Genomic DNA, 57,671 nt, shown 5'->3' with positions numbered 1-57,671 from the left:
GTCGCGAGTGGTCGATATGCGACGGATTTCACGCTGGCCGCAGACGCCGAGCTGGGCCGGTATACGGTCATTGCCGGTTACGGCAGTGACGTTGCCCGAACGACGTTTCTCGTCCTGAAACGAGGAGCGTCCGACGATGAGCACGAACTGGAGGACGCTTTGAACAGCTTAACCATCGGATTCAGCAACGGGGATACGTGGGAAAGCGTCACCTCCGATTTGTACATGCTGTCCGTCGGCAAGCATGAAACGCAAGTTTCCTGGGTATCGAGCCAGCCGGACGTCATCGTGATCGGAGCGCCGCAGGGAACGGAAATCAAAGGCCAGGTCAAACGGCAGGACGATGAACGGAGCGTCGTTATTACCGCCACCGTGTCCAAAGGCGACAAGAAGGCCAAGCGGCCTTTCCTGCTTATCGTCAAGAGCAAAACGACGAGCAAATCGTCGGTTACGGACAACGTCCGCACGGTGAACGTCGTCGGGGAAACGGGCGGCTATTCCAAGGCGCTCGGCATTACCCGCATTGTGATGTCCGACGGCACAAAAATCGACAAAACGATCGTGGACGTATCATCGGCCGACCAGATCGTCGACCGGGGACAGGAAACCGGAGAAAAGTTATCCCGGCTTCTCATGGATCAGTTGCCGGGCGACGTGTCGGACGAGCTGGCAGTGGAAGTTCAGGCGGGCAGCGTCTCGACGTTGGCGAACTACGGCATGACGTTCCAGGTGGAAAGCGAGACGGCGGTGCTCACGATCGCGAACGATGTGCTGCAGCAAATGCGCAAGCAGGCGATGGATTTGTACTTCCGCATCGTGCCGGTTCGCAGCGCTCTCCAGCGGGAGGCGCTAGCCGGCCAGATCGTCGGGGATCCTGTCGTGCGGCAGGCGGCGGGCGGTACGAACGCGGAAGTGGTCGGCACCCTCCAGAAGATCGAGACGAACTATACTAGCTACCTGACGAAGCTGCTAATTCCGTTCAACGGCATCGTGCCGGTCGGCGATTCGGCGTCTTATCTGAACTCGCTTCGCGTTTACATCGAGCACCACGACGGCGAGAAGGAACTCGTCGCCGGGACGATTGTGAACCGGAACGGATCGCCCTACGGGATCGAGATCGAAATCGGCAAGTTCAGTACGTTTGCGCTTGTTCGGCTAGGCTCGTTAGGCGGCAATAGCAGCAATGGCAACGATGATCAAGCAGGTGCCAAGGACAAGCACACGGCATACGTGAAAGGCTATCCGGACGGAAAGTTTAAGCCGGAGAACAAAATCACGAGAGCCGAAATGGCCTCCTTGCTCGTCCGTGTGCACGAAGCGGGTCAGAGCAGCGTATCTACGTTTCCTGACGTGCTCGGCAAATACTGGGCATACCAGAGCATTATGGACGTACAGCGCATGGGCCTGATGAAAGGCTATCCGAACGGAACATTCAAGCCGGAGAACAAAATTACGAGAGCCGAAATGGCTGCCATCGTTATGCAGTGGCTGAAGCTGAATGACATGGCGTCAACGAAGGCAAAAGATACGAAAGGCCACTGGGCGGAGCAGACGATTGCCCGCGTTATGAAAGCTGGCGCCATGACCGGTTATCCGGAAGGCAGCTTCAAGCCGGAACAGCCGCTGACGCGAGCGGAAGCGGTCACGATCCTCAATCGGTTGCTGAAGCGCGGTCCACTGTACGGGTTGACGGTACCGAGCTGGCCGGACGTTCCGAAGAAGCATTGGGCTTTCGAAGATATTGAGGAAGCTTCCAAAGATCATAAATTCCAATTGCGCGCCGAAGGTGGCGAAACGAAAATCGAATAGCGTCTGACTGGGTACTTCCCAAAGAAAGGACATGGTGTTTTCTATGCACCATGTCCTTTTTCTATGAGATTTTTGCTAGTTATAGCGATTGGAGCGAGAGTCAAAAAAACAAAAGACGCTTCCAACTCACTCATCCAGTGGCGTTGGAGCGTCTTTACTCGTCATTCTTGGACTAAGTCTAAGTCATCCAACTGAATTTGTTCAAAAACCTGCTTCGTCAGCAAGGAAGGCTGGATGCGGAGCTCACCAAGCTTCTCTTCAAGCCAACGATAAGTTTGTAGCACTCGATCGTGCTTACCGAGTGACATATACGCTTGCATGAGAATTCAATATGATTCTTCCTCATAAGGAGAAAGAGCAATCACTTGCATGGCTGCTTTGACGGTGAGGCTATATTCTTCCTGCTCCATATACTGCTTAATAAGCTTCAAGAATAGTGTGACCACAACAATGTCCACTTGTGCAGCAGCCTCATAGGCCCAAGGATAATCTTCGTCTTTCAGCAAGCCGCCTTGATACAGCTTCAGTATCTCTTCCATCTCACGGATAGACAGCTGTCGATCATTCGTTTCGCTTGGTATGCAGCTCATAATCGCCATATAATCAGAGCTTACTTGTTGAGCATCTAACCGATAAGCTTCCTGCTCATAAAGAATGACATTGTCAAGTCCGCATTTCCGCAAGTCCTTTCTAAGAAAGCTGACACATGTATGTAAATAAATTTTGGATTTCTCGTATCGTTCATCTGGCCATAGCTGTGCAATGAGCTTATCTCGATGAACGGCAGTTTTGTGCAGCAGCAGATAGGAGAATAACTCCTTTTCTTTGGCGGTTCTCCAGTTCAAGCTGGTGCCGTCCATCTTGCCAACATAGAATGGTCCAAGCAGTTGGACCTGCAATTGCGATTCCTTCGCTTGAGCTCTCGGGAGAGATCGATCGGGAGCCTCTTTCGAAATTCGTTCAATCGTCTTCATCAGTCGCGCCATTTCCACAGGCTTAAGCAAGTAATCGACTGCGGCTGTATCGAACGCTTCAATGGCATATTGGTGATAGGCTGTGACGAATACGATGGCAGCGTTCGGATCACTGGAATGAATATGCTCTGCCAGCTCTAGCCCGGTCATCCCGGGCATCTCAATATCCAGAAACCAGACATCCGCTGTGGCATTGTGTTGGATCGTTTCGATCGCTTCGTATGCATTGGAGAACCGTCCAGTGATTTCGACCTTGCCTGTTCGAAGCAAGAACATTTCAAGCATATTAAACCGAGGAGGTGGTAGAGGAATGGGGAGCCAATATTCCCGGCTCGGGTTAATTAGCTCCTAAATTTACAGCAGGCGCTCGGTCATGATTCGACTCACGGTGCGGGCCCTAAAATGGTTAGGAGGTGCTGCCGGCACAAGTCCGTTACTGGTACTGCTGGAAGTACGAGGAATTGTATCGCGTAGATGGCGGCTATGAGGGAATGCTTGAACGTATTATCTGTTGCGAAGATATTGCAGTCGAACACGAATATCAGCTTTGTCAACAGCATCATTTCGTTCTCTGATCTTAAGGTTTTCCTCATAGCACCAATAGTGCTCTCCTTACTTCATAGTGGGGGGAGTTTTTTATTTAATTCCTTTTTTTTGCATAGTTGCTTTTCTGAGATTTAGGGGTTTTACGCAACGCTAGTGAGGTATGGTGTAATTATAGGTATATATGCAGCATATGTTTTAGTGGGAAGGAGGGATTGATACATAATTATTCCCAAAGAACTTATGGATGTTCTTGATAACGACACATATCTTGCAGGGATCGTAAGGTCAACAATCTCGCGGTTTGAGGAAATCATTCAAGAAAGTAAATTTGAGTTTTTCCCAGAGTATACAAAGCATGATTGTTCATATGTAGAAGCAGTTTTAGCGAATTCCAAGTATTTGATCGGTGAGAGCCTTAGTCTTCTAAATGCTAGAGATATTGCAATCTTGATTTTGTCCATTTTGGCACATGATCTTGGCATGCATCTTACCTTTGAAGGGTTTAATAGATTTCTGGGAAAAGGAAAACAAGAAGTAATTAAGGGAATTGACAATTTAACATGGTTGGAAGAATGGAATAAGTACCTGCAAGAGTCAAAGAAATGGAGTGGGAAAAAGCGACAAGAGATTTTCGGCAAAAAAAGTTACTACTAACAGAATTTTCAAAAGATAAACATGAGTATTCTGAAAGCGATAAAATGTTTATTGGAGAGTTCATTCGTCGACATCATCCGAGAATGGCTCATGAAATTGCATTATCTGGTTTCCCGTTGGCAAATGAGAGCGATTTATCTTTTACTATTGATTTAGATTTTGAAATAATGGATATTATAGGCTTTATTAGCCGAAGTCATGGAATGAATTTGCGTTCTACATTCTCTTATCTATTAGAAAAGCATCATGATTGTCGTACTCCATATAATATTAAAGTTATCTATCTTATGGTGGTTTTAAGGATTTCTGACTATCTTCATATTACTTCCGAACGTGCCCCAGCTAGAATTTTACAAATATCATCGTTTTCCAGCCCTGTTTCTATATTAGAATGGAATCTTCATCAGAACATTAAAGACATGAATCAGAACCATGAAGATCCTGAGACTCTTTTTGTAAATGCAAGACCAAGCAATAGTGTGGAGTTTCTTAAATTAGAATCTTTGTTTAAAATATTCAAAATGAAATTGATTTAAGTTGGGCCATAATGGGGGAAGTTTACGGAAGGTATAAAGAATTAAACAAATTGAAAATTTCCATAAGAAGAATACGGTCAAATCTTGAAAACAAATCGTATGTAGATTCTCTTCCATTTATTCCTAATAAGACGATATTCAACAGTGATCCAGAGGTTATCAAGCTACTTGTATCGCCCTTGTACGGTGGCAAACCGAGTTACGGCGTGAGAGAACTTATTCAGAATTCAGTTGATGCATGTAGGGAGCTTGAACACCTTTATAAAACAAGGGCAGTGATAGGTGAATACAAATCGGAAATTAAGGTAGGTGTCTACCAGACTGATTTCGATTATTATTTCCAAATTGAAGATAATGGTATGGGAATGTCACCAGAAGTCATCATTCAGTACTTTTTTAAAGCAGGAGCATCTTATAGGAACAATAAGGATTGGATAATGAATTTTACAGTGGATGGAGAAACCCAGATTACTCGAAGCGGTCGATTTGGAGTAGGAGTACTTTCCGCCTTTTTATTAGGAGATCAACTTGAGGTCACAACGAAAAATATTAACTCGGAACGAGGATATTCTTTTACGGCAAGTTTGGATAGTACTCAGATTGAAGTAAGTAATACTATAGATCGTTTTGTCGGGACTACAATAAGGATCAAACTTAATGAAAAGTCATTACAAGAATTAAAGAATCAGGTGGAAAGTGATTATCATTCAAATAGAAGTGAACCAGCATGGTTCGCATGGTAGGTGTTGAACAAACCTGAGATTCACTATAGTTTCCCAACTGATTGGGGACGAGCCGGATTCAATAAGTATCATACTGCTGCTGACATTAATGATTGGAGAGTTATTAAAGTACAAAGGTTTGGTAAAGTCTTATGGAAATTTGAAGATGTAGCTTCAAAGCAGTTCTATGATCCGACATTGCTTTGTAATGGAATCATAATTCCTAATGGTTATAGAAGCCGAGCCCCCTTTCACAATTCGTACCCTTCAATGGATGAAATGCCCTCAGTTGCGGTACTTGATTATGAAGGATCCATGCCGCTGACCTTAACTAGGGATAAACTGGATGGAGACAGTGAGCTTCCATTTGAAAAAGAATTGTTTCAAAGCTTGATTCTAGATATGTTGGCAAAACTCATAATGCGTAAACCGAATAGCGCTAAATTAGTCAGCGATACAACGTATTTCAATCATCCAATACTAAGAGCCAATAGAATAGTGGATGAAGATGGTAAGAGAGTCTTAGTAGGAGAAGAATCACTCATCTTGTCAAAAGCGGGTTATTGTCTTCCTTATACTCGTAATATTAAAAAGCTCAAAACAAATAAAATTGTCCAAATTTGGACTAAAACTTCACAAAAACTATCTTGCACTATATGGTCTTACTTAGAATATGCAATTCTCTGCAATCATCCGATATCGCATTCGAATCAGTTGGTGAAAAATACGCTTTATGAATCGAGTTTTATACATGATTTCAGAATAGATTCAAAAAGAATTTATCTTCCCAAACAGCTTGGAGTAGCATTGTTAAATGGAGGAATTGAAATGAGGAAGGACATATGGAGTAGATTGAAAATGGAAAAAGAGTTGGGTAATATGGTTAGTATTATCATGAATAATCCCCCTTCAGCTACAATTGATGATTCTTTTTTTGAAAGTGAGAATGGGTTAAAAGTAGATGCTCTAATTGAAATATATATATCCCCAAAGAAATTCAGAAAATTTAATAATCACGATAAAGAAAAAATTGAAGAATTAAATAAATATGTTGAAGAGGTTTTGGATAAGTGCTTTGCAGATGAAGTGTTTATCCCATACGATTTAAAGGAGAGGAGAAAAAAATATCCACAAGCTTTCAAGTATTTGTCGGAGTATATGTAGGTACACATAAGTAGTTTTCGTTCTGATGAAGTTCCTCATTCAGAGATTATGAAATTTGTATTAATTTGTTTCCGCATACGACATATGTGGAGTGCGGAAACATTAGGAATATGTTATAGGAACAAAATACTATCATAGCATATCTTTATAACGGTAGTGATAAGAATACGTTTGTTTAATTTACATCGGGTTATGTACACATAGTCAAAAAATTCGACAATACCGGGGAAGATTTAGAGGATCTAATCTCCATCGGCACGATTGGATTGATTAAAGCCACCGAGAGCTTCCAAACGGGAAAAGGTACGTAGCTCGCGACGTTCGCGGCTCGCTGTATTGAGAACGAAATACTTATGCATCTGCGTTCTTTGAAAAAGACGCGCAAGGACGTATCGCTGCACGATCCGATCGGCACGGATAAAGAAGGCAACGAGATCACGTTGATCGATATCCTCGGTACAGAGGCTGATGATATCGTGGATAAGGTGCAGCTGAAGATTGAGAAGAGCAAGATTTATAAAAATCTTGATATATTGGATGACCGCGAGAAAGAAGTTGTTATTGGTCGGTTTGGTTTGGAGCATGGCGGGGATGAGCGGACGCAGCGGGAGATTGCGAAGGAGCTGGGGATTAGTCGCAGCTACGTGTCGCGAATTGAGAAAAGGGCGCTCATGAAGCTTTATCATGAGTTTTATAAGGCGAAGCGTTAGATAGATTTCGATTCAGACTGTTCTTTTAGAGCAGTCTATTTTTGTGTTTGAACGCTAATGCGGGTTGTGTCATCTTAGGACACGTTCTGTGATACACTTCAAATATAAGATTGCTGATCATAAATACTGAATGGCCGGAGGGAAGTTATGAATCGTATACAGGATCTACAAAAACTGATAAAGCTAACTGGGGATAGAGCCAAGTTAGATGCAAAGGCTAATGATACCTACGTCGTTTATAAAACAAAAGATGGGCAGTTTATGAAAGAATATAGCAATGGGAATATCGAACAAATTGATAAACAGGAAAATGATCATGAGTGAACCAACTGCTGTTATTTTTGTATTCGCAGGGAATAATGGCAGCGGAAAGAGCACCATTCGCAATCTAATTATCGATCGACTTGGGATTAGTGTGGACATGATATTCCTACAGAAGACATCATTAGAAGAGACCAAACCTCTATGAAGAATCTGCTTGCGCATCTATACCTTCTTGATCACTTAATTGTTATTGATAATAGTGACTTAGATGGTGTGATTGTATTGGAAGCTTATGTAAACCATAATGTAATAAACTATATGTCCAAGACTATTCCTAATTGGGTGAAAGCGATAGAACAGCACTTACAATATGAAATAGATACTGTTGAATGAACCAATCGATGTGACATCACAAAGGTTGGTTCATTTTTAATACCATGAATGATGCTTGAAATGACATCGAGTTGTGTACACAATGTCAAAAATTCGATAACACTGGGGAAGATCTCGAAGATTTGATATCAATCGGCACGGACAAAGAGGGAAATGAGATCACGTTAATCGACATCCTGGGCACGGAGTTCGACGACGTGGCGGATAAAGCTCAAGATTGAGAAGAGCAAGATATATAAGAATTTAGACATATTGGATGATAGGGAGAAGGAAGTTGTTATTGGAAGGTTTGGGTCTTCGGGCGTGATGTGATGGGTCATAATAACCGCATCAACCTTCGGGCACAAGTTACCACGTCACGATGATGTGCGTTCCTTTCTATTTGTGCTTACAATCTACCGTACAGGAACATATGGGCATCAGCCTGCTTTGCGTCGACTGGCTGAAATCACCGTTTTTGCGTAAATGTCATTTGAGCGACAACATGGTCATTCCAGCATTAGCGCTTCCTATCGCAATCAAGTAGCATAATTGCTATACAGATATGGAAAATACTTGATGGAAAATAAAAAGAGGAGGGCTGGCATGGAAGCTAAAAGCTTGATCCATGAGTTATTCGAACAGCAAGTCGAACGGACGCCGGACCGTGAAGCCGTCAGATTTCAGGGGGAATCCGTGACCTACGCGGAGCTGAACCGCCGCTCGGACGCGCTGGCTCAGCGGTTGCGGCGCAGCGGCATCGGACCCGACAAGCTTGTTGGCATTGGTATGGAGCGCTCAATCGAAATGGTAGTCGCCTTATATGCCGTATTGAAGGCCGGGGGCGCTTACGTGCCGCTCGACCCGGATTACCCCAAGGACAGGCTCGCTTACATGGTCAAGGACAGCCAGGTGGGGCTCGTGTTGACGCAGCGCCAATTTAGTGGTCTTTTCGATGAGCTTGAGGGAGACGTATGGATTGCGGACGAGTTAGACTCGGTGCTGCAGGAAAACGGAAAAGGAAGTGATAACGGGACAGCTCGCACGCGGGACGGCCATTTGGCTTATATGTTTTACACCTCGGGGTCGACGGGGCGGCCGAAAGGCGCGATGAATACCCATGCCGCCATCGTCAACCGGCTTCGATGGCTTCAGCAAACATTCGTAATGGGGGAGAATGACAAGCTTTTGCAAAAATCGCCGTACAGCTTCGATGTATCGGTGTGGGAGTTTTTTTGGCCGCATATGTGTGGCGCGTGTCTCGTTATTGCAAAGCCGAAGGGGCATCTGGATAATGCATATTTATGGGAGATAATCAAGAGTGAGCAGATTTCGTTTGTGCAATTTGTTCCTACTATGCTCCAAACGTTCCTGAGCGCGGATCAATGCGAGGATTTGCCGTTCCTCCGCCATGTGTTCTTATGTGGCGAGCCGTTGTCCCCTACGCTGAACGAACGGTTCTGTTCTCTGATGTCGGCGCGGCTTCATAATTTGTACGGTCCGACGGAAGCCGCCGTTTTCGTTACCAATTGGACCAGCGACCGTCAGCCGGAACGGACTGTTATACCGATCGGCACAGTCATTGCCGAAAACGCCATGTACGTGCTGAACGACCGCTACGAACATGTCGCCCAGGGAGAAACGGGGGAGCTTTTCATTAGTGGAATCGGACTTGCGCGTGGCTATGCCGGCAGGCCCGATCTAACGGCTGAACGATTCGTTCCCAACCCGTACGGAGGGAAGCCAGGGGCGCGCATGTACCATACCGGGGACCTCGGGCGATGGCTTCAGGACGGCAATCTGGAATGTCTTGGACGTAACGACGACCAAGTTAAAGTGAGGGGCTTTCGCATCGAACTGGGAGAAATCTGCTCAGTGCTGGAGCAGCATGTCGGCGTCCGTCAAGCCGTGGCGGTTGTGCGCGAGGACCAGCCGGGAGACGAGCGCATATGCGCTTATTTTATACCGGATCATGTTTACTCGCCCTCGGTCAGCGAGCTCAGGGGCCATCTGCAGCAGACCCTACCGGATTATATGATTCCATCGTATTTCGTTGAAATGGAGACGTTCCCCCTGACGCCAAGTGGGAAAACCGACCGGAAGCAATTGCCAAGCCCGACCCTATCGCGGCTCATGATCGCTCATGCCTTCGTGCCTCCGGAAACGTTCATTCAGAAGGAGCTTGCCGTTATTTGGTCACAATTTTTCAGCTTCGATCAAATCGGAATAGACGACGATTTTATCGACCTGGGCGGACATTCGCTCGTCGCGACGCAGATCTTGGTACGCTGCGGCGATGTATTCGGTGTTAAGGTGTCACTCAAGGACATGTTGACCCGGGGAACGACGATTCGGGCGCTTGCGTCCATCATCGAAACCGGCTTGCTCGAGGATACCGACGATGCCGAACTGAACGCGATGCTGGGCGAGCTGGAGCATTTGTCCGAAAAGGAAATCGAGGAGCTGCTCAAGTGAGAGGCGGCAGAGTGACGGGAGGATAATATTTGTGGCAAATTTTGTTCTAAGCACGCACATGACCAATGGCGACGTATTGCCGTTTCTAAGGCTGGCTTCGGCGCTTCGGAGGCGCGGGCACAAGGCGACGCTTGTTACGCATGGAGCGTTCAAGCCGCTCGCTGATAAGGCCGGCATCGCGTTCAGGGGCATCGACGAACCGGAGGAATATACCGAGATCATGAAGGACCTCTACATGATGGAGGACCCTTTGAACAAGCCCGATCTCTACGAAGCGTATCAACGAAAGTATTACTCCATGGAGAAGTTCCGGAAGGAATACGATATGTTGACCGAGCTATGTCGGGAGGAGCATTCCGTCCTCATCTGCAAAGAAAGGGACGGCTTTGTCGCGATGATCGTATCCGAGATGATGGGGGTGCCTATCGTTACCGGTGTATTGGCTCCAAACTACGTGACGCAGCTCCATATTTGGGAGGAGCTTGGCCTCGACTTCGCCATATCGCTCATCAACAAGTTTCGCTGCGACTTGGGCTTGTCGCCCGTCGCCAACTGGACGTCATGGATGGGGGCCGTTAACAAAAACGTCGGCTTCTGGCACCAAAGCTTCGATGAGGCGGTGGAGGCGCCGACATGGGCGCTGAAGGTGGAAACCGTCGGATTCCCGCTGGCGGACGATACCGAATACGAACCATTGCCCGACGGCTTGCTGTCATTTATTGCGGCAGGCGAGCCCCCGCTGCTCATTACAGGCGGCACCGGCAAAATGATAAAGCCAAACTTTTACCACGCCGCGATCGAAGGCGTCAAAGCGTCCGGAGGGCGAGCGATACTCGTTACTAGGCACGAGGAATTCATCCAGGAAGAGCTTCCGGACCATATCGTCTGGTACAAAATATTGCCGCTGGCGGGCGTTTATCCGCTTGTCGGAGGCGTCATCCACCACGGCGGCATCGGTACGATCACGGGCGCGATGGCTTCGGCCGTTCCTCAGCTCGCGCTGGCGGCCGATACGGATAGGCCGGATAACGGAATGCGGATCAAACATCTCGGCATCGGCGATTATTTGCCCCCGCTGCAGTGGCAGCCGGAGTTAATCGCAAACGCCATAAAAGGCATGCAATCCCCACTGGTAAAAGAGCGCTGCCGACAGTTGGCGAAGGTGCTGGAGGAGCACGATACGATGGAGGCGGCTTGCGCGGCCATGGAATCCGTTGTCGGGCGACCGGAATTCGCCATTGATTCCGCGGCATTGGAAAAAGACTATAAATCGTCGAGGCTCACCGCGGCATCCTGCGACGATAACGCGGTCGCCGGAAGCCGGGCTAAGGCGGCCGGCGGCCGTGAGATGTCGGCAAGCAAGCGTTCCTTGCTCGCGCAGCTCCTGGCTCAGCGCCAGCTTGGAAAAGCGCCGTTTTCCGCAAAGGGGGCGCTACATGAGTAAAATCATCGAGAGCCTGGAGCAAATGTCGAAGGAACGGCGCATCCTGCTCGCGCTGAAGGCCAAGCAGCAAAAGGCAAAGGCGGAAGCAGATTCGTCGGCTATTCCGAAGCTGCCCCGCGAGCCGGGACCGAACCGATTTCCGTTATCTTTTCCGCAGCACCGGATCATGTTTTTCGAAGAGCTTATGCCCGGCACCGACCGCTACAATTTCGCTAACGGCTATACGTTGATCGGCGAGTTGGACGTCGCGGCCTTGCATATGACCTTGAATGAAATCGTCAAGCGGCACGAAATCATGCGCGCCGTCATCGCCTACGAAAACGACGAATTTGTACAGATCATTGCTCCGGAGCTGACGATCGATCTGCCGGTCGTTGTAATGGATGACGAAACCAAGGTTTACGAGCGGATGGAGAAAGAAGCGACGGTGCCGTACGATTTTCTGAACGGGCCGCTCGTCAAGGCTATGCTTTTTCGCATGGGGGCAAGCAAACACGTCCTCGTCTGGATGACGCATCATTTAATATACGACGGCTGGTCGGCGGACGTGTTCGACGAGGAGCTTGCGGCGATCTACCGAGGCATCACGACGGGTGAAATGCCAAATCTTCCGGAGCTGAGCATTCAATATCCGGATTTTGCCGTCTGGCAAAGGGAATGGATGAGAGGGAAGGAGCACGAGAACCAGCTGCGTTATTGGATGGAAAAGCTGACGCCTCCCCCGGCGACCTTGGACTTGCCGACCGACTATCCGCGGCCATCGATCCAGGTGGAGCGAAAAACCGGCTTTTTCAGCCTTCGACTGGCTGCGTCGTTCTCCGAGCGAATCCGGGAAAGGGGCAAGGGGCTCGGATGCACGCCGTTTGTTCTTTTGCTGGCCGTCTATAAGGTGTTGCTTGCAAGCTACAACGGAAAAAACGAAATTGTAGTGGGCACGCCCATGGCCAATCGCGGAAAGAGGGAAATCGAAAAGCTGGCCGGTTTTTTCGCCAATACGCTTGCCCTCCGTTCCTCCGTCGACATGACGGGAACCTTCCGCGACTTCATGCTCTCTGTGCGCGATACGGTTATGGAAGCCAACGACCATCAGGATTTGCCGTTCGACCGTATCGTGGAAGTGATGAATCCGGAGCGCGTCAACGGACATTCCCTGTTTTTCGACACGATGTTTCTATTCGAGCGCCACGGCCAGGCGATGGTGAATTTGCCCGGCCTGGAAATATTGCCGTTTGTGGGGGATCGGACGCGGGGCGGCGTGCTGGATTTGACGATGACGATATTCGAAAATATCCGGTCCGGCATGGAAGTTACGCTGACGTACAGACCCGACTTGTTCCGCGAGTCGACGATCTCTCGAATGGCGGAGCATTACGTGACGATCCTGGAGCGGGTTTTGGAAGACGCCGAGCTGCCGCTATATGCCGCCGCGGCATTGTCCGAGCCGGAAATGGAAAAGGTTCTGACCGAATGGAACGCCTCGCGGTCGCCGGTGTCCGATGCGCTGCCCCATCTCTTGGCGGAGCGTCAGGCGGAGTTGACGCCGGATGCCGCCGCGGTTTACGGCGAAGGCGGAATGCTGACTTACCGCGAGCTGAATGAACGGGCTAATCGTCTGGCACATTACCTGCGGAAACGGAAGGTGGGACGCAACGAGACGGTGGGGCTCTTTATGGAGCGCAACGCCGATATCATCGTCGGCATGCTCGGCATACTGAAGGCGGGAGGCGCTTATGTGCCGCTGGATCCCAAATTGCCAGAAGAACGCTTACGCATGATAGCGAGGGAGGCGGCGGTGTCGGTCATTGTGACCGAAGAAGCCATGGCGGCCACCGCTTTTTGGGCAGCGGAGGCGGAAGCCGCGTCTGTTCGCTATCGGATTGTGTCGCTTGACGGGGAGCGGGAAGCCATTGCCCGCGAAGAAAGCCGCAATCCGTCAATCATCGCGAGGCCGGACGACTTGATGTACGTACTGTTCACCTCGGGATCAACGGGCAAGCCCAAGGGGGTGGCGGTGGCGCATCGCAGCTACTCCAATTACCTCGAAGGAATTATGGGAAGGCTTTCGTTGAAGAAAGGCTTGCATTTTGCCATCGTGAGTACGCTGGCGGCCGATCTTGGCACGCCGATGATTTGGTGCGCGTTTGCCACGGGAGGCGCTTTACACGTTATCCCTTACGAGCGTGCGGCTGATCCCGACGCGTTTGCGGCTTATTGCGAAGCCCATCCGATCGACGTCATGAAGATCGTCCCGAGCCATATGGAGGCGCTGCTTGGCGTAGCAGACCCCGCAGTCGTCGTGCCTCGCGAGGTTTTGATATTGGCGGGCGAAGCCTCGCATTGGGGGACCGTCGCCGCGATTCGCCGTCTGCGGCCGGAGTGTCGGATTCAGAATCATTACGGTCCGACGGAAACGACCGTATCCGTTTTGGCCTACGAAGTGCCGGACGAAGCGGGCGAGCAGGATCACCATGCGGTGCTTCCGCTTGGACGCCCCATTCCGAACGTGCCGGTATACGTGCTGAATGCTTATCTCCAGCCGGTGCCGCAAGGCGCCATCGGCGAATTGTACATCGGCGGGAGCGCCGTCACGAGGGGCTATTACGGAAGGCCGGACTTGACGGCGGAACGGTTTGTTCCGGACCGCCTTGCCGGCAGGCCTGGCGCCTTAATGTACCGGACCGGCGATCTTGTTCGCCACTTGCCAAGCGGGATTATCCAATTTATCGGGCGAATGGACCAGCAGGTCAAAATTCGCGGTTACCGGGTTGAGACGGGGGAAATCGAGCAGGCGCTGCTTCAGGCCGAAGGCGTGCGCGACGCCGTGGTGGTTGTGCGCGAGGACGAGCCGGGCGATAAACGGCTGGTTGCCTATTTAGTGCCCGCGCAGCGTTCGGAGGACGACCCCGAGTCGGGGGAAACGACGGGCGCGCGGCTTGACGGAAGCGCAATACGAAAGCAGCTTAAGAGCATTTTGCCCGAATACATGCTTCCGTCGGCCTTTGTTGAGATCGATCGCCTGCCGTTGAACGGCAACGGAAAGCTGGATCGTGCGTTGTTGCCTGCCCCAAGCGCTGACAACCGCGCAGGCGAAAGCCAATACGCACCGCCGCAGACGAAGGAAGAGCGGGAAATCGCCGGGGTTTGGCAGGAGGTGCTCGGCTTGGAGGGAATCGGCGTCGATAACGACTTTTTTGATCTGGGCGGCGATTCGTTCAAGGCGATCAAGGTCGTGCGCAAGATGGGCAGCGCGTTCGGGGTCATGGACTTGTTTCAATACTCCACCGTGCGGGAGCTGGCCGAGCATCTGGCGTCCGGATCGAAGCGAGGCGACGACCTGCTCATTGAATTCAAGAAGGCCTCCACCATCGGAGGCAAAACGGTGACGCTGGTTTGCGTGCCGTATGGCGGGGGCAGCGCTATCACCTTTCAACCGCTTGCCAAGGTGCTGCCCGCTAACTTTGCGCTGCATGCTGTGGAACTTCCAGGCCATGATTTCAGCCGACCTGAACAGCTCCAGGCCAGTCTGGAGGAGACGGCTTCCCGGATCGCTGAAGAAATCCGCGGCAAGGCAAAGGGAGAGGTCTATCTCTACGGACACTGCCTGGGCGGAGCGATGGTTTTGCGTACCGCGTTTATGCTGCAGGAGAGCGGTTACGATGTGAACGGCGTTTTTATGGCGGGTACTTTTCCCGGAGCTCGTCTGCCGTTCAAGCTGACGGAATGGTGGCATACTCTGTTCCCTCGCGAGAAGTGGACGTCCGACAAGTTCGCCCGCGACATGCTGCGCGCCTTCGGCGGGTTCGACGACGAAATCTCTACGGCTGAGCAAAAATTCGCGCTTCGCAACATGCGCCACGACGCGCGGGAAGCCGAGGACTATTACACGACACTGTTCGCGCTGCCAGAGAGGCCCAAGCTGAAGGCGCCCGTGTCGTGCATCGTGGGCAGTGCTGACCGGATGACCGAATTTTACGAGGAGCGGTATGAGGAGTGGCGGGATTTCAGCCATGATGTGCGTTTGCATGTGGTGGAGCGTGCCGGCCACTACTTCCATAAGCATCAGGCCGATCACGTTGCCAAAATTATGTCGCAGCAAATCCGCCGGTGGGACGAAGAAAAGGAAGACGCGCCGATTCGGAGAACGGAGCGGCTTACGGACTCCGAGGCGCTGAGTGCCGCGGCCGCACCGGTTAGGGATCAAGCGACGAAGGACGTGCAGCCAAGCGTCAAATCATTTCTGCTGGTGACGCTGTGTCTGATCATCGCGACGATCGGCACGTCACTGACCGGCTTTGCGCTGGGGATTTGGGTATACGGTCGGACGGGCTCGATTTCGGATTATGCGACGATATCGCTTTACGCCATCCTGCCGACTCTGCTGCTGCTCCCCATCGCCGGCGCGGTAGTGGACCGTTACGACAGACGGAAGGTTATGCTTGTGGGCCAGATGCTGGCACTTTGTTCCGTTATTTTCATCGCCACGATGCTTTATCTGGATGCGCTCTCGTTGTGGGCCATTTACTTGGCGGCGGGTCTGGGGTCTATTGCAAACGCCTTTACGATGCCGGCGTATCAGGCGGCCACGGCGCAGCTCATTCCCAAAAGGTACTTGGGCCACGCCAACGGATTAGGACAGCTCGTCATGTCGCTGAACGGGATTATGGCTCCGGCGATGGGCGGAGCTTTGGTCGTTTTGATCGGCTTGCAGCGCATCGTCTTGATCGATCTGGTGCTGCTAAGCGCATCCATTCTGATTTTGTCCTTGCTCCGTTTCCCGAACCTGATGTTCAAAAAACGGGAGGAGCCGATGATCAAGGAAATCATCGGGGGCTGGAAATACATCGTTAACCGTAAGAGTCTGGTCGCGATGGTTGTTTTTTTCATTGTCGTCAACTTCTTTATGAGCTTGTACAACGTGTTGACCACGCCTTTTCTCATGCAGTTCATGACAGCGGACAAGGTTGGTTTGGTCATCGCCTTTGAAGGAGCGGGACTTCTGATAGGTTCGATTCTGATGACGATTTGGGGCGGATTCGACCGAAGAGCGGACGGCATGGTTGGCTTCGTCATGCTGACGGGACTGTCGATCGCGGTCGTAGGCATCTATCCTTCGCTCGCTACGGCAGCGGTCGGGCTGTTTGGCTTTGGCATGGCGCTTGCGCTCATCAACACGCATTGGTTGGCACTCATTCAGACAAAGGTCGGACTGGAGCTTCAGGGACGCGTTCTAGCCACGAATCAGGTCATGGCCTTTAGCATGAGACCGCTCAGTTTCCTATTGGCTGGTCCGCTCGTCGCATCCTTATTCGCGCCTCTTGCGTCGTCGCTGCCCAGGGGTATTTCCGAAGCTGGATTGTTCGGCCCCGCCGGCGGAATGGGCTTGCTGATTACGGGGATTGGACTAATCTTGTTCATTTGGGCCGTAATCGGAATGAGTTATCCCCAGCTTCGCCACATGGAGACGATATTGCCGGATGCCGTGCCTGACGCGGTTATCATCCGGGACAAGGATCAATTGCAGAATCGCGCCGATCGTCAAATGGGAGTCGGAGCGTGAAAATAATGGAGGAGGATAAGCGTATGGTCGATGGAACAACGGAAATGAAGAAAGAGTCTCTTTACAAGGTCGTCGTCAACGAGGAGGAGCAATACGCCCTGTGGCCGCTCGCCATGGCGAACCCGGCTGGTTGGAGCGATGCAGGTAAAACCGGCACGAAGGAAGACTGCATGACTTATGTCAATGAAGTCTGGAGCGATCTGACGCCGCGCAGCCTTCGGCTGACATGAGAACGACCCCGGTAATCTACGCGGTGCGGATGAATCCCCGGAACACGCGGCAGGACTGCGAGCGCATAGCACGCTGGGCTTCGCTGGTGCCGGCGGACAGAGCGCTCCGCGTCTCCCGGTTCCATCATTGGCAGGATCAATGGCGATCGCTTGCCGGCGATATGTTGGTCCGGTATGTGCTGCGCGTTCAATTCGGGCTGGTTGCCGCAAAGCTTCAGTTTGTTAAAAACGCGTATAACAAGCCGTATCTCCGTGGAAACGAGGTGCAATTCAACGTATCCCACTCCGGGGCATGGACGGTTGCGGCGTTTCATACGGAGTCCATCGGCATCGATATCGAGGTAATCGGAAAGGCGGATATGGAGCTTGCGCGCGCCATGTTCGCCACCAGCGAATACGAGGCATTGAGCAACCATTCCGCGGAAGGCCGGGACCGGCTGTTTTATCGTATCTGGACAGCCAAAGAAAGCTGTATAAAGGCAGTGGGCAAAGGTTTATCGATCCCCCTGGACTCGTTCAGCGTAGTGCAGGAGGGAGGCGTCTCCCTTCCTGGCACGGTCGCCGAAGCGGCGGGAGGGGAAAATATAGGCGTGGAAGCGATGGGGGCCTCAGCCCCTCCGATGCTTCGATCCGCGGTGGAAGGCCAAACGCCGGAGTTATGCGGCTGGCATTTACGACAGTTCGAGCTGGACCTGGACTATATGCTGACGGTGTGTTCCGCTACCGATTGCTGGCCTAGCCGTATATTTGTGGTGGATGCGGCCAGATTGCATTAACGATTAACGGTCCAAACTGGCCGCAATGTTGACTATGCTGTATTTGATCTCTACTGTCGAGCCCACGACAACAACCTAATGCTCCGCGGATGGCGGGAGGACGGTCGGATACAGCAAGAGGTACAAAATCAGCAGGAGCAGGCGTTTGTGGAGAAGCGGTGATGGAGGCAACAGATCCTTTGCAATTGGCTTTGTAGTGTCTCCTTCGTTTCTCGAGTAGCCTCAATGGTTGATAATAGTGGTGCCGATGGAGAAATTGTAATGGAAGCTGATTGGAAGCAAATAAAACCATACACTTCTGCATTGCCAGAATGGGTACTACGTATCGAGCGAACGCTTATAGCGAGAAATAAATAAAGGGAATAAACCGATCCAGCGCTCAGGCTGATATCGGTTTTTTACATGGGCTTGTGTGCATAATGTCAAAAAATTTGACAATACCGGGGAAGATTTAGAGGATCTAATCTCCATCGGCACGATTGGATTGATCAAAGCGATCGAGAGCTTTCAGACCGGGAAAGGCACGAAGCTCGCGACGTTCGCGGCTCGCTGTATTGAGAACGAAATACTTATGCATCTGCGGTCGCTTAAGAAAACCCGGAAGGACGTTTCTTTGCATGACCCGATTGGCACGGATAAGGAAGGTAATGAGATTACACTGATTGATATCCTCGGTACTGAGGCTGATGATATCGTGGATAAGGTGCAGCTGAAGATTGAGAAGAGCAAGATTTATAAAAATCTTGATATATTGGATGACCGGGAGAAGGAAGTTGTTATTGGTCGGTTTGGTTTGGAGCATGGCGGGGATGAACGGACGCAGCGGGAGATTGCGAAGGAATTGGGGATCTCACGGAGTTATGTGTCGCGGATTGAGAAAAGGGCGCTGATGAAGCTTTATCATGAGTTTTATAAGGCGAAGCGTTGAGACTGATTTAAGCTCATACAGAACATCCGATTTTATTGACTGTTTGTAATAGGGAAACGAGATCTTATTTCAATAAATGAAACCAAATGGCAGAGATGTCGTTTGGTTTTTTTCTGTGTACACACGTCACATGTTGAATGCTGTATGTCGCTCGTAAGGAAGTATTAGTTTGGAACCGCATTTACCTGTATATTTAAGCCCGAGTGTATCTAGCATTCGGGCTTCTGTGTTTGTGGTGGCTAAGGGTCCCCCAAAAGTGTGATGATTGTTCTGCATATGGTTTATCTGATGGTTGGTCTGGTCCACGAAACCCCGCCAATTCTGAGAGAATGGTTTCGATTCAGGTGACAGGATATATGCTGGTTGCCGTTAGTGCGTAGCAAGGGCGAACATAAAGTTTTCTTTACATTTTATATGTAGAGCAATTTACTATGCTATATTTGGAAGGAATATTTGTAGATTTGTGGCTCAAATACAAAATTAGCAGTCGTAAGAATACTATTTAAATGTAAAAAAAGTATTAAAATGGAAATTTATTATATCTTCTATTGTCAAAAGCCCTGCCAAACAGCAATGGAATATGAAAGATGACACTCTAGTAGATCAACGAATCACTCGAATTAATAGTGTTTCAATTACAACGAATTGTCTCCATGAATATTAGGAAGTTGATCTGGAGGCATCGCCAGTGACCTATAAACAGACGTATACCATTTGCGATTCAGAGCAAGACGTGAAGTGTGACGGTCGTAACAAACCGCGCAAAGCTCGGCATCTGAGTATCTTGATTCGAAGGAGTTGTCTGTATGTTCCATACTTGCGTCTTGCTTGTAAGCGTTGTCGTAGCAATGTCACCTGTGGGACATACTTTGCTTGATATTAATAGAAAGGGATCATTATACATTTTTATCAATCTAATACCTTGGACGAGTATCTGTTTTAGATTGTACATCATTTGAATCTAAGCAGCGGATGGAAAGAGAGTTTTTCCAATAAAGAGATTGCCCCGCGATTAGACATTACAGAAGGAACTGTAAAAAGTCATACTTCCCACATATTCGGAAAACTGCAAGTAAAGTAATACCGATTCTCTAAGTAAACTAACGAAATATATCTTTAGTTAGATCACTTTCCTGACCGATAGGAATAGGATATAGGCATTAGAAAGGACATAAAGGAGAGAGGGAAATGCTAGTGCTAGGAAGAAAGCCAGGAGAATATGTTGTTATTAATGAGAAGATTATTGTTAAAGTCGTAAAAAGCAAAGATGGACTTTTGCGTCTTGCGATTGATGCTCCTCGGGACATTCAGATCATGCGCGGGGAATTATTCGAAGAGCAGAAACATTCATCCTTGCTGGAGTCCCAAAAATAATTTTTACTTTTTTTAAAAAAAGCTAATAATATTTATGCAGATGTCGATATACTGTATATAAGGATATGAATCATCACTCAAGGACGAGTGAATAAGTAGATACATTCAAGTATAAAGCTTGAATGTATACGCTTATTTACTCGTCCTTTTCCCTTTTTTCGATTACCAATGTAGTTTATAAGACTTATGGATGAGCAACCAAGTGGATTGTCACTCTTCAGGATGAAGAATGGCAGCGGCTTGTTTGCTCATCTTTTTTTATTCTAACTATTAAGGGGAGAGAGTCATGCTAGTACTAGGTAGGAAGCCTGGAGAGTACATTATCATCGATAACAATATTGTGGTTAAGGTTGTCAAAAGTGATGAAGGCCATCTGCGACTTGCAATTGATGCACCCAAGCATATCTCGATCGTACGGGGAGAGTTAGTTGAAGAAAAAAACAAAAATGTAAGTTGATTATATAGGTTAGTTTATGCCATTTAAGGACGAGTGGTTATATCAAGGACGAGCAAGAGAAGGAATTTGCAGGAGATGGATTGGATTGGCGCGCAATTCAGCTAGAACTTGCAAAGGACATGTTCAAATGCTTTAAGAATGCAAAAGGATCTGCATTCAATACAACCACACGGAGGTAATAAGAATGAGAATTAATCACAACATCGCAGCTTTGAACACTCACCGCCAGTTAGGTGCCAATAGCACGCAAGCAGGCAAAAATTTAGAGAAGTTATCATCGGGGCTTCGGATTAACCGCGCAGGTGACGATGCAGCAGGCTTAGCCATCTCTGAAAAAATGCGCAGTCAGATCCGAGGTTTGGATCAGGCACAACGCAACTCCCAAGATGCCATTTCCTTGATCCAAACCGCAGAAGGCGCGTTGAGTGAAACGCATTCCATACTTCAACGTATGCGCGAGTTGGCTACACAATCAGCGAACGGAACGAACTCCACGGAAGACCGTTCAGCCATTCAAGAGGAAATGAACCAGTTAACATCCGAAATTAACCGTATTGGTAATACAACAGAGTTCAATAAAAAGAGCCTGCTCAAAGGTGAATTAAATGTACAGAAACATCAAACAGCAGCGGTTGCGGGTGCAGCGGTAACAGGCAATGTATCAATTATTGATGCGAGTACGAAGGCTTCGGCTACAGGCCAAGCTGTTACCAGCGTAAACATTTCGCAAGTAGGCGGCAAGACCGTTACAGGTAATGTAGCGTATGCTAACCATGCTGCTGTTAACAGCGGTCCAAATGTAAAAGTAACATCGGCGACAGCTACTGGTGGTGTTAATATTGCAAGTTTAGGAGCGTCATTCAGTGTGTTTGATGCTACTACTCAAGGCAAGACGATCACATCACAAACCGCTTATTCGACTGTAAACGGACCTAACGTAGATGCTGGTAACAACGAACTGACCTTGAACCTTAATGGTGTCAGCAAGAATATCTCACTAGCAGTAGTTGACTATACGGGAAGCGCTACTGGAAAAGCAGATTTCTTAGCTGATCTCCAAACGAAGATTGCGGCAGCTGATCCTTCCTTTGCCAATGTGACAGTCGATTTGGACGCTAATAATAAAATCGTATTCAAGACCGATAACGCAACAGATACATTTGAAATTACAGGCGGGAATGCGCTCGAACATCTTACAACAAATGCTCTTTCTTCCGAGCTTATCGCAGGCGCCGATGTAAGGAATAATGAGCTGACTTTAACCGTAGGCGGCAACACTCAAACGATCGAATTAGCTGCGGCTGAATATGATCTAACGGATGCTGCTGGTCGTACCGCCTTATTGACAGATATTAATACCAAATTGAACGGTGCTTTTGGTGCGGGTAACGTCGTTGCTTCGCTTGACGCATCGAATAAACTTGTACTGACGAATGGCGTTACTGGTAGCTCCAGTTCAATTACGAGCATCGGCGGTTCCGCTGCTGCACAATTGGGTCTGGATACAGGAAATGCCACATACGTTCAAGGTACTGAGAACAACCAATTGACAGTTACATTGAATGGCACAACTGAAACCATTAGCCTGGCAACTGCTGATTACAGCGCTGGCGGTGGTGATGGTGCTACTCAATTCGCTGCTGATATCCAAGCGAAGCTTCAGGCGCTTGGTGGTGACTTTGCCAGCATGACTGTTGGCTTTGATAATAATAACAAATTAGTGTTTACAACAACTGATGATAACGATACGTTCACTTTTGATAGTGGTGGTGCAAAGGCACTTATCGGATCTTCGTACGTTGAAGGCAATGAAGGCGTTGGCAACAACAAGCTGGCGATCACCATTGGCGGATCAACAAAAGAAATTACGCTTGCAGACGGCAATTATGACTTTACCAATGCAGCCAGCCAAGCAACATTCTTAACTGACCTTAACGGCAAGTTGAATACAGCATTCGGAACAGGCAATGCCGTAGCATCTTTCAATGCTGATAACAAACTAGTCATTACCAATAGCCTCACTGGTGAAGACAGTAAAATTGGGGCAACGACTGGAACAGCTTCTTCAGCAGTAGGTTTGTCTTCGGCAGTAATGGAGCAAGGCAGAAACGCGAATGACAAAGGTACCCTGACCATTGATGGAATCAACGTGAACATAGATTTGAACGTTGGCAGTTACACAACTGGCAGCTTGGCGTCTGATCTACAGTCTCAAATTAGAGCTGCTGATCCAAAGCTGGCAGAAGCTACAGTAAGTCTTGAAAATGGGAAATTCGTTATTTCATCAGGCTCTAAAGGTGCTGCAGGCACTGTAACAATTGGCGCAGACGAGCTTGCCAAAACGTTGAAGCTAACAGGTACTGATGCTAAAGTTACTGCCGGTACAGATGCTACGGACAACGGATTGAAAATGCAAATCGGGGCTAACAATGGCCAAACGTTAACGGTCGATGTTGGAGATATGCGTTCCATAGCTCTTGGTATTTCCGGTACCAGTGCAAGTGCAGCCCATGGTACAGTTACAGATGCATCCTTCACTGCCAGTCACGATGTGACTAATGGTACAAATAATACAGGCGCAGAGTATGGACTGGATGTAACAACGTCGGAGAAAGCAACGGCAGCAATAGAAGTGCTTGATAATGCAATTAATAAGGTATCGAATGAGCGTTCTAAGCTGGGTGCTTTCCAAAACCGTCTAGAGCATACCATAAACAATCTTGGTACATCCTCCGAGAATCTAACTGCAGCTGAATCACGTATCCGTGATGTTGATATGGCGAAGGAAATGATGGAGTTCACGAAAAATAATATCCTTTCTCAAGCTGCGCAAGCAATGCTTGCTCAGGCTAATCAACAGCCTCAAGGTGTACTTCAATTGCTACGTTAAAGAATTAAGTGAAATGGAGACTCTAGGCTTCCTAGAGTCTCTTTCTTATAAAGATGGAGGGCATGCCAAGTGGAAAAACACACTGAAATGATCGAACAAATCATAGAGTTAGCTGAAACCTGTCTATATGCACTCGAATACATACAACAGAGATTAAGCGATGGATATTTGGAGGATGCAATCCGATTGTTTTGCGAGTGGGTGGAGGTCTTTTTTTATATGGAAAAATCTATTCAAATCCTTCCCGTTCAAAAATCGTTGGAATCATTAGTAGAAGCGTCACTAGCTTTGCATAATACTCTGGAAAAGGCAACTGCAGCATTTGAGCAGAATAATAGGAACATGGTGCAATCTATCGTTCAATATACGCTTCGACTGGATTATATGAAATGGAAAGTAGAGTTAGAGCAAATCGCTTGAATATGCATATCCAAACAGCTGATATTAATTGAGGATGATGCGATATTCCCAATAAACGTTGGAGCAGCGTCTACATGATTGAATCCAGCTGCAATTCGTGTTGCTGCTGGTAGCTATCTTTCGTCTTGTTCGGAATCCAAATGGCATACGTCTGTATAGAGGTCACTGGCGATGATTCCAGATGAACTTCCTGGGTGTCCATGGAGACATTTCGTTGTCGTTGAAGCTCTGATAATCCGAGTAGTTCTTTGATCTACTGTAGTGGCATCTGTCATATCCTGTTGTTGTTTGGTAGGACTTACAACAATACAGGATTTGCAGATGTTTTTCCATTTTCACCCTTACTTCAGTTCAATGGAATTCGTCAACCGCTAATGTTGGGTTTAAGCCTGGGCCTACACAATGTATTGTTTAAACTCCATAAAATCCCCCAAATACAAGCAATTCAATTTGACACTTGATAAACCTATGCTATTACGATGGTTTTTCAAGCTATGTGCCACAGTTCGTCCATGAAAGCTTTGTATGCAGATTTCCAGCCTAGACATTTACGAGGCCGGTGATTAATACGGTGGACAGCATCTGCTAATTCTTCATCAGATACCATGGCGAAATCATGCTCCTTAGGAAAGAATTCTCTTAACCGACCATTGGCGTTTTCGTTGGATCCATGCTGCCAAGAGGAATAGGGATCTGCGAAATAAACCTGAATATCATAGAGGTTCTCTAACGCTGTATAGCAGGCAAACTCCTTGCCATGATCTGTTGTAGCGGTCTGATAGCTCCCTTTAGGGTACTGGCTAGCCGCGACACCAAAAGCTATTTCCATAGAATGGGCGGTGCGATCAGCCATATTCACAGTGAAGTAAAGGCGTGTTTTACGCTCAATGAAGGTGGCTGCACAAGCCTTGCTCTTCCTACGACTAAACACGACCGTATCAAGCTTCCAATGACCAAACGTCGTACGTTTGCAGACTTCTTTTGGGCGCTGACAGATCGGAGTGCCGACAAGGAACTTCCCTCGTGTTTCTAAGGGTTTTCGTCGCTTGCCTTTGTGACGCAAAACCTGCGTCTCGGAGACCGTCAGTCTACCGTCATAGAGCCAGCGATAGATTGTCTTAAAGCACGCAAAAGGCTTCCCATCCATGCGTCGCTTCTCAGCCATCTGCTCCGGAGACCACGTCTTCTCTAGTTTCTCACGAAGCTCTGAGCCTAGTTCTGGTATGAACTTACCTAGTGGCACACTCCGTGTTCTACGCTCTTGGCTAGCTTCCTGTGCGGTCATAGCTTCGACGTGTTCATGATACTGCCCGAGTGCGATTTCTCGTGCAATCGTCTAGTGATGACGACCGAGTTGAATCGCGATGGCTCTCGTCGACCAGCCCAGCCGGTGTAAGGTCACTAGTTGTCTTCGTTCAATTATTCTAAGATGGGAGCAGCTCATGTTGGGTTCTCCTGTGAAAATGGTATGTTGTGGTGACTTCCATTTTATACGAATCCTTTCATGGGCATCTTTGTTTTTATCTGTCGCACTTCATATTACAATCCGTCAAACACAAGAAGCTCATAAATACAATAACAGCATTTGCAATGATTTCTTGGTTCGTAATTTTGATTGTACTTGGAATTATTTCAGGAAGAGCTAAATCGAACTTTTCTGAAATGAGAGAGAACTTCCCGATATATATAATTGTTTTTGTGGTAGCAATGACAATCCAATTGTTGCTTTATCGAAAAAAGAGCCAAAAAGAAGATAAGTGAAAGGAAAAGAGCAGTAAAAATGATTTTTAATGTTATTCAAGATCCCACCATTAAACGTAATACGATTAGATCTGAATTGTTTCGTCAAGAACTTAGACATGACAAGACTTCAGCGGTTTTAATCAGAAGGTATCGGAAAGTCTTTCCATTGATGGCAAAGGTCTGTTGGTGATAGGTTTACATCAGGCTGTGTACACAACGTCAAAAAGTTTGACAATACCGGTGAGGATCTTGAGGACTTGATCTCCATCGGCACAATTGGATTAAACAAAGCAATTGAGAGATTTCAGACTGGGAAAGGCACGAAGCTCGCGATGTTCGCGTCTGGCTGTATTGAGAACGAAATACTTATGCATCTGCGTTCTTTGAAAAAGACGCGCAAGGACGTATCGCTGCATGATCCGATTGGCACGGATAAGGAAGGCAATGAGATTACGTAGATCGATATCTTCGGTACTGAGGCTGATGATATCGTGGATAAGGTGCAGTTCAAGATTGAGAAGAGCAAAATATATAAAAATTTGGATATACTCGATAATCGGGAGAAGGAAGTTGTCATCGGCCGCTTATGAAACTTTATCATGAGTTTTATAAGGCGAAGCGTTGAGACTGGTTTAAGCTCATAAAGAACATCCGATTTTATTGACTGTTTGTGATAGGGAAACCAGATGTTATTTCAATAAATGAAACCAAATGGCAGAGATGTCGTTTGGGTTTTTACTGTTACATACTCGACACATGTAGAGTGCTGTGTGTCGCTCTTAAGGAAGTAGTAGTTTGGAACCGCATTTATCTGTATATTTAAGCCCGAGTGTATTTAGCATTCGGGCTTCTGTGTTTGTGGTGGCTAAGGGCCCCCATCAGTGTGATGATTGTTCAGCGTATGGTTTATCTGATGGTTGGGCTGGTCCACGAAACGGACCACTCTAATTCGGAGAGAAATGTTAGGATACAGGAGACAGGCTATATGCTGGTTGCCGATGGCGTGTTGCAAGCGCGAACATAAAGATTTCTTTACATTTCATATACGACTCAATCTACCATGATAAATTAGAAGTAATATTTGTAGGTTTTTGACGAAGAAGAGTTAGCTGTCATGGGAGATAGTAGATGCATACAGATATTTGGACCAAGGCATCGTTGCATGTGACGACATTTGTAATTAGGGGGTAATGGCGTGAATGTAAAATCTGTGCAGCCGGTCAGTGATTATTTCAAAGCGATGCAGCAATTCAAGGACGCACGCGCGACGAATGGTCAGTCGCATTTGGCATCTATTCGAAATATACTCATGCTGGGCAAAAAGCTGCGCACCGACGAAATGGACTACTTACAGCGATATGATCCGAGTCTATATGATCAAGCAAAGAGCCTCTCGATGGAACGCGAAGCGTATGAGGACGCATTGCAGCATAGTCGTAGCAAAGCAGATGCGAACTATTACAAAACTTTTAAGCTGATGCAGATTGCCGGGCAACTGAAGCAGAGTGGTTCCGAGGAGCTGCTGATGCGTACGAACTCGATTCAGGAAGCCCATCGCGAGTTCATGCGATCGAGCAAATATGCCTCACTGAGGTAAGATGGGGCATAACCGACAGTATTGAACGGATGATAATACAGGCAATTAGAAGCTTGATTTAAGCGGCGATAAAACAGGAGGAGTGCGCGAAGAATCGTTAGTGGAAGCAGTAACGGTTATTCTGAGCAGGCTGAAGCAAATGAAAAAGTAGGTTTAAGGGTACACGAAATGAGCGCAAGCGGCGGTCGAATTCATTCGTACGCTGTATCAGCTCGTAGTGATCGAATGAGTGACATCAAATCAGCGGTAAGAGGGGTGTCCTGAAGGCAGTGAACTAGCGGCTTCAGGGCAACCCTCGTCGATGAATTACGTTGACACTGCTCATTCCGCACAGGTAGAGTACCTAATATAGATGGTTCGAAGTGAGATGTGACAGTACTGCTCAAGTTTACATTGAAGGAGATTCTTGCCGTATGCATGTGCAAGGTCTCCTTACTATTTTTAAAGTAAAATAGCACTAATTAAGGGGGGAATCTGTTAAAATAATTGGAGAATGTTATAAATAGGATGCGACTGGAATGGGATATGATTTTTACTGTGATAGCACTAACTTATTGATGAAAGAATTACGTGAATTGTCATAGTAATTGGAAATCCAGAGGGGGAAATATGCTTTTCAGAATAGAGGACAGTGAAAATTCTAATGGGCAACATAGGGAATATTCAATCCGAAAAGAAAGGCTTCCGCAATTAAAATTAGCTGAACTTGAAGGATATCTTGCAGAGGAAATCCGTAAGGAAGTCAATAATTCAAAAAACAGAAGATTGCTAAGTTATTCTAAGTCATTGGGTGTTTGTTTGCTGAAATACAACAAGTATGCAGATAACGAATTGCACATTAATAAGTGTGAAGCCTATAATTTTGTGTATTATGACGATGTTAAAGCTAACAAATCTAAGTGTAAGCCTTTCAGTTTATTATGTGGATTGGATGATATAAAAATTAAGCACAAAAAGAGGGAAATTTTGCTTTTGAATTTTAAAATAGATGTTTCTAATAACAATTTACTGGATTCATATCTGAGAAAGAATACTGGAATGGGTCGAAAAAAAATGGCGTCTCCTGAAAAAGATAAGGAAGTATTACTTATGCAATCTCCTGAAGATATGGTTATTTCCACATATTCAGATTCAGTATACCTCTTATATGCATTATACTTGAAATATGGGATGGACGAGTCAATATATATAAATATTACTAATATGATTTATAATTTGGAAGACTTTCGATTTGAATTTTGTGGTGAGAGAGAGCGTTATGCTTTACTAGAAATAGTTAGTTATCTTTATATAAACGGTATATATGAAAAAGAAATGAGCGATAGGTTACTTCAAGATAGTCAGAGTTCAGAACAAATGTCGATATACTATGACTCTATTCTTCAGTTACATGGAATACAAAATGAAAGTTTTGAGGATTCATACATGTTAAGGGATTATAATGATAATGTTATATCTGATTGGATATGGCATTTTTATGCGGAAAAACATATGTAAAAAGAATCGTGAGGGTAAACGAGGATAAGCTATTGATTGTGGATGAAGTAATCTTATGAAGAGATGTAACTTTTAAACCGAAGATGAAGTCGAAAAGCCACATCAACAGGCATACTGTTCATGTGGCTTTTCATCGTTTGATTTCATGTTAGAAGGAGTAAGGGGACTTAAGCTCAAATTCACAAAATCTTTAATGGACTGTCAGATTTAAAACGCAGTGCAGCGAAAAATGCGCTCAGGCCGTCTAATAAGGTGGAGGTGATAATTCAGTGAAGCCGGCCGGCTCGAATAACAAGGAAAATTTCTCGAAAGATTCCTCTCAGGCTCTAGAGAAGCTGATGGATAGCTATGGCTCAACGGTCATGCGCACCGCTTATTTTTATACTGGCGATCGGCATTTTGCCGAGGATATCAGTCAGGAGGTATTTCTTCGCGCTTATCGCAACTGGAACTCATTTCGTGGAGATAGCTCGGTTAAAACCTGGTTGACGACGATCGCCATCAACGTTTGCCGGGACAAGATGGGCGTGCGGATGTTTACAGAACAGCCAACCGATCCAAGCAAGATGGAGCAGGGACGGACATTCAACGTGGAAGAAGAAGCGCTTAAAAGATTGCAGAAAAGCGAGATTTTGCGGCATATGCTGCGTCTGCCTCTGCCGTATCAGGAGGCTTTGTATTTATATTATTATCTGGACTTGGACACACGGGAAATTGCTAAAGCGACGTCGTCGCCCGAGGGTACGGTGAGAAACAGACTGCACCGGGCGCGCGAGGCGTTGGCTCGGGAAATGCGCAAGGAGGAGATTACCGATGACGGACATAGAGCGTAATTTACGACAACATTTACAAAAGGAGTCGGATGATATGTTGTTCTCTAAAATGGAATTGAGCGATAGCGTTAAACAGAAGATCAGGAAACAAGCCGCCGCGGAGCAGAGAAGCCGCCGCCGATTCGTTCTTCCGAAAGCCTGGATTGCAGGAGCGGCAGCGTTGGTCGCAGCAGTCGTCATAGTGACAGGATTGCCGATGTTGCAAGAGCCCGCTGCAGTACCGACGCCAACGGATCATTCGTCGGGAATCGTACTGCCCGGAAACGGAGGAGCCACAGGTTCGGAGTTGTCCCAATTGATTACAACTCCATTCGGAACGACGGAGGCAGCGAAAACAGCTTTCGGTTCCGGTGTGCTTGTTCCTCAAATTGCCCCGGAAGGCTTCAAGCTGGCTGAGATCGTCGGCGTGGGAATGAAGGACCAACCGCTTAGAGATTTGAACTTCACATACGGCTCGGGTGATAAGACGGTGACTTTCAGCGCGAGTCGCATGCTGACGGCATCCCCGACGGACCTGTTCACACAGACCAAAGTGGGCGGAGCGGACGGCTTAATTTTCGAGCAAGCGGAGTTCACGGAGCTGTTCTGGGTGGTTGACGGCATACAGTATGGCGTGTCCGGTCCGATTTCGGGCGATGAGGCCATGAAGGTAGCCGAATCGGTGGAGCCTTAATGAGTTGATGCATGTATATCGTGAATGAATTGAACGCCCACCCGTCGAGGTGGGTTTTTTCGTCAGTAAAGGATTTATTGGAGGGTATTATTAGTCTTTGGCTCCGTAGATTGCCCTTAAGGAATTATTCTACATCAACATATTAAATCCTAACCTATTCCTATCGCTGGTAGCGATGAGACTGTAATGAATTAATTACATTGGGTTGTGTCTACAACGTCAAGAAATTCGACAATACCGGGAAGATTTAGAGGATCTAATCTCCATCGGCGCGATTGAATTCATCAAAGTGATCGTGAGCTTCCAAACGGGAAAAAGCACGAAGTTCGCAACGTTTGCGGCTCGTTGTATTGAGAATGAAATGTCTTAGATTTGAATGATAGCCGCGGTTTTGATTGGTTTCCCGAAAAGAGTAGTTTTTAGAGAGTAAACCAAATGTATTTGATTTAAAGAATACTTTCTATGGAGAAATGCCTGCATATGCTGCGGACCTAACTGCACCTTTTAGTCTGGGATTCCGTCAAGCGCAAGCAATGTAATTGACACTTATTAAACCTATGCTATCCTTAAAAGTAATCCCCCACATAAATATCTTATACATAAAGGCGTTCTCTCCACACCCTTCAGATTAACCTACTCTCATAATCAGGGTTCCCACAAAATTTTTGACGTATGGAAGAGAAAGGAAGTAATCGCGCTATGATAGGTTTCTCGAAGTATATAGGCGGGATTTCCATTAAAAACAAAATATTCATAGCGAATTTATTAATCATTGTCGTATTTATTTCCACTCAGTCGTACTTCGCCAACACGATTTCACAGAAGGCCATTATTGAGAAAGAGATTAATAATTCATCTCGAGAACTTGTGCTCATCAAAAACAACCTTCAAACCTTGGTATCTACAATTGAAGATTATTCAAAAATTCTGGCCAGCGATTATCGATTGCAGAACGTGCTTTATAACGATTTATTATTAAATAATGAGTTCTATGCAAGCAAGCCGGTTGAAGGTTTAAATAATCTTTCAATGAAAAAAACCCTTTCAGAGACGATTAGCAATATTGTAGAGCCTAACACTAAAATTAAAGCGGTAAGCATCCTCACCTCGAATCATCACTGGGTGGACGTCGGGTTTGCCGATAACGCTTATGCGTCGCGCATATTCGGCGACGGTTATGGAGTGGAAGATCGTTTCTATTTACCTACTTGGACAGGCTTGATCAAGTTTGGATTCATATATGAAGGTGAAGACAACGTATTTGCGGTTTCCAAAACGGTCATTCACAAAGATACAGGTAAAACGATAGGCAGAATTTTTTTGTACGTGAAAGAAACGACGATTGCCTCGATTTACGAGGAAGGGAAAACCAAGGGCGGCGAATTTTATATCGTCGATTCCGCCGGCCGAATTATTTCCGCACAGAATAAAGCTATGTTATACCGGGATTTCAAGGAAGCCGTCTCCATAAACATTCCCGAGAATGGTAAAGATACAACATTTACCCAGGGCAGCGGAAGTGAAGAAATGTTGATATTTACCCATCACTTCGAACCGTTGAAATGGACAATTGTAAGCGCTATCCCTGTGAATGAAATTTCTTCGGATCGGAAAGAAATCAATCAATTGATTCTCGGGATCGGCGCAGCATGCTTGCTACTCGCATTAATTGTGTCCTTCCTATTGTCCCGGTCGATCACTCGTTCCATCTTCCAGCTTGCCAAGACCATGAGAGAAATCCGGACGGGAAAGATGCAAGTCAGAAGCGCTTACCAATCCAAAGATGAGATCGGATATTTAAGCGAGGGCTTCAATAACTTAATGGATCGCATTGAGGCACTTATGGCCGAAAACGTCGAGAAACAAAGGACAAAAGCCGAGATTGAATTTAAATTGCTGCAATCCCAAGTGAAGCCTCATTTTTTGTACAATACGGTTGAAACCATTATTTCGCTTATTAAGCTGGGCTTAGGGAAGCAAGCCATACAGGCATCCCAATACATGGCGAATTTCTATAAGATCTCGTTAAGCAATGGTAACGATATCATATCGATAGGTGAAGAGATGCGTTTGACGGAAAGCTATTTGGAAATTCAGCAGCTGCGTTATGTGGAGTATATGGAGTATACGATGGAAATTGACAATGAAATTATGACCTATTCGATACCGAAGTTAACACTGCAGCCTATCGTGGAGAATGCTATTTATCACGGATTGAAGCTCAAAAAGGAAAAAGGAATCATACGCATTACAGGAAGGCGTAGCGGCAACAACGTGGAAATTGAAATTTACGATAACGGCGCTGGTATGCACAAGAATCAAACCACTGCGATAATGACAGGATCCAGCGTTTTTGATGAAGCTGGCGGATTTGGGATTAGAAGCGTTTCTAATCGAATTCGAATGCTGTACGGGGACAGATACGGACTGCAAGTTGAAAGCGAATACGGCGTTTATACAAAAATTATAATTGTACTGCCTCTTCGTCATCATTAGCTCCTGCTCGCATCCATGAGGCTGGCATTTCTATTATCCACAAGTTAAGGATGGAATAGAATAGGAGGAAAGATCATGTACAAAGTTCTTATCGTCGATGATGAATATTACTTCAGGCAAGCTTTGAAGATTTCGCTGCCATGGAGGGAGTTGGGCTTTCAAATCGCGGGGGAAGCAAAAAACGGGGCGGATGCGTTGGAGCTGATGACCGAGGTAGAGCCTGATGTCGTGCTGGTCGATATGAATATGCCAATTATGGATGGATTGGAGTTTATACACAAAGCCAAGGAGCGCGACCGGAGAACAAAATTTCTGGTGTTGTCAGGCCATAGCGAATTCGTATATGCCAGACAGGCCGTGCAATTAGGCGTTTTTAATTACGTGCTGAAACCTATTAACGAAGAAGAGCTCCAAAGCTCTTTACTAGATATAAAGGAACTGATACGAACGGAGCGTCTGGGTAAGCTAGAATTGGACGATTTAAGAAAACAGGCGAGTGAAGGCTTGTCTGTCATGAAGGAGCAAGTGCTGAACGGTTGGCTGCAAGGCAACGTTATCTCTAGATCCAGTACCGAACGGGATCGATTAAATGATTTGGGGATAAAGTTGGAAGGGTTGCATTACCTGGCGATCGTCGTCGACCTGGATTCAAGCGATGAGAGGAATCATGAGGAGGATATGCTAATTCGCAAAGCCAAGGTACAGGAAATCGCCCAAAATGATTTGCAAAGCGCTTTTCAGTGTGTCAGCTGTCATGATTATGATGCTCGTCTGGTTCTGATCATAGGATCTCCTGACGGTGCCTTCAACAAGCTGGAAACGATTTGCAAACGGATTCGATGGAACGTAGAAAACGATTTAGCCTGTACGGTAACGATCGGCTTAGGGAACGGCTGCGAAACGGTTGAGTCTATTTCGGTTTCATATAAGGAAGCATTAATCGCCTTGAAGCAACGGTTTGTATGGGGTGGCAACAAGGTGTTCGCACATTCCTTGATTGCGGAAACCGGGATGAAGGTCGGATTGTTCTCGGTGGAAAAAAGAAGCGGCTTGCTGATGTTCATGCGAATCGGGAACATATCCGAGACGGAAGAATGGCTCTCGCGTTTTTTTCATGATACTCGCGTCCAAAAAGCGTCTATGGAAATGCTGCTTCTCGCCGGAATCGAAATTGTATCCACATGCCTGGAGTTTTTGGCCGAAACGTCGCAAAGCTTTGAAGATGTCTTCCGAAATACGACACAACCCGATATGATCCAACATGTTCAGCGGTTGAAAACCTTCAATGAGTTGGAGGACTGGATACGTGCTTTAATTTTAAAGGCCATGGATCATGTGCATAGTCGCAAACCCAATAGAGCCGTCAAAGTTATCGAGGAGGTCAAATCGTATATTTTGAGGCATTACGGCAACGAAGAACTGCGAATCGAAGATATCGCCAAGAGCGTTCATATGAATTACAATCATCTTTGCTTCGTATTTAAGAAAGAAACGACCCTTACGATCAATGACTACCTGACCGAAATACGGATGATTAAAGCAAAAGAGCTTTTTGATCAGGGAGAGAAGGTTATCCAAAACGTATCGAACCAGGTGGGATATGCGGACGCCAACTATTTCAGCAAATGCTTCAAAAAATATATGGGAATCACGCCTAGCAAATATGTGAATCAAATCCGATAGCCTATACTTCATTGCAGACGTTAGGGGAAAAGTGAAAACTTTGCCTCTAACGTCTATTTTTTTGCCGATAATTTTACTGCTGGTCCGAGAATAATCTCTGTACTAAATTTGGGAAGATTCGTAAAATTAACTCAAGGTTGATACCGCTTTCAACATCTAAAATCAATCCGATATCCGCTTTGACAAATAGGGGAGGTAAACAATGAAAACGAAGTCAAAGGCAGCAGCTATGTTACTTATGGCAAGTACTTTACTGGTTTCATCAGCATGCAGCAGTGGGAATGAAACCAAATCCAACGAGCCGTCGGACAATCCATCGCCCTCGGCAACAAGCAAGGAGGATAATAAGAATACGACGGAGACGGACAGCAAAAAAATTAAGATGAGAGTCATAACGCTTACGACGGATGAGAATCGCAACAACATTATGGAAAAATTTATTAAACCGAATATTGCTTCAGCGCTTCCTAATCTTGAAGTCGAGTTTGAGCCCGGCGGCGGCGGCGAGGACATGGCAAACAAATTGAAGACGTTAAATGCATCTGGGGATATGCCAGACGTATTCTGGAATGATGCGGGCTACTTTACGCCGCTAAAGAGCACAGGCAGCATCCTGGATCTGACACCTTATATTTCCAAAGACGGCTTCTTGGACAAATACGCGGTGCCGGATGCGTTAAAGCATGTCGATAACGGGATCTACAGCTTGTCTTCCGGAGCGGACACGTATTTCACCCCTGTCATCTTCTATCATAAAGATATGTTTGAGGAAGCCGGGGTTCAAGTGCCAACGACGTTCGATGAGCTGATTCAAATCTCGAAGACGCTCAAGAGCAAAGGCATGATACCGGCTGTGACTCCCGGCAAGGACGGGTGGGGACCGAAACTCTTTATGCTTCAGCAAATGATTCAAATCGGAGATCCGCAGGCGATGGCAGACCTTGTCAGCAACAAAACGGACTTTAACAATCCATCGGTCAAGGAAGGAGCAGCTCGCATCGAAACGCTAGTTAAAGAAGGCGTGTTCCCAGACGGTATTGCCAATATAGATTATGGTCCGGCCATGGAAATGTTTACGTCTAAAAAAGCGGCTATGTTATGGATGTTTACTTGGGAGCTGCCAAATCTCGCCAAAGATGAAACGGTTGATTTCTTCCCATTTCCAAGTGCCAGCGATAAGTATAGCCCTACAGAAAACGTACAGTTCTGGGGTTCTCCGATTAATGGTTATGCGGTAAACGGCAAAACCAAGAACCCGGAAGAGGCCGTCAAGCTTGCCGAATTTCTAGCCATGGCGGATGCGTTATACTTCGAATCTACCGGTGCTCCTATATCTTTGCAGACAGGTAACCAAGCAATGGATAGGAGCCCGCTTATGCAGAAGTTCGTTGACTGGTACAATCCGATTCCTAATAAAATCGCGTCATTTGCTCTTAATTCGCTAGATGCAAGGACGTCTGCCGAAATATCTACGCAAGGTGCGAATTTATTAACGGGCGAGTACGCAGCTGATGATTTTAATGTGGCGATGAACAAGATCTGGAGCGAAAATACGTGGTTTGACAAGTAAAAGATGCAATAACAGCTAAATCCCCTTCGGATTTGATCCAAGGGGGTTTAGACACAACTTAAATGGTGGAGAGAGCGATGAACAAGTACTTTAGTACCAAAGTGTCCATATTTGTGTTTGCTTTCCCAGCATTGCTGCTGTTTACTTTATTTTGCGTATACCCGTTGCTGCCTGAGATTTGGATGAGCTTGCATAAGCATGACGGATTTAAAAACTTGGGTTTTGTTGGTTTAAATAATTACAAAGAAGTCATGGCATCGCCATCCTTTTGGACCGCTCATAAGAATACGTATCTCATTGTAGCCATCTCCTTATTGCTGGGGCTGCCCCTATCCATGATGCTTTCGCTTTTTATAGATGCTCAAACACCAAAGTTTCGTCGATTTTTCAAGACGGTGGCGATGTTCCCCGCTATCTTGTCGGTTACGGTTGTTGCCCAGATTTGGCTGGCGTTCTACGAACCAAATTGGGGTTTATTTAACGAGATTCTCCATTCGTTAGGGCTCAGCTCATGGACGCATTCGTGGTTGACAGAAAAGAAAACGGTAATGCCCAGCATCGGAGTGACATTCCTGTGGCAATATATTGGACTGAACGCGTTGCTGTTTTATACAGGAATCAAGACCATACCCAAGAGTTATTATGAAGCGGCATTGATCGACGGAGCTAATTATATTCAAGTTTGCTTACGAATTACGATCCCCTTGCTGCAGAATGTAATCAAATACGTACTTATTCTGTCTACATTAGGCTCTATGGCATTTTATTCGCATGTACGAGTCATGACGGCAGGAGGCCCGGGAGATCTATCCAGGACGGTCATCTACCAGATGTATTATACGGCATTTGATACTTCCGAATTTGGCAAAGGTACTGCGATCGCCGTTATTTTTATTCTGGAATGCCTTTTGATCTCCTTTGTCATTCAAAGGTACGTTGCCAGAGAAAAACTGGAGTTTTAAGCTGGAGGGGAGCTTTCTGAAACTATTAAGTCGAGTGTTTTGGGTAGCCGTGGGATGCACGTTTCTGTTTCCCTTGTACTGGATGGTAACGATGTCGTTAAAGTCCAAAAGCGAAGCTTACGACAATCCTTTTGGGTTACCGACATCCTGGGACTGGCTGAACTTCAGCGAAGCGCTGTCCAAATATCATTTCTATACGTATTTCGAGAACAGCGTGATTTATACCACAGGCACAATCGTTATTACGCTGGCAACGGGCAGCATGCTTGCATATTGCCTCAGCCGTATGCAATGGAAATTCAATACGGTGATGCTGTTTTATGTATCCATGGGTCTAATTGTTCCGATCGAAGTAGTCGTTATTCCTTTATTCCAGCTGGTGAAGTGGATGCAAATCAAAAATAGTCATTTGGGTCTTATCTTGCCTTATTCCGGCTTCGCCATCGCATCCTGCGTACTGATGCTGTATGCCTTTCTTCGTTCTTTGCCTAAGGAGCTGGAAGAAGCGGCATGCATAGATGGAGCGAATGTCTATCAAACGTATATTAAAATCATATTTCCAATCGTGATGCCAGCGCTCGTGACGCAATGCGTTCTTATATTCATTCGAATCTGGAACGAATTTCCCCTTGCTTTTATTATTGCTTCCAAGGATCAATTCCGGCCACTTACGGTCGGGTTGCTTGGATTCTTTATCAATGTGGGAGTTACGGATTGGGGGCTCATCGGCGCGAGTATGCTGCTGTCCAGCTTGCCTATGATCATCGTTTATTTAATAGGCAATGAAAAGATTGAAAATGCATTGACTGCAGGCGCTATTCTGAAATGAGGAATGAAAAGTGGAGAAGGGACGGACACCTGATAAGGTGTCTTTTCTTCGTATATTCAGGTTTTCATAGTGCTCTATCTTTCTCTATTGTCCCGAGAATTTTCCTTGCGGCCCAATAATAGTCTCTGGGAATATTCGGACAGACTGGTATTATAAAAGCATTGATTGACAGCGCTTCCATTTTTGGAAATAGAACTGCTCAGTCAAAGGCAATGTAAAGGCTAGCAGCCAGAATCCTGCTCCAGGAACAAAGGACGGTCATGCAGGGGGGGATGAAATAAAGTTCGGAATCCGCACATGATTTTACTCATATCCAAGGAGGTTTTATGAAAGTGAGAAAAAGAGCATTCATTTGGATGATGACTTTGACAATGGTATTTTCTATGCTACCATTTTTAGGGTCGGTAGTCGCCGCTGACAGTGCGCCAGGTACAACCGCAGCTAGCAGTGCGCCAAGTGCAACGATCTATGTTGCTACAAATGGCAACGATAACACAGGTGACGGATCACAAGAAAAGCCGTACAAAACACTTGCCAAGGCAAAAGCAGTAGTCAGAACTCTGCCTAAGACCGGCGGTGATATTGTCGTTCAAATTGCGGATGGATATTATTCGCTTGATGAAACCCTCGTTTTTAACAAGGATGATTCTGGAAGTGCAAGCAGCACGATTCGCTATGAGGCTGCGCCGGGGGCGAAGCCGGTAATCAGCGCAGGTGAAATGCTGGAAAAAGGCGTATGGACAGAAGCTGTTGGCCTTACCCAGACTGGCGGCTTAACGGCATATAAAACGACCCTTAAACGGAGCGATAAGTTGCGTGCAATCTATGTAAACGATAAGATCGCCAACATGACGCTGAGCTCGCAAATCGTTTCGGCCAACAGAACCGTCAACGGCACACCTACAGCTAGCTTTACCTCTGCCAATAACCCTTGGGCGTGGCAGAATGGCAGCAACATCCGGGCGGCTATCGTATTTGATGCCAACGTAGGTCTGACGACGGCAACGAAAAATCCCCAAAACATCGAAGCCGAAAGCATGGGCGGCTCTACCGCCAGATGGTCGAGGCCTTTTGTCACCTTCGCGTCGATCGAACAGGCGCCGGCAGCCAGCAACAAGCCCGGCGGTGTCATGCTTCGGTTTCAGATGCCGTATGGGGCGATTTCGCAGTCTTTGAGTAATAACACGCAATACAATCCAGGTAACAATCAAGTCATCCGCAACGCTTTCGAATTCTTCAATAAACGCGGAGATTTCTATTTCGACCAGGCGGAAAGCACGCTTTATTACATCCCGCTTGTAGGCGAGGATATCAATACCGCCGACGTGGTCATTCCAAGGCTTGAGAAGGTCCTCGATATAAGAGGGATCCCTGTAGGAGATCGGTTGAAGCCTGTGGAGGGCTCGGATGATGGACGTGTCAAAAACATAACCTTCAATGGGCTGAAGTTTGCCCATACCGACTACAAACTGTATGAACTGACGGGCACCTATACACTTAGCGATGGATCCGGTCCGGTAACGACCAGTTCCCGCGGCTTCGCGTCCGTTCAGGGCTCTATCGTGAACACCGTTTATTTCCCCAGCAGCATTAACTGGCATGAGACTTTCTACCGAGGGTATGACATACCGCCGGCAGCGGTAATGATCAACGCGGCGAGAAACATTAAAGTGCTTAACGGCGAGATCGGGCTTACCGGATTTAATGGCATCCATGTGGAAAACGATGTCAAGGATATCGAAGTCACAGGCAACTATATCGCAGATACGCTCGCTTCCGGCGTTGTAATCGGACATCCGCATCATATCTATGAAAATGATGAGCCGATTAAGCATGAATCTAGTGTTTTGGTCTCTGGAACGCCAATAAGGAACTGGGCTGGCGTTGATAAGGAGAAATTTAAGACAGGTACGGAAGCCGTGCCGGAAAATATTTATATTACAAATAACTTTTTGTATAGGAACTGCTATGGATTCCCGGGAGCCAACTCCCTAACCTCTTTCTACACAACGAACATGCAGGTACTGCACAACTACTTTTATGACTCTACTTACGGCGCTATGAGCATCGGCTGGGGCTGGGACGAATATGATGGGTTCGGCTTTACTACCCAAGGGACCAACAAGACCGGCGGTCCTTACCATGGTACGCATGAAACGAGTATCGCGAGGTCTCCAGTGCTCTCTACGACCTCTAGGAGCAACAAAATAAACTATAACCGGGTAGAGGAAATTTGTACGATAGTTAACGATTCCGGAGCCATTTACTCACTGGGGAGGCAGGGCGATCCGGGTAATTTGCCGGGCGGAGGAACATGGGATACCATCAACACTTTGACCAATAATCCCGTCACCGACAAGAAAAGTAACTGGCATTCTGACAACTGGACGAATTTCACCGAGATGAACTACAACTTTCTTGACCCGAATCCAACGGGCAAGCCCACGACCTCCAACAACTGGACGAACGGGTTCCACCCCGACGAAGGCAGCACGTTCATCAAGATGATAGGAAACGTTGTACAGTCAAAGCTCTCCCATGCCGTTGGACAGAGCCGCCTTTATGAGTTTAACAACTGGAAACGCAAAAGCGATATGATTGCCGTCGAAGGTTACGTGGACGGGAATAACAACCAGAATGGCGGCCCTAGAATTACTTATGACAATTTCAAAAGCGAAGCCCGCATTTGGCCGGTTAAGGGCAACGAAATCGTTTTGAATTCGGGCCTTACCAACGAATACACTCATATGATCCCAAGAAGCCTCATTGCCGATACCGAGTTTGAGCTGGCTTCCAACGTTATCGTGGGTGTAGGCGGTGAAAAGGTGAGCCGCAGGGGTCTGCTAAAAGCTGAAGACACGGTTTGGCTTGCGCCCGCGAACACAACGGTTTTTAAAGAAGGCATTACAATGACAAAAGCTGCCGGCAACGCAAAGTCGATCAACACTCCATCTGCCGCAGGACAATACAAACTATATATCGTATACGGAGACGGCAGAAAAACCGCCATTTCCAAGCATACGGCATACGTCGACACGAGTGAGTCGGCAACCAATGTGGAAAATGGGAAAAGCTACGAAGTTTCAGCGGTACGGCCTCTTAAACTGACTTTGAGCGATGAATACTCCTTTACGCTTAACGGAAAATCCGTGTCGGATGGGTACGAAATCCGTACTGCAGGAAGCTGGACCTTGGTAGGCAGCACTTCGATGCCTGCAATAACCATTAACTTTACGACTACAGTATCGGTAGCCAATAAGCTGCTCCCGGCTGACGTGTCCGTTGCCCCGGGCGGGACAGTCAGGTTTGTGTACGATTTGGACGACGCGACAAAAAAAATATGGATTTCCTCGTCAAGCGGCGGACATTTTGATGGAGGCGACGATGAAACAGTGGCCTCCGGCGATGTGCTCGGCATGTCCGCGCCTAAGGTACCCGGTCCATACATTATTTATGTATTGGCGGAAGACGGAGAGGTACTAAGTCAGTCGCACGCAAGTGTTGTGGTTAGCGATACGACGCCTGTCAACCCAGCAGTCGACAAAACCCTGCTGACCGCCTTGATTGAGGCTGCCAACAACAAGGACGTTACGATTTATACAAGCCATTCCTGGAACGTTTTTGCAACCGCATTAAGTGAAGCCAAAACTGCCGCCTCAAATGGTGAGATCGGGCAGGCAGCAGCGGACCATTCCTATTACGCGCTTCGTAACGCGATCAAAACGCTTCAACTGTTACCAAGCGGAGTTGGGACTGCTGCTTACGGTACGCCTGTTCTTGGCGGTTCCGAGCTCGACCCACGCTGGAATACGACCGTTACACTGCCGATTCTTAAGCATCTGACTATGGTGAACGGTCCGACGGACGGCTTCGCTAAAGTGCTATGGGACGATACTAATCTGTATGTTCTGGTGCGTGTAAAAGACCCTGTGCTGGACAGCAGCAGCAGCAGCGCGCATGAGAAGGACTCGGTCGAGATCTTTGTGGATGAGACCAACAGTAAGCAAACCTCCTACGGCACAGGCATGGGACAATACCGGATCAACTATCTGAATGAGAAAAGCTTTAATCCAGACAGTGTCAGTGCAGGAGTTGAGTCTTTTGCCAAAGTCGTGGATGGCGGTTATTATATTGAAACTAAGATCCCCTTTAAAGCTGGTGTTCCTAAGGTTGATTATGTCATTGGATTTGATTTGCAGATCAATGACGCGAAAGCAGCTGGTGGCCGTCAGGACATTATCATGTGGCACGATGCAACCGGACAGTCTTATGCTAACGGCTCACAATGGGGTGTGATTACACTGGTGAAGGAGTCTAAACTGGCAGTCTCTGGAGCGGCCGGAGCGACGTCCATCACGACAAAAGACGGCACGCTGCAAATGTTGGCGGGAGTGCCCGTCGTATGGTCGGTGACCGCAGAAGACGGATCGGAGACAAATGCGGCAATCATTAGCGAAACAGGATTGCTGTCGGCCAAAAAGAACGGCGTCGTGAAAGTAACGGCGATAGCCAGCGGGTCCGGTATGAGCGGCAGCGCGCTGATCTCAATCAGCGGTCAAGAAGGCGCGTTGCTAAGTGGAGCGGAGACAGTTGAAGGCGGGAAAAACGTTGATATTGAATTCAGTTTGGAGCATTCTGGAACAGATATCAAAGCGCTAGATATTACGATTGATTATGATGCGGATAAGCTGGAATTTGGATCAATGGAATCGCTCCAGCAAGATTTTAAACTAGTCGGTGAAATGAATACGGATGGCAAGCTTAGAATCATAGCGACTTCTATTGGAAATACGAATATGACAAACGGACTGATTAAGCTTAAGTTTAAAGCTGTTGCAACGGATCATTCTCAGATCGCATCCATTCGTGTTACTAAGTTAACGGTTGCTAATAGCGCGGGCCAAGAGACAGATTGGGCTGGTGCAACTCACACCGTCAACATTAATAAGCTGGATAAGTCGGGCTTGCTGCTTCTAATTGCGGAAGTGCAAGGCGCGCACGATGCAGCCATTGAAGGCGTATATCCTGGCCAGTATCCATCAGGCTCTAAAGCAACTCTGCAGGCAGCAATAGAAAGAGCCAAAGTGGTTGCGTCGACTCAGGGAATAAGCCAGGCTGAAATTGAAGAGGCGATCATGAAATTGCACGCGGCTCTGCAAAGCTTTATTGATTCAAGGATTAAAGCAATCGAAGGAGATTACAATAACGACAATAGAGTAAGTGTTGGTGACCTTGCGATTGTGGCTTCGGCTTATGGTAAAAATGATCAAGATTCAAATTGGAATGAGTACAGAAAGTTGGATTTGAATGGCGACGGTCATATTGACATCGTTGATATCTCGATTCTGGCTCGTAAAATTTTGAATTAATTACGTGTAAAAATAAAGAATTGGTGGCCTTAGTTGAAGTAACTCTGAGCCGCCCTTTCTTTATTTTTGGCTTTATATTTGATAAATAGATGTACGGAATGTCAATTACAACAGAGCGAGAAGTTATGAATCGCAAATATTAGCTTGATCAAATCTTAAATCGCGAAAGGATGGGAATTCGCTTGAAATATCGAGTTGGAATGATGCTTCTAGCTGCTTGGCTCGCAATTTCCTTGCTGCCGGCGTACGCGATGGCCAAGGACGCCACTTTCAACTTGTCAGTCTCCAAACATGTGTCCATTAACGGAAATCAAGTTGTGGTGACGGTGACGGGCTCGGATCTTACCGACGTTTATGGCTTCGAAATCAATTTGAAGTACGATAAAAACAAACTATTGTACAAAAAAAGCGCAAGCTTGCTGCAAGGGTTTTCCGTTCCGATCACTCCTGAGGATGGCCTTGTCGTGTTCGCACATACGAAGGTGGGCAAGGTCGACGGCCTATCGGGAAAAGTCGAGCTCGCTGCAATCACGTTCGAAGTAATTGGTAATAATACGTTAAAGTCGACAGTAGAATTAATGCGCGTGAAGCTGGTGAAAAGCGATCTTACTGATACGGTTGTCGAGCCGAAAACGAAAGCAGTCATCGCAGTGCAAGCAGCGGGAAATTCCGGTACATTCAAGGATATTGCTGGCCACTGGGCCAAAGAAGGGATCGAACGCGCTGTCAATATGGGGATTGTAAGCGGTTACGGAGATGGAACTTTCCGTCCGGATTTGAAGATTACGCGCGCGGAGTTCGTTGTGATGACCGCAAGGGCGTTTGATTTCGAAGCGAAAGGCGGGATGTCGCTAAATTTCAGTGATGTAGATAAAATTCCTGTTTGGGCAAGGTCGTATATCGCGGAAGCTGAGCAAGCTGGCCTTATTAAAGGCTACGAAGACGGCAGCTTTCGTCCGAACCAATTGATTAGCAGGTCCGAATTGGCGGTCCTGATCATGAGGCTGTACGACGGCGAGCTGAATCCGAACGCAAAGGTCTTATTTGCCGATAAGCAGCATATTAAGCAATGGGCGCTTCCGTCCGTCGCTTCCGCCGCTGATTTGGGAATAATTAAGGGCAAGAACGGTAATCGTTTCGCTCCTACGGATCCTGCTACTCGGGCTGAAGCGACGATTATGCTGCTTCGTCTGCTTGATGCAAAAAAGTGATACTTGATATCCAGAAATCATTTGTTCTCGACATTCTTGCTTAGGAAATAAAAAAAGCTTCAATCAATAATCGGAGGCATGTTTTCAAAAATGTGCTTCCTTTTATGCCTTCGGTTGATGGAAAAGGTTTTTGCATGGATATCTATTATGCCAATGTCTGCTAATCTGCTAGTGTGCAAGTTTATTTAGTAGCAGTAAAATACAATTCTCCTAAAATTTCATTCTCTTGATAACGATTTGCTGAAAGCTCTTGTTCAATAAAAGACTTTATGTCTGCATGTTCAACATCATACATAATTTCAATTTCTTTGGAGAAAAGAAGCTTTTCTTTTTCAATCAAGCGAGAAAGGGCAGGGACGGGTTTCGGTTGTAGTTCTTCTTGGTTTAGAACTTTTTTCAAGCCGTCAACATATAATTCTAACGGACGGCTGCCTACGATTTTTACGCCGTTATTTTCCTCATTGGTCATTATAATGGTCGGAAAGCCTCTGACACCCAAGCTTCTAACTAGATTGAAATCATCTTGTAACCATTGATGACCAACCTGTTGTTCAGCTTCGTTTATAATAGATTCTCCATCGAGGTTGATTTGATTTACGATTTCAATCATAACGGTTTTATCTGAAATATTTTGATTAAAGGCAAATAGCGCTTCTCTTGATCGACGTAAATATTCGGCTGCTTTTTCATCAGTATATTTTTTTTGAATCACCTTAAATACACGAGAGGGTGGGTAGGATGATTGCACTGGATTATCGATCATTAAAGTTCCATCAATGGGCATTCTTGAATATTCTCCAACTTCTCTCCAGTGAGCAGCCACATCGGATGGTTTACTAATTCCGTTTGCGGGATCGATGGGTCCGTCATGCCATTTTTCCAGCAAACCGCCCATAACCGTATGAAAGTTAAAATAGTTTCCATATTGCTCTACAAAACGACGAAGTACAGGTTCAAGCGCCCAGCAATGCGAACAAATCGGATCGGTCACATAGTAAAGATTTACTGCTTTTGAGGGCTGATTGAAATCAATAATCCCCATTTCCTCTTCGTCAGCTACACCACATACACCTGTTTGTAGATCACAAACCATATTATTATTGTTCACCATTATAATTCCTCATTTCTTAATTTAAGAAGCAGAGACAAGCGAATAAGCACTTATTACTCTCCCTTAGCTTTTTTAAAGGCGAAATACCTATTTGTTTGCTTACAATTGCATTTTATATCATAATAAAAACCATCAAAACCAATAGTTCTGTGGATTTGTCGTTTATACAACATGTTTAAGCAATTGTTGTAGAAGTAGGAGGTTGACAAAATGACTGAATCAAAGACGGACCCTAGAGTTTTACGGACCCGCAAATTAATTATGGATGCTTTCATCGAACTCTCAGGGAAAACGGAATTTAAGGACATTACAATAAAGGATATAACCACAGAAGCTATGATTAATCGTGCAACTTTTTATTATCATTTTGAAGATATATATGACTTGTTGGAAAAGGTGCTGTCCGAAGTATTGTTAGTTAATTTGAATTATGATTTCTATCAAAATGACGAACTGAATGAAGAAACTTTTGTTACTATTTTTGAATCGATAACGAATTTTCAAAAGTCATTATCTAGTCGTTGCCACAGAGGTTATGAAGATACCATTGCCCGTATTATTAGGGAACAGCTCGAAGTTATTTTTTACAAAATGTTATTAAAGCAAAATAAAAAGGAGAAGGATGAAGCTCTAAAACTTACAGCTGTTCTGTTAGGCTGGGGAATTTATGGGGCTTCTGTAGAATGGAGAAGAGGTAGCCAGATGACACCTCCGAAAGAATTTATCAAATTAGCGATTCCCTATATACAGACTGGAATTAATAGAATTTAAGGTGGAACGAAAATATAATGAAAATAAAGGGGCTTAGTGATTTAAGGCCCTATTATTAGCAAAACTCATGTGGAGTGCTAGGTGTCACTGGTGAGAAGTAAGCATATAAGAGTCACATTTACATGCAAGTTGAAGCCCGGCCACACTAGGTTTGGGCTTTTGTTGGGTGCGCCTAGCATGAGCGCTATTGAACATAAACAACTTATAAGACTTTTTTTCTGAAGTGGAATTATCCAATCCAATTGTTCGCAATTTCGATATCCTTATAATGAAAACCAAAGGCTAAGAAAATAAAAGAAAAAACTTTATTCCACTTTGCAATAAAGTGAAAATCTGATACGATATAATTATAGTCTATAGATTTAGTAAGGATTAAAGGGAGGCACTTTTTTCATGGACAAATTGACACTTGATTCCATAGATGAAATGACACATCTAGATCAACTCGAGGCTGAAGCGATTTATATTATTCGAGAAGTAGCGGCGGAAAGTGAAAATCCCGTGATGCTGTACTCGATCGGTAAGGATAGCTCCGTGATGCTGCATTTGGCGCTGAAAGCATTTTATCCGGAGAAGCCGCCGTTTTCTTTCATGCATATTGACACAACGTGGAAGTTCAAAGAGATGATTGAATTCCGCGACCGCAAGGCGAAAGAATTCGGAATTAACATGATTGTTCACTCCAATCAGGAAGGAATTGATCAAGGGATCAACCCTTTTGATCATGGTTCCGCCTATACGGATATAATGAAAACGCAAGCCTTGAAGCAAGGACTGGACAAATACGGATTTACAGCTGCCTTTGGCGGTGGAAGACGTGATGAGGAAAAGTCACGCGCGAAGGAGCGGATTTTCTCATTCCGTAATAAAAATCATGCATGGGATCCGAAAAATCAGCGACCGGAAATGTGGAAGCTTTACAACACTAGAATCAATAAGGGTGAAAGCATCCGTGTATTCCCGATTTCCAACTGGACGGAAAAGGATATCTGGCAATACATTCGCAGAGAGAATATCGATATTGTACCTCTCTATTTAGCGAAAGAACGGCCTGTCGTTAATCGCGATGGACAAATTATCATGGCGGATGATGAGCGAATGAGGCTCGAGCCGGGTGAGAAGATTGAAATGATGAAGATGAGATTTCGCACATTAGGCTGCTACCCGCTTACTGGCGGTGCCGAGTCAGATGCGGACACGCTGGATGCTATTATTGAAGAAACGCTTGGTGCGGTATCATCCGAACGGACAACAAGGGTTATCGATCAAGAAGAAGCGGGCAGCATGGAAAGACGTAAACGGGAGGGCTATTTCTAAGATGAAGAGTCTGCTTAAATTTATTACTTGCGGAAGCGTGGATGACGGAAAATCCACTTTGATAGGACATATGCTTTATGAGGCTAAGCTTTTGTTCGCTGATCAGGAGAGAGCATTGGAGCTGGACAGCAGGCTGGGAAGCCGCGGCGGCAAAATTGACTACTCCTTGCTTCTTGACGGGTTGATAGCCGAACGTGAGCAAGGAATTACGATTGATGTGGCATTTCGATATTTTACGACGGATCACCGTTCATTCATTGTAGCGGACACGCCGGGGCACGAAGAATATACACGCAACATGGCGGTAGGCGCATCCTTCGCGGATCTTGCGGTTATTCTGGTGGATGCAAAAAAAGGGATTATTACTCAAACAAAGCGCCATACCCGAATTTGTGCCCTCATGGGGATTAAGCATCTAGTCTTAGCGGTAAATAAGATGGATTTAGTTGGTTTTGATACGAAGATATTTGATGAAATCAAAGAAGAATTCTCTCGCATCACCACGGAATTCCAGTTTGAAAGCATTCAAGTGATCCCTGTTTCTGCAACAGAAGGGGATAACATTACAAAGAAGTCGCCGAATACACCTTGGTACAAGGGTCTTGCTTTGCTGCCCTATTTGGAGAGTGTTGATGTTCATTCGAACGATGACGTGAAGCCGTTTATGATGCCCATTCAGCGGGTATGCCGACCAGACCACACATTCCGCGGATTCCAAGGCCAGATTGAAGCCGGAAGCATCGCAGTTGGCGATGAACTGATAACTCTGCCTAGTCGTGAGAAGGCGAAGGTAAAACGCATCTTTGTCACAGACCAAGACAGGAATTCGGCTCATGCCGGACAGCCTGTGACTATTCAATTGGATCGAGAAGTCGACGTTTCACGAGGTTGCGTGTTTACGAAGGACAATGACCTCCAAGAGGCGGACAGCTTTAGCGCCACGATTCTTTGGATGGATGATTCTTTCCTGACGCCGGGAAAAGATGTTCTGGTGAAGGTAGGTACAAAGGTTCTTCCTGGTACGGTGACGAAAATTAATCACAAAATCGATATTAATACAGGCAATACGGTTACAGCCGATCATGTGGTTAAGAATGAAGTGGCTAAATGTGAAATTTCATTATCGGATGGTATTGTTTTTGATACGTTTGAAAAAAATAAAAGCATCGGTGGATTTATTCTCATCGATCGTGTAACAAATATGACATCCGCTTGCGGCGTCATTGACGAAGCTCTTCAAAGTACTGACAATGCCGACCGAATCGATACGGAAATCACAAGAGATGTTCGTGCCCAGCAAAAAGGACAGCAGCCATTAACGCTTTGGCTTACTGGTTCAGTTGCGGACAACTCGGCTCTTGCGAAGGAAATCGAGAAACGGCTGGTATCGAGAGGCTATCATACGATGCTAATCAACAACAGCTTAGGAGAATCTGTACGTCAAATCGCAGGTTATGCCACATTGCTGAACAATGCGGGACTTATCGCATTGGTACTGGCTGGTACTACGAACGGCAACGACCAAGCCATTGCGCAAGAAATAATCGGCCAAGCCTTTTTGCCAATCGATGTTGCTGTAAACAGCAATTCGATCCAAGAAGCGGCCAATGCTGCCGTGAAAATTGTTGTGAAAGCTCTCATTCAAGTTTAGTTTTATGTTAATTTCGATCGAGACATCAAGAAAAGCATATAATGGTTCATATAAAAATGCACTCAAAAAGCCGCCTTCCAATTCATTGGAAGGCGGCTTCTCCTGCTTATGCATAAAATGTTACAGGTTTCGAGGGGATCACTTGAATTTTGTTAGACAGCCATAGTAGTGTCTTGTAAAATGAAAATGCCAACGAATGAAAGAACTAACGGAGATAACACTATTTTATAGGGGAGTAGATAAATAATGAAACAATTAATGGAATCAATCCAGTACAATAGCGGCATCTTTCCGAAAAAGGAATTGTTGCAAATCATAGAGCGCAAGGAAGAGGCCGCTCCTTATTTGATGGAACTGGTGAGAGCTTTTATAGATAACCCTGAGCAGTATATAATTGAGGCAAGCCGAATTGATCTGCTGTATGCCCTCTATCTTTTGTCGCAATTTAGGGAGAAGCAATTATTTCCGGAGCTAATCAAACTCCTGCAATTGCCTGAGGAGACGCTGGACCTGGCTATTGGAGATGCCTTAACTGAGGGAACAGGCAGAATGCTTGCAAGCGTATTTAATGGTGATGTACAAGCGTTGTATCAGCTCATTGAGAATGTAGAAGCTGATCTATTTGTCCGTGGTCAAGGCATGCTTGCCTTAACTATACTTGTTTTGGAGGGAGTGCTTGAGAGAAGCGACATTGTTGCGTATTTGGGGAGCCTGCTATCTGAGGACAAGCTGAATGAGGATAACTTTGAGTTTAATGGGCATGTCGTTTACAGCTGTATAGAGTTGCATCCGTTTGAGAACTATGAAGTGATTCGTGATGCTTTTGAGAAAGATAAGATCGACACCTCGATGATTAATTTAGAGAATGTAGAAGAGGCTATGAATGGTTCACTAGAGCAGATTTTGGACAAAAGCAAAGGTCAATGGAATAATCAATTAATTACAAATACGATCTCGGAGATGGAATGGTGGGGATGCTTTGAGAAATCAGTTGCTGCGCATAATCCTAAGACAACGCAAAGCAGGACCTTCGGGTACAAAGCAACTCCTGTTGTGAAGTTGGCAACCCCAGGCCGGAACGAACCTTGCTCATGCGGAAGCGGCTTGAAGTATAAGAAATGCTGTGGCAAATAAAAGAACATCGCCTGTCCTATAATGATTCACTTGGATTTGATACTACAGAATGGCAAGTAAATTAACATTGTCTCAACTGGTAAAAAAAGTTCATTCAGCTTCTCAAGAGGAGCTTGTTGAATTGGCAGAAGGGATGATTAGAAACAGCAAAGAGGCAAGAGCGTTTGCTTCAATCAGGCTCAGGGGCGAAGAGGGCTTGTTGGAACTGGCTTCGGAAGCCAAGGCAGAAATAGATAAGGAGATGGAAATGCAATTCGTCAAATACAAGAGGCGAAGGATAATGGGTTCGAAACAATCATGTTTTACGTAGGTTTAGGCGATTACCGATTGAATATAGATCGGGTTGCTTCACGAGTTGAAAATGGTGGGCATCCTATTTCTACAGAAGACATCATTTAGAAGAGATCAATCCTCAGTAAAGAATCTGCTTGCTAATCTATATTTAATTGATTACTTAATTGTTATCGATAATAGTGATTTAGATGGTGTAATTGTATTGGAAGCTGGTTTCAAACACAGTGCAATCAAATATATGGCTGAGACTATTCCTAATTGGGTAAAAACAATAGAACAGCATTTTTGTAATAACGTAAACGTAAATAAAAATGAAAATGCATAAACCAATCAATGTTATTTCACAATGGTTGGTTTTTTTCGTTTTTTTATATCATAAATTTTAGGACTCTAACCTTAGAAAGGGTATCTGCTATACTAGAACTAATGATTATATAAGCAGAGGTGTGGACATGGATATTAGTCAAACGATAGAAGAACATATTCGTGGTATGCAAAAATCAACGATTACGCTTGAGGAACTGGAATCGCTCTTTGTCGGCGTTGTTATAGAAACACGTGAGTTTGCAACTGAAGTGCTTGCTTTGGAAAAGGCTAAGGTGTTGGATGCGGTAAAATCAGCTGGACGAACGACAAAGCAGCCGGAAATTGCTTATCGTTATCGGGTCAATAAACAACGATTAACTAAGCAGCATCATCAGCTGTTGCAGCAATATCGTCTCGATATCCACCCAGCGATTCAGCTTGATGGTTATTTTGCACTGTCCGTACAACAATTTGAAGAGGACAAGCCTTGGATTGTGTTCATTAATAACTATTTAAAGAATGAAGGTTTTCCTAAAGAAGCCGTACCTGCACCAGAGAGAAGCTTCCAACTGACTGGGAATGAGAAGTGGATAACGGATCTCGGTGGATATGCATTGCTTAAGAGACTAGGTCTTTGGGAGAGGCTGCTCATCTATCCGGTGTCAGACCCGCTTATGCTCGCTGTAAACCGAACTGCCGGGGATAAGGAAGGGTTTAATTGCTGTTTGCACCTAATTATCGAAAATAAAACAACCTTTCAAGCACTTCTCCCTGTGTTGTCAGGTTCAGCTTTTCACACATTGATTTATGGTTGTGGCAATAAGATAACTGGAAATATAGAAATGCTTGACCTGCAATACCCAGTTATAGATTGCGAGAAACGCATCTACTACTTTGGAGATATTGACTATGAGGGTATTCGGATTTGGTATGAAACGGATAAGCGGCTTCCCATTCGTCCGGCAATTCCTTTTTATGAGGCATGTCTATCCAAGCCACACGCAATAGGTAAAACGAATCAAAGAAGAAATGAAGCGGCAGTTCAAGCTTTTCTTGGCTATTTCTCGCCGCAGTATCAGGAACAAATTGAAACCTGTTTAACATCAGGAGGCTACTATCCGCAGGAAATCTTAACTAAGCAGCAATTGCAACAAATTTGGGAGGGGGAGCAGTGGAAACAATGGATCACTACGAATTAGATAACATGATATCTGACTTTCACGAACGAATGTCGAGGATCGCACTTTTTGACCCATTATTTGAGCTGCAGCGGAAAAAACAAACGGATGCTGAGGGGCAGTCGATTGATTTGATGGAGCTCGGCATGCTGACTTTGCTGTTCTTCTTTGAGCAGAAGCTGATGCGAAATAATAAAGCAAGTGTGAAGGAGCTTGCTATTTATTTATTCAAGATAATAGATGGAAAACATAGAATCGAGCTAGCTGACTGCGAGGAGTTGGCGCGAAGCATCATTCAAGTGTTTCGTCCGGCCTCTGGAAAAAAACGTGAATTTAGTTTTTATAATTGGGAGGCTCGCGAGAGAGGGACCGTGTATACGTCGATTCTTAGAGCGAATGCCTTTGATTCAAAAACCAATACGCAGTATTACGCGCTGGACGAGGACGGGCTTGAGCTTGTATTTGCAACAAAGGAGTTTTACTCGGAGTTCCAGCTGTCCATACATCAGCTTGTTTTGCGTAAGCAGTTGGAGAAGGGGGAGTTTCAAGGCGCATTAAGACAAATAAACGAAATGCGTGTTGAGGTGGAGTCCCTTCAGGAGCGGATGATAAAGCTCGAGCATGAAATTAAGCGCAGTATCGTGTCAGAGGAAACGCTGAAGCGCTATAGTAACCTTCTAGAGGATATTTACACAAGACTACAACGTGAAAACGAGGAATTCGACGAGTTGCGGCAATTCGTAAACGAGACGAGAATGCGGCTTTATACGGATAATAGTCTAGAGAAGCAGCAGCGTGCTTATGAATATATTTTACGTATTGCAAGTGAATTGGAGATGGTTCATAGCGATCATTCAGGGTTGCTTAAGCAAAGCATGGATTTGAAAAATCAGGCACTCTCCTCGGCAAAGGAATCACTGTACTATACCGGACTAAGTTCATTTAATTTTGATCAGGATATTTCAAACTATATTATGGGAACACCATTGCCACTCCAATCGCTGAAAGGTATTGTGTCGCCCTTTATCGGACTGGAACAGACAAAAAGCTGGTCGCCTCTTACCGTTTTTGGTGAACAAAGTATTAATGGCGCTGGAGAACATGAGGCAAGAGATGAGGTATTCCTAGAGGCAGCAGGTGACGCAAGAGATATCGGATTCATGAGAAAAAGGCGTGCTTTGTTTGTAGAAGTTATGGAGTTGCTCATTCAAGAACTTGATCAGCACACTCAGATTGAACTACTTCAATTACTAGAATGGATTAAATTAAATAACGAGCGTGAGTGGCTGGCATTGCGGAGCTTTTATGATTTTTGGCTGATTATACATCAGCGCAGTCCTGTGCGTGCATTGTCGTATGATCAAAACGAGGAAGACTCCGGATTAGAGGAAGTATTCAACATGCTTGGTAATCGGGTACTTCTTGTACAAGAAGCTTCAGGCATCATAAAGGTTGATGCACGTTATCACATTCAAAATATGAAGCTAACATGGGGTGAAGAACAAGATGGCTTATGACAACGATACGGTAATGCGAGCTTTTAGGCTCTATTCTCAGCTAGCTATGAACGGAGTCATTGAGAAAGATCGGTTACAGGAATATATGGCTGATGATGAAGTCAGAGGGCTCCTTGATCAATTTGCAGCAGAGGTGGATTGTGCAGCGCTGGTTGCAGGCGATCAACTTTTTCTAATACCGCTCGTCCGACTGTCACCATTCCATGTTAGTAATGAATATTTGAAGAAGACTTATATGCGAGGCTCGGCTGTGAATGCTGATTTATATCTCATGTATATGACGATAATAGTATTTATTGGCGCTTTTTATGATAGCTATCAAAGTCTGGAACCAACCCGTAATTTCATTCCGCTCGATGAATGGGCTGTGCTTGTACAGGAGCGAATGGAATTGCTTAAGGAGCATAGTGAGGAAGAGTTAAAGCAGTACGAAGGTGAGTTTTCTTATAACTGGTCAGCCGTCATTGAGAAATGGGATGTGATGGATGATATTAAAGAGACGGCGAAGCGTCAGACTGGTAATACGATCAGTAGACTCAGCTTCCTCGATACGGTCAGACGATTTCTCATGGATCAACAGCTGGTAGTGGAAATCGGTGAGGGAGAACTTGGTTTAACTGAAAAGACGAAGGTCATTGTACAGCGTTATTTTATGGAGCTGGAATATAACAGAGGTATCCTAAACTTCCTTTATGACCTTGATAATCAAAAAAAGAATGGCGAGGAGGCTCAGCATCATGCCGGCGATATCGAAAATTAGGTTCACTCATATTCTCTATGAGGGCGGTAATAAACGTTATAACGATGAGACGTTTTTGTTCGATGGTCATAATGCTGCGATTGTGCTTGAGAATGGCGGAGGTAAAACGGTATTTATTCAAACGGCATTGCAAGCGATGTTGCCTCACACTGATCTTGCTGGGCGAAAGCTTAAGGATACGCTGCTGTTGGAGAATGGACCCGCGCATATTGCGATTGAATGGATACTAAATGATAAGCCGCGTCGCAGATATGCGGTTACTTGTGTCAGTATTTTCTTGAACGGCAACAATATTGACTCTTATCGCTACGCTTATGAATATGGTGAACATGATTCGCACAGCCTCGATCACATTCCGTTCGTAAAGGAATATATGGGAAAGACAAGGCCTTCTGATAAAGGTGAAATTCAAGAATATTATGCCTCGATGACGCATCGGTTTCCTCTGACAGCCCGCACCTTTGCTACGATTAAAGAGTACAAAGCTCATTTAGAGGAAGCTTTTCATATTATTGCGGCTGAGTGGGAATCAATTGTAAAAATAAATGATACGGAGGGCGGAATTGAAGCGTTTTTTGATGAATGCAAAGCGACTTCACAGCTGTTCAACAGACTGCTGATTCCTACGGTTGAGCGAGCGATGGGTGGGTACGAACAGGACACCTTTGTTAAGATGTTCGAATCTCATCGGGAGGGCTTTAAGCGATATAAAGAGCTTAAGGAACAGATTTCAGAAAATCAGCTTATATTGCAGGAACTTAATCAGTATGTGTTGCTTTATGAAAAACTTAATAAGTCTGAGGAGCAATACAATGCAGCACGTGGAGAAGCAAAGGCGTATCGTATACTGACGAGACTTCAGCATGCAGAGCAAAAGGCTGAGCAATCGAGTTTGGGAGAACGGTATAGGCAGTGGGAGAGTCAACAGGAGTTGTTGCAGCGTCAGTTGAAGTCATTGGAGCTTGCTGAAGTGGAACAGGAGAGAACGGCGATCGTTGTGATTCTTCAGCAATTGCAGGAAGAAGCAGACAGCGTAAATGGACGGTTGAGGCAGGCACAGCGATCTTATTATTCCATGCAATATGCTGAGCTTAGGGTGAAGCATGAGGGGGCGCTAGCTAGACTGACTCATTTGGAGAAGCAGATGGCAAGATTAGAGCAGAGCGAGGATGAGAAGCAACTCCAGGAACGATGGGAGCAAAATGGCGGGGAGCTGAGAAGTGTTTTCGCACAAAGGGAGCAGGAATATACGACTGAACTACAGGAGTACACCGCGGAGCTAAACCACTTGAAGCGGGAATTGGCTAAAACGGAAAAAATGATAGAGAGTCTACAAGGCGATTATCGTATTTGGGAATTAAAACAGCAAGTGAATCAAACGATGCTGAAAGAAAAGAATCAGCAGAGGGATAACTTGGCTCGTAATATTTTGGCGAACCCAACGCTAGAGAAAATAGAGGAACAGATTCCAATTTGGTCAACGCGTCAACAGCAGCTGGAGGAAGAGAGAATTGATCATCTTCGTCACATTAAACAATTAAATGATGAACGTGGCGTTGTTATGGACGGTCAGAAGGCGTTAGAAGGCGAAATTCTAGATGCTGATCGGATGAAGACGAAGCTGGAACAGCAACAAGAGCAACTGCAGGCTGAGCATATAGCAGTGATTCGAGAGCTTGCTATATTACGTCCTAACTGGGAAAGGTTGACTTTGATTTATGATAAGGAAGCTTCAATTATAGATCAGTTAAAAGAAGGCATTGTGAAACGGCAGGAACAGAAAGAGCTTTATTTGCAAAAGGAACGGCTCGCTTATCGGTATGTGGACGATTATAACGGGCAGGATATCTTTTTTGCAGATCCAATGGTAGAGCGAATGCTAAAGTCATGGGGAAGGCAGTTTACATTGCTGCAGACAGGTATTGAGTATCTAACGGGGCTTGGAATTGACCTTGGTGAGAGTGAATGGAAAGATGACAGGTTCTGGGCAGTGACGCTTGTGACAACAGATTCGGAGAAACCGGCGCTTAAACAGAAACTGATTACAGTAGAGGATGAATTCGCTTATCCCATTCGAGTACTTAGCGTATCGGAGGCTTCTGTACTGGTAAGAGGATTACAAGAAGAAGATCAGGAGCAATGGATTGTTCCTACACATTGGAAAGCTAATCGGGAAACAGAAACTTTTCAGCGGTGGAAGGAAGATCTTCTTCAGCATGCGGAGCTTATTAGGGAGGAACGTGAGAAAAAGGAAGAGGAACTGCAACTTTGGCAGAGAACAGAACTGCAAGTAAGAAAGTTTCTGGAAAAATATCCATTGTCGCAGTATCAAGCCATTGAAATTCAAGTCACGGAGAAAAGAGAGCAATTATTTGGATTAATGAAAGAGCAGAATCAGAGAGGCCATCTTGTGAAACAGCTTGAGGAATCGATGGAAAAGTATCGTATAGAGCTGACCGAAAAGCAGGATCTTATCCACCAATTATCAATTTGGTTAAAGGACGGACAGCTTTATTTGACTCTTGGTACGGAAATGAAAAAGATAGAAAGGGAACTGGCACCGATTCAGGAGCAGATGACAAGCCTGAATAGCCAGCTCAGAATGAGTAAACATACAATCGAGGGGACTAAAGTAGAGCATGAAGCTGTAATAGTTTCTTACAATGATACGAATACGAAGCTGCAAATATTGAGGAACGATGATATGTATCGAGCTGCACAAAGCTTCGTGTACGTGAAATCCAGTCGTTCATTAGTAGATCTTAAGGAAGTTCATAAGGTACTGGAACGTGAACGCGACGGTATGATAAAAGAACGTAAAGAGCTTGAACTTGAACGTAATCACGAACAGGAGAAGGAAGGAGAGG

At 45.8% G+C, this 57,671-nt stretch carries 44 protein-coding genes and 6 pseudogenes (2 of these 50 running past the window's edge); 45 read left to right on the top strand and 5 right to left on the bottom strand.

Annotated elements, in window-relative coordinates; genetic code table 11:
* Together E0496_RS36240 and E0496_RS18800 are read left to right on the top strand one after the other, a co-directional pair.
* On the top strand, positions 1–118 hold the 3' portion of the coding sequence (locus E0496_RS36240; protein ID WP_206669809.1) for a hypothetical protein. 59 nt of this gene lie to the left of the window's left edge; 118 of the gene's 177 nt are visible here — the last part of the coding sequence; its start codon lies beyond the left edge, outside the window; it ends in the stop codon at positions 116–118.
* Positions 119–159: 41 nt separating this feature from the next.
* Positions 160–1,809, top strand: coding sequence for an S-layer homology domain-containing protein (locus E0496_RS18800; RefSeq protein ID WP_161601484.1), 1,650 nt, complete (start codon positions 160–162; stop codon positions 1,807–1,809).
* Positions 1,810–1,970: 161 nt separating this feature from the next.
* On the opposite strand, the gene E0496_RS36915 is transcribed toward E0496_RS18800, so the two are convergent.
* Together E0496_RS36915 and E0496_RS18795 are read right to left on the bottom strand one after the other, a co-directional pair.
* The gene (locus E0496_RS36915; RefSeq protein ID WP_277755868.1) at positions 1,971–2,093 is read right to left on the bottom strand and encodes a hypothetical protein; all 123 of its coding nucleotides are present in this window, start codon (positions 2,091–2,093) and stop codon (positions 1,971–1,973) included.
* Positions 2,094–2,135: 42 nt separating this feature from the next.
* Complete coding sequence (locus tag E0496_RS18795; protein ID WP_206669808.1) at positions 2,136–3,053, bottom strand: response regulator; 918 nt, start codon at positions 3,051–3,053, stop codon at positions 2,136–2,138.
* 516 nt (positions 3,054–3,569) lie between these two features.
* Between E0496_RS18795 and E0496_RS35630 the strand changes: the two genes are divergently transcribed.
* From E0496_RS35630 to E0496_RS18710, 20 genes and pseudogenes are all read left to right on the top strand, one after another.
* Entirely contained in the window at positions 3,570–3,983 is a 414-nt protein-coding gene (locus E0496_RS35630) for an HD domain-containing protein (RefSeq protein ID WP_161601482.1), read from the top strand.
* Positions 3,932–4,519 (top strand): HD domain-containing protein, encoded by a 588-nt coding sequence (locus E0496_RS18790; RefSeq protein WP_141503289.1) that lies wholly within the window; start codon positions 3,932–3,934, stop codon positions 4,517–4,519. Before E0496_RS35630 ends, E0496_RS18790 begins: the two co-directional genes overlap by 52 nt.
* 11 nt (positions 4,520–4,530) lie before the next feature.
* The gene (locus E0496_RS18785; RefSeq protein WP_141503287.1) at positions 4,531–5,262 is read left to right on the top strand and encodes an ATP-binding protein; all 732 of its coding nucleotides are present in this window, start codon (positions 4,531–4,533) and stop codon (positions 5,260–5,262) included.
* Between the two features lie 3 nt (positions 5,263–5,265).
* Positions 5,266–6,405: a hypothetical protein gene (locus E0496_RS18780; protein ID WP_141503285.1), complete on the top strand. Its 1,140-nt coding sequence runs from the start codon at positions 5,266–5,268 to the stop codon at positions 6,403–6,405.
* A gap of 200 nt (positions 6,406–6,605) precedes the next feature.
* Positions 6,606–7,115 (top strand): annotated as a pseudogene (gene sigK, locus E0496_RS18775) (RNA polymerase sporulation sigma factor SigK).
* A 147-nt stretch (positions 7,116–7,262) separates the two neighbouring features.
* Positions 7,263–7,439, top strand: a complete 177-nt coding sequence (locus E0496_RS35885) for a hypothetical protein (RefSeq protein ID WP_175598082.1) — start codon at positions 7,263–7,265, stop codon at positions 7,437–7,439.
* Positions 7,432–7,584, top strand: a complete 153-nt coding sequence (locus E0496_RS36585) for a hypothetical protein (protein ID WP_241674868.1) — start codon at positions 7,432–7,434, stop codon at positions 7,582–7,584. The genes E0496_RS35885 and E0496_RS36585 overlap by 8 nt, the downstream gene beginning before the upstream one ends.
* Complete coding sequence (locus E0496_RS36580; RefSeq protein ID WP_161601481.1) at positions 7,581–7,772, top strand: hypothetical protein; 192 nt, start codon at positions 7,581–7,583, stop codon at positions 7,770–7,772. The genes E0496_RS36585 and E0496_RS36580 overlap by 4 nt, the downstream gene beginning before the upstream one ends.
* A gap of 86 nt (positions 7,773–7,858) precedes the next feature.
* Positions 7,859–8,066, top strand: a pseudogene (locus E0496_RS18770) (RNA polymerase subunit sigma-70); the annotation flags it as partial.
* 291 nt (positions 8,067–8,357) lie between these two features.
* Positions 8,358–10,226, top strand: a complete 1,869-nt coding sequence (locus E0496_RS18765) for a non-ribosomal peptide synthetase (RefSeq protein ID WP_161601480.1) — start codon at positions 8,358–8,360, stop codon at positions 10,224–10,226.
* Positions 10,227–10,257: 31 nt separating this feature from the next.
* Positions 10,258–11,670, top strand: coding sequence for a glycosyltransferase (locus E0496_RS18760; protein ID WP_141503281.1), 1,413 nt, complete (start codon positions 10,258–10,260; stop codon positions 11,668–11,670).
* A complete protein-coding gene (locus tag E0496_RS18755; RefSeq protein WP_141503279.1) occupies positions 11,663–17,227 on the top strand; it encodes a non-ribosomal peptide synthetase/MFS transporter in 5,565 nt (1,854 codons plus the stop codon). Before E0496_RS18760 ends, E0496_RS18755 begins: the two co-directional genes overlap by 8 nt.
* A gap of 5 nt (positions 17,228–17,232) precedes the next feature.
* On the top strand, positions 17,233–17,457 hold the full coding sequence (locus E0496_RS18750; RefSeq protein ID WP_241674880.1) for an MbtH family protein: 225 nt from the start codon (positions 17,233–17,235) through the stop codon (positions 17,455–17,457).
* On the top strand, positions 17,454–18,233 hold the full coding sequence (locus tag E0496_RS18745) for a 4'-phosphopantetheinyl transferase family protein (RefSeq protein WP_141503278.1): 780 nt from the start codon (positions 17,454–17,456) through the stop codon (positions 18,231–18,233). The genes E0496_RS18750 and E0496_RS18745 overlap by 4 nt, the downstream gene beginning before the upstream one ends.
* Positions 18,234–18,642: 409 nt before the next feature.
* Positions 18,643–19,161, top strand: a pseudogene (gene sigK, locus E0496_RS18740) (RNA polymerase sporulation sigma factor SigK); the annotation flags it as partial.
* Positions 19,162–20,116: 955 nt separating this feature from the next.
* Positions 20,117–20,242: a response regulator transcription factor gene (locus E0496_RS36910; protein WP_277755867.1), complete on the top strand. Its 126-nt coding sequence runs from the start codon at positions 20,117–20,119 to the stop codon at positions 20,240–20,242.
* Between the two features lie 107 nt (positions 20,243–20,349).
* Positions 20,350–20,535: a carbon storage regulator gene (locus E0496_RS18730; RefSeq protein WP_141503274.1), complete on the top strand. Its 186-nt coding sequence runs from the start codon at positions 20,350–20,352 to the stop codon at positions 20,533–20,535.
* Between the two features lie 286 nt (positions 20,536–20,821).
* On the top strand, positions 20,822–20,992 hold the full coding sequence (locus E0496_RS18725; RefSeq protein ID WP_141503272.1) for a carbon storage regulator: 171 nt from the start codon (positions 20,822–20,824) through the stop codon (positions 20,990–20,992).
* A gap of 184 nt (positions 20,993–21,176) precedes the next feature.
* Positions 21,177–23,882: a flagellin N-terminal helical domain-containing protein gene (locus E0496_RS37075; RefSeq protein ID WP_338325867.1), complete on the top strand. Its 2,706-nt coding sequence runs from the start codon at positions 21,177–21,179 to the stop codon at positions 23,880–23,882.
* A gap of 69 nt (positions 23,883–23,951) precedes the next feature.
* The gene (locus E0496_RS18710; RefSeq protein WP_141503271.1) at positions 23,952–24,302 is read left to right on the top strand and encodes a DUF8042 domain-containing protein; all 351 of its coding nucleotides are present in this window, start codon (positions 23,952–23,954) and stop codon (positions 24,300–24,302) included.
* 70 nt (positions 24,303–24,372) lie between these two features.
* Here E0496_RS18710 and E0496_RS36905 read toward each other — a convergent pair whose 3' ends face one another.
* A complete protein-coding gene (locus E0496_RS36905; protein ID WP_277755866.1) occupies positions 24,373–24,504 on the bottom strand; it encodes a hypothetical protein in 132 nt (43 codons plus the stop codon).
* A gap of 285 nt (positions 24,505–24,789) precedes the next feature.
* A pseudogene (locus E0496_RS18705) lies at positions 24,790–25,746 on the bottom strand (IS30 family transposase).
* A 511-nt stretch (positions 25,747–26,257) separates the two neighbouring features.
* Here E0496_RS18705 and E0496_RS18700 point away from each other — a divergent pair.
* The 13 genes and pseudogenes from E0496_RS18700 to E0496_RS18640 all read left to right on the top strand — a co-directional run.
* Positions 26,258–26,629 (top strand): annotated as a pseudogene (locus tag E0496_RS18700) (sigma factor); the annotation flags it as partial.
* Positions 26,630–27,240: 611 nt separating this feature from the next.
* On the top strand, positions 27,241–27,642 hold the full coding sequence (locus E0496_RS18695; RefSeq protein WP_141503269.1) for a hypothetical protein: 402 nt from the start codon (positions 27,241–27,243) through the stop codon (positions 27,640–27,642).
* Between the two features lie 609 nt (positions 27,643–28,251).
* Positions 28,252–29,139: a hypothetical protein gene (locus tag E0496_RS18690; protein ID WP_141503267.1), complete on the top strand. Its 888-nt coding sequence runs from the start codon at positions 28,252–28,254 to the stop codon at positions 29,137–29,139.
* Between the two features lie 269 nt (positions 29,140–29,408).
* The gene (locus E0496_RS18685; protein ID WP_241674867.1) at positions 29,409–29,972 is read left to right on the top strand and encodes an RNA polymerase sigma factor; all 564 of its coding nucleotides are present in this window, start codon (positions 29,409–29,411) and stop codon (positions 29,970–29,972) included.
* Entirely contained in the window at positions 29,953–30,645 is a 693-nt protein-coding gene (locus E0496_RS18680) for a DUF4367 domain-containing protein (protein WP_141503265.1), read from the top strand. The genes E0496_RS18685 and E0496_RS18680 overlap by 20 nt, the downstream gene beginning before the upstream one ends.
* Positions 30,646–30,839: 194 nt before the next feature.
* Positions 30,840–31,009 (top strand): annotated as a pseudogene (locus E0496_RS18675) (sigma factor); the annotation flags it as partial.
* Between the two features lie 308 nt (positions 31,010–31,317).
* Positions 31,318–33,141: a cache domain-containing sensor histidine kinase gene (locus E0496_RS18670; protein ID WP_241674866.1), complete on the top strand. Its 1,824-nt coding sequence runs from the start codon at positions 31,318–31,320 to the stop codon at positions 33,139–33,141.
* Between the two features lie 75 nt (positions 33,142–33,216).
* Positions 33,217–34,824 carry a response regulator gene (locus E0496_RS18665; protein WP_141503262.1) on the top strand — a complete coding sequence of 536 codons (1,608 nt, stop codon included), beginning with the start codon at positions 33,217–33,219 and terminating at the stop codon, positions 34,822–34,824.
* Between the two features lie 202 nt (positions 34,825–35,026).
* Complete coding sequence (locus E0496_RS18660) at positions 35,027–36,394, top strand: ABC transporter substrate-binding protein (RefSeq protein ID WP_141503259.1); 1,368 nt, start codon at positions 35,027–35,029, stop codon at positions 36,392–36,394.
* A gap of 77 nt (positions 36,395–36,471) precedes the next feature.
* A complete protein-coding gene (locus tag E0496_RS18655; protein WP_141503257.1) occupies positions 36,472–37,356 on the top strand; it encodes a carbohydrate ABC transporter permease in 885 nt (294 codons plus the stop codon).
* Between the two features lie 91 nt (positions 37,357–37,447).
* On the top strand, positions 37,448–38,185 hold the full coding sequence (locus E0496_RS18650; RefSeq protein WP_241674865.1) for a carbohydrate ABC transporter permease: 738 nt from the start codon (positions 37,448–37,450) through the stop codon (positions 38,183–38,185).
* A gap of 326 nt (positions 38,186–38,511) precedes the next feature.
* Positions 38,512–43,554, top strand: a complete 5,043-nt coding sequence (locus E0496_RS36570) for a sugar-binding protein (RefSeq protein ID WP_161601478.1) — start codon at positions 38,512–38,514, stop codon at positions 43,552–43,554.
* Between the two features lie 182 nt (positions 43,555–43,736).
* Positions 43,737–44,765 (top strand): S-layer homology domain-containing protein, encoded by a 1,029-nt coding sequence (locus E0496_RS18640; protein WP_161601477.1) that lies wholly within the window; start codon positions 43,737–43,739, stop codon positions 44,763–44,765.
* Between the two features lie 181 nt (positions 44,766–44,946).
* On the opposite strand, the gene E0496_RS18635 is transcribed toward E0496_RS18640, so the two are convergent.
* Positions 44,947–45,876: a DsbA family protein gene (locus E0496_RS18635; RefSeq protein WP_421924195.1), complete on the bottom strand. Its 930-nt coding sequence runs from the start codon at positions 45,874–45,876 to the stop codon at positions 44,947–44,949.
* A gap of 210 nt (positions 45,877–46,086) precedes the next feature.
* Between E0496_RS18635 and E0496_RS18630 the strand changes: the two genes are divergently transcribed.
* The 10 genes from E0496_RS18630 to E0496_RS18585 form a co-directional block, all read left to right on the top strand.
* On the top strand, positions 46,087–46,647 hold the full coding sequence (locus E0496_RS18630) for a TetR/AcrR family transcriptional regulator (RefSeq protein ID WP_141503254.1): 561 nt from the start codon (positions 46,087–46,089) through the stop codon (positions 46,645–46,647).
* 393 nt (positions 46,648–47,040) lie between these two features.
* Positions 47,041–47,964 (top strand): sulfate adenylyltransferase subunit CysD, encoded by a 924-nt coding sequence (gene cysD / locus E0496_RS18625; protein WP_241674864.1) that lies wholly within the window; start codon positions 47,041–47,043, stop codon positions 47,962–47,964.
* A 1-nt stretch (position 47,965) separates the two neighbouring features.
* Complete coding sequence (locus tag E0496_RS18620) at positions 47,966–49,615, top strand: GTP-binding protein (RefSeq protein ID WP_141503252.1); 1,650 nt, start codon at positions 47,966–47,968, stop codon at positions 49,613–49,615.
* A 246-nt stretch (positions 49,616–49,861) separates the two neighbouring features.
* Positions 49,862–50,749 (top strand): DUF1186 domain-containing protein, encoded by an 888-nt coding sequence (locus E0496_RS36565; RefSeq protein ID WP_141503371.1) that lies wholly within the window; start codon positions 49,862–49,864, stop codon positions 50,747–50,749.
* Between the two features lie 49 nt (positions 50,750–50,798).
* Positions 50,799–51,059 carry a hypothetical protein gene (locus tag E0496_RS18610; RefSeq protein ID WP_141503250.1) on the top strand — a complete coding sequence of 87 codons (261 nt, stop codon included), beginning with the start codon at positions 50,799–50,801 and terminating at the stop codon, positions 51,057–51,059.
* A 51-nt stretch (positions 51,060–51,110) separates the two neighbouring features.
* Complete coding sequence (locus tag E0496_RS18605) at positions 51,111–51,368, top strand: hypothetical protein (RefSeq protein WP_206669807.1); 258 nt, start codon at positions 51,111–51,113, stop codon at positions 51,366–51,368.
* A gap of 127 nt (positions 51,369–51,495) precedes the next feature.
* Positions 51,496–52,548: a Wadjet anti-phage system protein JetD domain-containing protein gene (locus E0496_RS18600; RefSeq protein ID WP_141503246.1), complete on the top strand. Its 1,053-nt coding sequence runs from the start codon at positions 51,496–51,498 to the stop codon at positions 52,546–52,548.
* Positions 52,530–54,044, top strand: coding sequence for a replicative DNA helicase (locus E0496_RS18595; RefSeq protein WP_241674879.1), 1,515 nt, complete (start codon positions 52,530–52,532; stop codon positions 54,042–54,044). The genes E0496_RS18600 and E0496_RS18595 overlap by 19 nt, the downstream gene beginning before the upstream one ends.
* Positions 54,034–54,804 (top strand): DUF6063 family protein, encoded by a 771-nt coding sequence (locus E0496_RS18590; protein ID WP_141503243.1) that lies wholly within the window; start codon positions 54,034–54,036, stop codon positions 54,802–54,804. The genes E0496_RS18595 and E0496_RS18590 overlap by 11 nt, the downstream gene beginning before the upstream one ends.
* Positions 54,782–57,671, top strand: the 5' portion of a protein-coding gene (locus tag E0496_RS18585) for a coiled-coil domain-containing protein (RefSeq protein WP_141503242.1). The gene runs 1,544 nt beyond the window's last position; 2,890 of the gene's 4,434 nt are visible here — the first part of the coding sequence; the start codon lies at positions 54,782–54,784; the stop codon falls past the right edge of the window. Before E0496_RS18590 ends, E0496_RS18585 begins: the two co-directional genes overlap by 23 nt.

It is taken from the genome of Paenibacillus luteus, from assembly GCF_006542765.1.
GTDB lineage: Bacteria > Bacillota > Bacilli > Paenibacillales > Paenibacillaceae > Pristimantibacillus > Pristimantibacillus luteus.
The sequence above is the reverse complement of the archived record's forward strand: the minus strand, read 5'-3'. Positions and strand labels throughout refer to the sequence as shown.

Excerpts from the sequence above, each read along its gene's own strand:
- E0496_RS35630 (WP_161601482.1), top strand. The coding sequence starts at position 3,570 with ATGGATGTTCTTGATAACGACACATATCTTGCAGGGATCGTAAGGTCA.
- E0496_RS18790 (WP_141503289.1), top strand. The coding sequence starts at position 3,932 with ATGGAGTGGGAAAAAGCGACAAGAGATTTTCGGCAAAAAAAGTTACTA.
- E0496_RS18785 (WP_141503287.1), top strand. The coding sequence starts at position 4,531 with ATGGGGGAAGTTTACGGAAGGTATAAAGAATTAAACAAATTGAAAATT.
- E0496_RS35885 (WP_175598082.1), top strand. The coding sequence starts at position 7,263 with ATGAATCGTATACAGGATCTACAAAAACTGATAAAGCTAACTGGGGAT.
- E0496_RS36585 (WP_241674868.1), top strand. The coding sequence starts at position 7,432 with ATGAGTGAACCAACTGCTGTTATTTTTGTATTCGCAGGGAATAATGGC.
- E0496_RS36580 (WP_161601481.1), top strand. The coding sequence starts at position 7,581 with ATGAAGAATCTGCTTGCGCATCTATACCTTCTTGATCACTTAATTGTT.
- E0496_RS18765 (WP_161601480.1), top strand. The coding sequence starts at position 8,358 with ATGGAAGCTAAAAGCTTGATCCATGAGTTATTCGAACAGCAAGTCGAA.
- E0496_RS18755 (WP_141503279.1), top strand. The coding sequence starts at position 11,663 with ATGAGTAAAATCATCGAGAGCCTGGAGCAAATGTCGAAGGAACGGCGC.
- E0496_RS18750 (WP_241674880.1), top strand. The coding sequence starts at position 17,233 with ATGGAGGAGGATAAGCGTATGGTCGATGGAACAACGGAAATGAAGAAA.
- E0496_RS18745 (WP_141503278.1), top strand. The coding sequence starts at position 17,454 with ATGAGAACGACCCCGGTAATCTACGCGGTGCGGATGAATCCCCGGAAC.
- E0496_RS18730 (WP_141503274.1), top strand. The coding sequence starts at position 20,350 with ATGCTAGTGCTAGGAAGAAAGCCAGGAGAATATGTTGTTATTAATGAG.
- E0496_RS18725 (WP_141503272.1), top strand. The coding sequence starts at position 20,822 with ATGCTAGTACTAGGTAGGAAGCCTGGAGAGTACATTATCATCGATAAC.
- E0496_RS37075 (WP_338325867.1), top strand. The coding sequence starts at position 21,177 with ATGAGAATTAATCACAACATCGCAGCTTTGAACACTCACCGCCAGTTA.
- E0496_RS36905 (WP_277755866.1), bottom strand. The coding sequence starts at position 24,504 with ATGGACACCCAGGAAGTTCATCTGGAATCATCGCCAGTGACCTCTATA.
- E0496_RS18690 (WP_141503267.1), top strand. The coding sequence starts at position 28,252 with ATGCTTTTCAGAATAGAGGACAGTGAAAATTCTAATGGGCAACATAGG.
- E0496_RS18680 (WP_141503265.1), top strand. The coding sequence starts at position 29,953 with ATGACGGACATAGAGCGTAATTTACGACAACATTTACAAAAGGAGTCG.
- E0496_RS18670 (WP_241674866.1), top strand. The coding sequence starts at position 31,318 with ATGGAAGAGAAAGGAAGTAATCGCGCTATGATAGGTTTCTCGAAGTAT.
- E0496_RS18665 (WP_141503262.1), top strand. The coding sequence starts at position 33,217 with ATGTACAAAGTTCTTATCGTCGATGATGAATATTACTTCAGGCAAGCT.
- E0496_RS18660 (WP_141503259.1), top strand. The coding sequence starts at position 35,027 with ATGAAAACGAAGTCAAAGGCAGCAGCTATGTTACTTATGGCAAGTACT.
- E0496_RS18655 (WP_141503257.1), top strand. The coding sequence starts at position 36,472 with ATGAACAAGTACTTTAGTACCAAAGTGTCCATATTTGTGTTTGCTTTC.
- E0496_RS18650 (WP_241674865.1), top strand. The coding sequence starts at position 37,448 with ATGTCGTTAAAGTCCAAAAGCGAAGCTTACGACAATCCTTTTGGGTTA.
- E0496_RS36570 (WP_161601478.1), top strand. The coding sequence starts at position 38,512 with ATGAAAGTGAGAAAAAGAGCATTCATTTGGATGATGACTTTGACAATG.
- E0496_RS18635 (WP_421924195.1), bottom strand. The coding sequence starts at position 45,876 with ATGGTGAACAATAATAATATGGTTTGTGATCTACAAACAGGTGTATGT.
- E0496_RS18630 (WP_141503254.1), top strand. The coding sequence starts at position 46,087 with ATGACTGAATCAAAGACGGACCCTAGAGTTTTACGGACCCGCAAATTA.
- cysD (WP_241674864.1), top strand. The coding sequence starts at position 47,041 with ATGGACAAATTGACACTTGATTCCATAGATGAAATGACACATCTAGAT.
- E0496_RS18620 (WP_141503252.1), top strand. The coding sequence starts at position 47,966 with ATGAAGAGTCTGCTTAAATTTATTACTTGCGGAAGCGTGGATGACGGA.
- E0496_RS36565 (WP_141503371.1), top strand. The coding sequence starts at position 49,862 with ATGAAACAATTAATGGAATCAATCCAGTACAATAGCGGCATCTTTCCG.
- E0496_RS18610 (WP_141503250.1), top strand. The coding sequence starts at position 50,799 with ATGGCAAGTAAATTAACATTGTCTCAACTGGTAAAAAAAGTTCATTCA.
- E0496_RS18605 (WP_206669807.1), top strand. The coding sequence starts at position 51,111 with ATGGTGGGCATCCTATTTCTACAGAAGACATCATTTAGAAGAGATCAA.
- E0496_RS18600 (WP_141503246.1), top strand. The coding sequence starts at position 51,496 with ATGGATATTAGTCAAACGATAGAAGAACATATTCGTGGTATGCAAAAA.
- E0496_RS18595 (WP_241674879.1), top strand. The coding sequence starts at position 52,530 with ATGGATCACTACGAATTAGATAACATGATATCTGACTTTCACGAACGA.
- E0496_RS18590 (WP_141503243.1), top strand. The coding sequence starts at position 54,034 with ATGGCTTATGACAACGATACGGTAATGCGAGCTTTTAGGCTCTATTCT.